This is a genomic window from Streptomyces sp. A3M-1-3 (genome assembly GCF_024213665.1).
Lineage (GTDB): Bacteria > Actinomycetota > Actinomycetes > Streptomycetales > Streptomycetaceae > Streptomyces.
Genome location: NZ_JANAVP010000012.1, coordinates 111,195 through 168,130, shown reverse-complemented (window position 1 = coordinate 168,130; position 56,936 = coordinate 111,195). Strand labels below are relative to the sequence as shown.

At 69.7% G+C, this 56,936-nt stretch carries 52 protein-coding genes, 1 tRNA gene and 2 pseudogenes (2 of these 55 cut by a window edge); 36 read left to right on the top strand and 19 right to left on the bottom strand.

The features are described 5' to 3' along the window. The 7 genes from NLX86_RS16285 to NLX86_RS16255 form a co-directional block, all read left to right on the top strand. Window positions 1–33: the 3' end of a hypothetical protein gene (locus NLX86_RS16285; protein ID WP_254372419.1), read on the top strand. Its footprint begins 606 nt before the window's first position; the window shows 33 of its 639 coding nt (coding positions 607–639); its start codon lies beyond the left edge, outside the window; the stop codon is at window positions 31–33. After that, window positions 33–728: a putative T7SS-secreted protein gene (locus NLX86_RS34730; protein WP_308409602.1), complete on the top strand. Its 696-nt coding sequence runs from the start codon at window positions 33–35 to the stop codon at window positions 726–728. Before NLX86_RS16285 ends, NLX86_RS34730 begins: the two co-directional genes overlap by 1 nt. 115 nt (window positions 729–843) lie before the next feature. Continuing rightward, window positions 844–1,689 carry a hypothetical protein gene (locus tag NLX86_RS34725; RefSeq protein WP_308409601.1) on the top strand — a complete coding sequence of 282 codons (846 nt, stop codon included), beginning with the start codon at window positions 844–846 and terminating at the stop codon, window positions 1,687–1,689. Between the two features lie 26 nt (window positions 1,690–1,715). Continuing rightward, a complete protein-coding gene (locus tag NLX86_RS16275) occupies window positions 1,716–1,922 on the top strand; it encodes a hypothetical protein (RefSeq protein ID WP_254372418.1) in 207 nt (68 codons plus the stop codon). 596 nt (window positions 1,923–2,518) lie between these two features. Further along, complete coding sequence (locus tag NLX86_RS16265; RefSeq protein ID WP_254372417.1) at window positions 2,519–3,040, top strand: GNAT family N-acetyltransferase; 522 nt, start codon at window positions 2,519–2,521, stop codon at window positions 3,038–3,040. Between the two features lie 338 nt (window positions 3,041–3,378). Beyond that, entirely contained in the window at window positions 3,379–5,196 is a 1,818-nt protein-coding gene (locus tag NLX86_RS16260) for a glycoside hydrolase family 3 protein (protein ID WP_254372416.1), read from the top strand. 65 nt (window positions 5,197–5,261) lie between these two features. Beyond that, window positions 5,262–5,846: a hypothetical protein gene (locus tag NLX86_RS16255; RefSeq protein WP_254372415.1), complete on the top strand. Its 585-nt coding sequence runs from the start codon at window positions 5,262–5,264 to the stop codon at window positions 5,844–5,846. Window positions 5,847–5,880: 34 nt separating this feature from the next. On the opposite strand, the gene NLX86_RS16250 is transcribed toward NLX86_RS16255, so the two are convergent. The 6 genes from NLX86_RS16250 to speB all read right to left on the bottom strand — a co-directional run bounded on the left by NLX86_RS16250 (window position 5,881) and on the right by speB (window position 15,658). Continuing rightward, window positions 5,881–7,314 carry a S28 family serine protease gene (locus tag NLX86_RS16250; RefSeq protein WP_254372414.1) on the bottom strand — a complete coding sequence of 478 codons (1,434 nt, stop codon included), beginning with the start codon at window positions 7,312–7,314 and terminating at the stop codon, window positions 5,881–5,883. Between the two features lie 112 nt (window positions 7,315–7,426). Beyond that, window positions 7,427–7,819: a hypothetical protein gene (locus tag NLX86_RS16245; protein WP_254372413.1), complete on the bottom strand. Its 393-nt coding sequence runs from the start codon at window positions 7,817–7,819 to the stop codon at window positions 7,427–7,429. A 72-nt stretch (window positions 7,820–7,891) separates the two neighbouring features. After that, a complete protein-coding gene (locus NLX86_RS16240; protein WP_254372412.1) occupies window positions 7,892–11,779 on the bottom strand; it encodes an ABC transporter ATP-binding protein in 3,888 nt (1,295 codons plus the stop codon). Window positions 11,780–11,870: 91 nt separating this feature from the next. Continuing rightward, entirely contained in the window at window positions 11,871–12,800 is a 930-nt protein-coding gene (locus NLX86_RS16235) for a serine hydrolase (protein ID WP_254372411.1), read from the bottom strand. 114 nt (window positions 12,801–12,914) lie between these two features. Next, window positions 12,915–14,624 (bottom strand): thiamine pyrophosphate-binding protein, encoded by a 1,710-nt coding sequence (locus tag NLX86_RS16230; protein WP_254372410.1) that lies wholly within the window; start codon window positions 14,622–14,624, stop codon window positions 12,915–12,917. Then, a complete protein-coding gene (gene speB / locus NLX86_RS16225; RefSeq protein ID WP_254372449.1) occupies window positions 14,621–15,658 on the bottom strand; it encodes an agmatinase in 1,038 nt (345 codons plus the stop codon). The genes NLX86_RS16230 and speB overlap by 4 nt, the downstream gene beginning before the upstream one ends. A 200-nt stretch (window positions 15,659–15,858) precedes the next feature. On the opposite strand from speB, the gene iscB reads away from it, so the two are divergent. The 7 genes from iscB (at window position 15,859) to tesB (ending at window position 22,918) form a co-directional block, all read left to right on the top strand. Then, window positions 15,859–17,550 carry an RNA-guided endonuclease IscB gene (gene iscB / locus NLX86_RS16220; RefSeq protein ID WP_254372409.1) on the top strand — a complete coding sequence of 564 codons (1,692 nt, stop codon included), beginning with the start codon at window positions 15,859–15,861 and terminating at the stop codon, window positions 17,548–17,550. A gap of 71 nt (window positions 17,551–17,621) precedes the next feature. Then, the gene (locus NLX86_RS16215) at window positions 17,622–19,082 is read left to right on the top strand and encodes a PucR family transcriptional regulator (protein WP_254372408.1); all 1,461 of its coding nucleotides are present in this window, start codon (window positions 17,622–17,624) and stop codon (window positions 19,080–19,082) included. A 93-nt stretch (window positions 19,083–19,175) separates the two neighbouring features. Beyond that, complete coding sequence (locus NLX86_RS16210; RefSeq protein ID WP_254372407.1) at window positions 19,176–19,970, top strand: helix-turn-helix transcriptional regulator; 795 nt, start codon at window positions 19,176–19,178, stop codon at window positions 19,968–19,970. Further along, complete coding sequence (locus tag NLX86_RS16205; RefSeq protein ID WP_254372406.1) at window positions 19,963–20,184, top strand: DUF397 domain-containing protein; 222 nt, start codon at window positions 19,963–19,965, stop codon at window positions 20,182–20,184. The genes NLX86_RS16210 and NLX86_RS16205 overlap by 8 nt, the downstream gene beginning before the upstream one ends. 63 nt (window positions 20,185–20,247) lie before the next feature. Further along, the gene (locus tag NLX86_RS16200; RefSeq protein WP_254372405.1) at window positions 20,248–20,694 is read left to right on the top strand and encodes a hypothetical protein; all 447 of its coding nucleotides are present in this window, start codon (window positions 20,248–20,250) and stop codon (window positions 20,692–20,694) included. Window positions 20,695–20,856: 162 nt separating this feature from the next. After that, a complete protein-coding gene (locus NLX86_RS16195) occupies window positions 20,857–22,014 on the top strand; it encodes an acyl-CoA dehydrogenase family protein (protein WP_254372404.1) in 1,158 nt (385 codons plus the stop codon). A 28-nt stretch (window positions 22,015–22,042) separates the two neighbouring features. Then, complete coding sequence (gene tesB, locus NLX86_RS16190; protein WP_254372403.1) at window positions 22,043–22,918, top strand: acyl-CoA thioesterase II; 876 nt, start codon at window positions 22,043–22,045, stop codon at window positions 22,916–22,918. Window positions 22,919–22,938: 20 nt separating this feature from the next. Here tesB and NLX86_RS16185 read toward each other — a convergent pair whose 3' ends face one another. From NLX86_RS16185 to NLX86_RS16160, 6 genes are all read right to left on the bottom strand, one after another. Further along, complete coding sequence (locus NLX86_RS16185; RefSeq protein ID WP_254372402.1) at window positions 22,939–23,361, bottom strand: PIN domain nuclease; 423 nt, start codon at window positions 23,359–23,361, stop codon at window positions 22,939–22,941. Next, complete coding sequence (locus tag NLX86_RS16180) at window positions 23,358–23,567, bottom strand: type II toxin-antitoxin system VapB family antitoxin (protein WP_254372401.1); 210 nt, start codon at window positions 23,565–23,567, stop codon at window positions 23,358–23,360. Before NLX86_RS16180 ends, NLX86_RS16185 begins: the two co-directional genes overlap by 4 nt. A 91-nt stretch (window positions 23,568–23,658) precedes the next feature. Beyond that, a complete protein-coding gene (locus tag NLX86_RS16175; protein WP_254372400.1) occupies window positions 23,659–24,000 on the bottom strand; it encodes a helix-turn-helix domain-containing protein in 342 nt (113 codons plus the stop codon). A 143-nt stretch (window positions 24,001–24,143) separates the two neighbouring features. After that, window positions 24,144–24,932: a phosphatase gene (locus NLX86_RS16170; RefSeq protein ID WP_254372399.1), complete on the bottom strand. Its 789-nt coding sequence runs from the start codon at window positions 24,930–24,932 to the stop codon at window positions 24,144–24,146. A gap of 15 nt (window positions 24,933–24,947) precedes the next feature. Continuing rightward, a complete protein-coding gene (locus NLX86_RS16165; protein ID WP_254372398.1) occupies window positions 24,948–26,207 on the bottom strand; it encodes a DUF418 domain-containing protein in 1,260 nt (419 codons plus the stop codon). A gap of 85 nt (window positions 26,208–26,292) precedes the next feature. Continuing rightward, on the bottom strand, window positions 26,293–26,910 hold the full coding sequence (locus NLX86_RS16160) for a TetR/AcrR family transcriptional regulator (RefSeq protein WP_254372397.1): 618 nt from the start codon (window positions 26,908–26,910) through the stop codon (window positions 26,293–26,295). Between the two features lie 89 nt (window positions 26,911–26,999). On the opposite strand from NLX86_RS16160, the gene NLX86_RS16155 reads away from it, so the two are divergent. From NLX86_RS16155 to glmS, 14 genes and pseudogenes are all read left to right on the top strand, one after another. Beyond that, entirely contained in the window at window positions 27,000–28,616 is a 1,617-nt protein-coding gene (locus tag NLX86_RS16155) for a carboxyl transferase domain-containing protein (RefSeq protein ID WP_254372396.1), read from the top strand. Window positions 28,617–28,630: 14 nt separating this feature from the next. Continuing rightward, complete coding sequence (locus NLX86_RS16150) at window positions 28,631–30,928, top strand: acetyl-CoA carboxylase biotin carboxylase subunit (RefSeq protein ID WP_254372395.1); 2,298 nt, start codon at window positions 28,631–28,633, stop codon at window positions 30,926–30,928. Continuing rightward, window positions 30,925–31,872, top strand: a complete 948-nt coding sequence (locus NLX86_RS16145) for a hydroxymethylglutaryl-CoA lyase (protein ID WP_254372394.1) — start codon at window positions 30,925–30,927, stop codon at window positions 31,870–31,872. Before NLX86_RS16150 ends, NLX86_RS16145 begins: the two co-directional genes overlap by 4 nt. Window positions 31,873–31,878: 6 nt before the next feature. Then, the gene (locus NLX86_RS16140; protein WP_254372393.1) at window positions 31,879–33,039 is read left to right on the top strand and encodes an acyl-CoA dehydrogenase family protein; all 1,161 of its coding nucleotides are present in this window, start codon (window positions 31,879–31,881) and stop codon (window positions 33,037–33,039) included. Between the two features lie 202 nt (window positions 33,040–33,241). Next, a complete protein-coding gene (locus NLX86_RS16135) occupies window positions 33,242–34,738 on the top strand; it encodes an ATP-binding protein (RefSeq protein ID WP_254372392.1) in 1,497 nt (498 codons plus the stop codon). A 67-nt stretch (window positions 34,739–34,805) separates the two neighbouring features. Further along, window positions 34,806–35,834, top strand: a complete 1,029-nt coding sequence (locus NLX86_RS16130; protein ID WP_254372391.1) for an ABC transporter substrate-binding protein — start codon at window positions 34,806–34,808, stop codon at window positions 35,832–35,834. A 31-nt stretch (window positions 35,835–35,865) separates the two neighbouring features. Continuing rightward, the gene (locus tag NLX86_RS16125; protein ID WP_254372390.1) at window positions 35,866–36,768 is read left to right on the top strand and encodes a siderophore-interacting protein; all 903 of its coding nucleotides are present in this window, start codon (window positions 35,866–35,868) and stop codon (window positions 36,766–36,768) included. Window positions 36,769–36,947: 179 nt separating this feature from the next. Beyond that, a complete protein-coding gene (locus NLX86_RS16120; RefSeq protein WP_254372389.1) occupies window positions 36,948–38,429 on the top strand; it encodes an aspartate aminotransferase family protein in 1,482 nt (493 codons plus the stop codon). Further along, window positions 38,413–39,717 carry a lysine N(6)-hydroxylase/L-ornithine N(5)-oxygenase family protein gene (locus NLX86_RS16115; RefSeq protein WP_254372388.1) on the top strand — a complete coding sequence of 435 codons (1,305 nt, stop codon included), beginning with the start codon at window positions 38,413–38,415 and terminating at the stop codon, window positions 39,715–39,717. Before NLX86_RS16120 ends, NLX86_RS16115 begins: the two co-directional genes overlap by 17 nt. Then, window positions 39,714–40,316 carry a GNAT family N-acetyltransferase gene (locus NLX86_RS16110; RefSeq protein WP_254372387.1) on the top strand — a complete coding sequence of 201 codons (603 nt, stop codon included), beginning with the start codon at window positions 39,714–39,716 and terminating at the stop codon, window positions 40,314–40,316. Before NLX86_RS16115 ends, NLX86_RS16110 begins: the two co-directional genes overlap by 4 nt. Beyond that, complete coding sequence (locus tag NLX86_RS16105; RefSeq protein ID WP_254372386.1) at window positions 40,313–42,100, top strand: IucA/IucC family siderophore biosynthesis protein; 1,788 nt, start codon at window positions 40,313–40,315, stop codon at window positions 42,098–42,100. Before NLX86_RS16110 ends, NLX86_RS16105 begins: the two co-directional genes overlap by 4 nt. Window positions 42,101–42,764: 664 nt before the next feature. Then, a pseudogene (locus NLX86_RS16100) lies at window positions 42,765–42,965 on the top strand (SHOCT domain-containing protein); the annotation flags it as partial. Between the two features lie 98 nt (window positions 42,966–43,063). After that, entirely contained in the window at window positions 43,064–43,342 is a 279-nt protein-coding gene (locus tag NLX86_RS16095) for a hypothetical protein (RefSeq protein WP_254372385.1), read from the top strand. A gap of 34 nt (window positions 43,343–43,376) precedes the next feature. Next, window positions 43,377–45,191 (top strand): glutamine--fructose-6-phosphate transaminase (isomerizing), encoded by a 1,815-nt coding sequence (gene glmS, locus NLX86_RS16090; protein ID WP_254372384.1) that lies wholly within the window; start codon window positions 43,377–43,379, stop codon window positions 45,189–45,191. 160 nt (window positions 45,192–45,351) lie between these two features. Here glmS and NLX86_RS16085 read toward each other — a convergent pair whose 3' ends face one another. Together NLX86_RS16085 and NLX86_RS16080 are read right to left on the bottom strand one after the other, a co-directional pair. Then, a complete protein-coding gene (locus tag NLX86_RS16085; protein WP_254372383.1) occupies window positions 45,352–45,921 on the bottom strand; it encodes a GPR1/FUN34/YaaH family transporter in 570 nt (189 codons plus the stop codon). A 151-nt stretch (window positions 45,922–46,072) separates the two neighbouring features. After that, window positions 46,073–46,594: a universal stress protein gene (locus NLX86_RS16080; RefSeq protein WP_254372382.1), complete on the bottom strand. Its 522-nt coding sequence runs from the start codon at window positions 46,592–46,594 to the stop codon at window positions 46,073–46,075. Window positions 46,595–47,342: 748 nt separating this feature from the next. Here NLX86_RS16080 and NLX86_RS16075 point away from each other — a divergent pair. The 3 genes from NLX86_RS16075 (at window position 47,343) to NLX86_RS16065 (ending at window position 49,419) form a co-directional block, all read left to right on the top strand. Beyond that, a complete protein-coding gene (locus NLX86_RS16075) occupies window positions 47,343–48,605 on the top strand; it encodes a GlxA family transcriptional regulator (protein ID WP_254372381.1) in 1,263 nt (420 codons plus the stop codon). 5 nt (window positions 48,606–48,610) lie between these two features. Next, window positions 48,611–49,213: an oligoribonuclease gene (orn, locus tag NLX86_RS16070; RefSeq protein ID WP_254372380.1), complete on the top strand. Its 603-nt coding sequence runs from the start codon at window positions 48,611–48,613 to the stop codon at window positions 49,211–49,213. Between the two features lie 133 nt (window positions 49,214–49,346). After that, window positions 49,347–49,419 (top strand) — tRNA-His (locus NLX86_RS16065). Window positions 49,420–49,483: 64 nt separating this feature from the next. On the opposite strand, the gene NLX86_RS16060 is transcribed toward NLX86_RS16065, so the two are convergent. Then, on the bottom strand, window positions 49,484–50,512 hold the full coding sequence (locus tag NLX86_RS16060; protein WP_254372379.1) for a LacI family DNA-binding transcriptional regulator: 1,029 nt from the start codon (window positions 50,510–50,512) through the stop codon (window positions 49,484–49,486). Window positions 50,513–50,647: 135 nt separating this feature from the next. Here NLX86_RS16060 and NLX86_RS16055 point away from each other — a divergent pair. Both NLX86_RS16055 and NLX86_RS16050 read left to right on the top strand, forming a co-directional pair. After that, a pseudogene (locus tag NLX86_RS16055) lies at window positions 50,648–50,788 on the top strand (carbohydrate ABC transporter permease); the annotation flags it as partial. Between the two features lie 57 nt (window positions 50,789–50,845). After that, on the top strand, window positions 50,846–52,255 hold the full coding sequence (locus NLX86_RS16050) for a GH1 family beta-glucosidase (protein ID WP_254372378.1): 1,410 nt from the start codon (window positions 50,846–50,848) through the stop codon (window positions 52,253–52,255). A gap of 44 nt (window positions 52,256–52,299) precedes the next feature. On the opposite strand, the gene NLX86_RS16045 is transcribed toward NLX86_RS16050, so the two are convergent. The 3 genes from NLX86_RS16045 to NLX86_RS16035 form a co-directional block, all read right to left on the bottom strand. Then, window positions 52,300–52,548 carry a hypothetical protein gene (locus NLX86_RS16045; RefSeq protein WP_254372377.1) on the bottom strand — a complete coding sequence of 83 codons (249 nt, stop codon included), beginning with the start codon at window positions 52,546–52,548 and terminating at the stop codon, window positions 52,300–52,302. Beyond that, on the bottom strand, window positions 52,541–52,894 hold the full coding sequence (locus NLX86_RS16040; protein ID WP_254372376.1) for a hypothetical protein: 354 nt from the start codon (window positions 52,892–52,894) through the stop codon (window positions 52,541–52,543). Before NLX86_RS16040 ends, NLX86_RS16045 begins: the two co-directional genes overlap by 8 nt. 65 nt (window positions 52,895–52,959) lie before the next feature. Continuing rightward, entirely contained in the window at window positions 52,960–53,376 is a 417-nt protein-coding gene (locus tag NLX86_RS16035; protein WP_254372375.1) for an ATP-binding protein, read from the bottom strand. 232 nt (window positions 53,377–53,608) lie between these two features. Here NLX86_RS16035 and NLX86_RS16030 point away from each other — a divergent pair, with 232 nt between their 5' ends. From NLX86_RS16030 to NLX86_RS16020, 3 genes are all read left to right on the top strand, one after another. After that, window positions 53,609–54,490 carry a helix-turn-helix transcriptional regulator gene (locus tag NLX86_RS16030; protein WP_254372374.1) on the top strand — a complete coding sequence of 294 codons (882 nt, stop codon included), beginning with the start codon at window positions 53,609–53,611 and terminating at the stop codon, window positions 54,488–54,490. An 11-nt stretch (window positions 54,491–54,501) separates the two neighbouring features. Next, the gene (locus tag NLX86_RS16025) at window positions 54,502–54,702 is read left to right on the top strand and encodes a DUF397 domain-containing protein (protein ID WP_254372373.1); all 201 of its coding nucleotides are present in this window, start codon (window positions 54,502–54,504) and stop codon (window positions 54,700–54,702) included. Between the two features lie 75 nt (window positions 54,703–54,777). After that, on the top strand, window positions 54,778–55,215 hold the full coding sequence (locus NLX86_RS16020) for a CBS domain-containing protein (protein ID WP_254372448.1): 438 nt from the start codon (window positions 54,778–54,780) through the stop codon (window positions 55,213–55,215). A gap of 368 nt (window positions 55,216–55,583) precedes the next feature. On the opposite strand, the gene NLX86_RS16015 is transcribed toward NLX86_RS16020, so the two are convergent. Then, a protein-coding gene (locus NLX86_RS16015) for a multicopper oxidase family protein (protein WP_254372372.1) crosses the window boundary here: on the bottom strand, window positions 55,584–56,936 show its 3' portion. It continues 207 nt past the right edge of the window; 1,353 of the gene's 1,560 nt are visible here — the last part of the coding sequence; its start codon lies off the right edge, out of view; its stop codon occupies window positions 55,584–55,586.

Here is a 56,936-nt window from a genome sequence, read left to right as displayed (position 1 = left end):
ACGAGGGCGAACGACCAGAGCTGGGGCAGCTGATGCCGGACTGGGGACCGCTCGACGACTGGGCGAACAAGGGGCTCGGCAAGCTCGAAGAGGGCGTCGACTGGGGCAAGGAAAGGCTCGGCGAGGGCGTCGACTGGACCACCGACAAGCTCGGGGGCGCGCTGGATCATGTCGGCGCCGAGGGTGCTGCCGACGCGGTGGAGGACTGGGGCGACCGTACCGCCTCTTCGCTCGGGGCGGAGGTGGGGGAGCAACAGCTCGGCCAGACCGAGGACGCTAATGAGCTCATCCACGGAAACCTGAGCAAGATCCAGGAGAACGTGAAGCATCTCTTCGACTTCCAGGTGGCGTTCGACCGCGTGGGACAGGGCATGAAGAGGCTCGACTCCTCGCATTGGAAAGGCGAGGCCGCGGAGGCGTTCCGCGAGAAGTTCGCGATGCACCCCACCGACTGGCTGCACGCGGCGGACGCCTGTGAGGACGCAGCCAGGGCGCTGGAGTCCTATGCCGACACGGTCAAGTGGGCGCAAGGCAAGGCCCAGGAGGCCATCGACCTTCACAAGAAGGGCAAGCAGTTCTCAGCTGAGGCAGTCGAGGCGTACAACAAGAAGGTTGACGCCTACAACGACAGGATTAGGGCGGACCAGGACCCCGGCCCCCGGCCCCCGGCCCGAGCCGTTCATGGATCCCGGAACGGCCCAGCGAGACCACGCCCAACAGATTCTTGACGACGCTCGCAGACAGCGGAACGACGCCGCCGAGACAGCGAAGAAGGCTGTCCACGCGGCTCTCGCGCACGCACCCGCGGAGCCGCCCCCGCTGAACCGGGCGATCAATGACTTCATGACCGGTCAAGTGGCCGCAGGCATCGAACTCACCCATGTGGTGGGCGGCGTCGCCAAGGGTGCGGGCGGCCTCGTGAACTTCGTCCGCGGTGTCAATCCGCTTGACCCGTACAACCTGACCCACCCCGCCGCGTACTACGAGAACGTCCATATGACGCTGGCCGGCCTGGCCTCCACCGTCGCCCATCCCGACCGAGCCATCAAGGACGCCTGGGGCAGTCTCCGGAATGACCCCAGCGAGTTCTTCGGCCGACTCTTCCCTGAAGCCGTCGGAACCAAGGGCGCCGGCTTCGGCCGGGCCGGCCTCCGCGCGGGCCTGAGAGAGGCACCGACCGGAGCCCTGCCGCGGTTGAGTGACGAATGGCTGACCGGAGCGCGTCGGCGGCCACGTGACCTCCTGGACGACCCGGCGCAGACACGTTGGGCCGAGAACGCGTACAGCCACTTCCTCGAGGACTCCCGGGACATCGACGCCATCGCTCGGAGCACCGGGGACGTCTCCCGTGGCGACGGAACCACCGGGTTCACTCCCGAAGAGATCGCCGCGGTCAAGAAGCATGTCTTCGACACGGAACATCCAATCGAGGACTACGAGACGGGCGAGGTCGTCATGCGGAAGTTCGATGCGGACGCCGAGATCGCCGACGCCTGGATCCGGCTTCGCTCAGGCAATGCGCTGCCCGAGGACCACCTCCTGCTCGAACACGAAGTCGCCGAACTCACCTATCTCCGCGACAACCCGGGGGCCACATATCAGGAAGCACACCGTGTGGCGAACGAAAAGTACAATTGGCAGGAACAGGTGCCGCTGAACAAGCGCGAAGACATTGAGGGTGATTGGTGATGGCGGCTCTCGTCTACTTTCGGAAGGTGTCCGAGAGCGAGGATTCCGTGGAGTACGTGTTCGGCGACGACCCGGCCGAAATGTCCCGGCACTTGACCATGCACGTCGCCAGCCGCAGATCTCGGCCCGTCGACGGCGACGCCGACTATGCCTTCCTCAAGGCATCGCGGAAGATCAACGCGATGTACGAAGAGACCGAGCGCTGGCCCGATCGCGGGATGAGCGTGAGTTAGGCGCCAGCGCGCCCATCTCGTGCGGGGGCCGCTGCGTCCGCCCTGCAGTGACGTCAGCGCCACCCCGCCCAGCAGCAGCAGTGCGGCGCACCAGCGCAGGGGGCTGATGCCCTCGTCCAGCAGCATGGCCGAGGACAGCCATCGCCCTCGGACCGGTACCGGTCCAGCAGCTGTACGCCCTATGGCACACCGGAGCGGCCCGGCGGACGATCACGGAGGGCTCCAGCACCACATTCCGTCGGCAATGGAGTCACGCCAGGCACCGCGAAGATGCACGTGGCCGCGGATTCGTCCCTCCTTCGAATATCCCCCGGCAAGCAACGTCTTCTCCGCAGCGACGTTCAGCGGGGATCGGGCCGCCCGGACGCCAAATGCGGGAGCGAGGAGCAGGCGTACGGTCTCCCTGCCGTTGGCCCGGGCAGGCGGGCGAATCCCACGGCGAGCGCGTACTCCTCGCGGCGTCGCAGTTGTGCCCGCCACGCGGTCGGCACCGATGGCAACACCTGCTTATCGGATTGAACGCGGACTCCAGCCCGTGCTACCACTACCAGGTCCGCGAACGCCGATCATGAAACACCGAAGGGCTGGAACGCGTCGTGCTCGGAGACCTGGTGAAGCTGCGCCCGATGGGGCCGTCGGATGCTGAGGCGCTGTGGCGGTGGAACCACGACCCCGACGTCATGTGGTGGATGGACGACGGCTACGCCCAGCCGCTGGCCCAGGTCGAGAAGTGGATGGCCGAGCGGCCGCGCAATACGTACGGCGACGTGCTGTTCGGGATAGAGGTACTCGCCGACGCGAAGCTCATCGGCCTGGTCGCCCTGCACGACGCCGAGCCGGAAACCGGCTGCGCCACGCTCGACATCTACCTCGGCGAGAAGGAGTACTGGGGGCGCGGCTACGCCACCGACGCGATGCGGACGATCTGCCGCTACGGCTTCGAGGACATGCGGCTGCACAAGATCACGCTAACGGTAGTCACCGAGAACCAGGCCGCTCACCGCGTCTACCAGAGGGTCGGCTTCGTAGACGAGGGCAGGCTGCGCCAGGTCTTCCGACGCGACGGCAAGTGGTACGACCAGTTCACGATGGGCCTGCTGGAAGGTGAACTCCGCTAGGGGTCCTACGGGGGCCGCCCCCCGCGCAACGCCCGGCCCGTCCGCACCATTTCGGCGCCATACCCGGCGCGCCGGGAACCCGGCGGGGGGCCGGGCCGTCCAATCGCGGTGCCGCCGGAGAGTCTCCGCACCGCGGTGTCGGCCTCGTTGCCGGCTGCGATGGCCGACTCCCCTCTGCAGCCGCCTGCGGCCGGCAGCACACCGCCATCGGCGCGCCCCCCTCCGAAGCGCCGGTGGCGGTCATCTTTCTGCGGCGGGTCTCTTGACCTGGCAGTTACTTTCCGGATATCCGTGACTCCTTGGCAGTTTCCTTCACAGCATGGCCGGAAGGAGCTCACGTGCAGTACCGCACCTCCAGACGCACCCTGCTCACCGCTACCGCCGCGGTCGCCGCCGCGGCGGCCACCACCCCCACCGCCTCGGCCGCCGACGAGTCGGGCAGGGCCAGGACCCGGGACCGGCTCATGCGGCTCATCGCCCGGATGAGCCTCGAGGAGAAGGTCGGCCAGCTCTTCGTGATGCGGGTGTACGGACACTCCGCGACCGCCCCCGACCAGGCCGACATCGACGCCAACCTCAAGGAGATCGGCGTCAGGACGGCCGCCGAGCTGATCGCCACCTACCACGTCGGCGGCATCATCTACTTCACCTGGGCCCACAACACCCGCGACCCGCACCAGATCGCCGACCTCTCGAACGGCATCCAGCGGGCCGGCCTCGCCCAGCCCACCCCCGTGCCGCTGCTGATCTCCACCGACCAGGAGCACGGCATCGTCTGCCGGGTCGGCAAACCCGCCACCCTGGTACCGGGCGCGATGGCGCTCGGCGCGGGCGGCTCCCGCTCCGACACCCGCCGGGCCGCGCAGATCGCCGGCGCCGAACTCGCCGCCGTGGGCATCCTGCAGAACTACGCCCCGGTCGCGGACGTCAACGTCAATCCCGCCAACCCGGTGATCGGGGTACGGTCCTTCAGCTCGGACCCGCAGGCAGCGGCCCGGCTGGCGGCCGCCCAGGTCAAGGGCTACCAGAGCGCCGGAGTAGCCGCGACGGCCAAGCACTTCCCGGGGCACGGCGACACCAAGGACGACAGCCACTACGCCCTTCCCACCATCCACCACACGCCGGAGCAGTGGGAGGAGCTGGACGCCCCGCCGTTCCGGGCCGCCATCGCCGCCGGCATCGACTCGATCATGACCGCGCACATCGTCGTCCCAGCACTGGACCCGGCACTGGACCCGGCCACCCTCTCCCGCCCGATTCTCACCGGCATCCTGCGCGAGCAGCTCGGCTACGACGGGGTCGTGGTCACGGACTCCCTCGGCATGGCGGGCGTACGGCAGAAGTACGGTGACGAACGGGTGCCGGTGCTCGCCCTCAAGGCGGGCTGCGACCAGCTGCTGAACCCGCCGAACCTGGCGGTCGCCTGGAACGCGGTGCTGAGCGCCGTCAAGAACGGTGAGATCAGCGAGGCTCGGATTGAGGAATCCATTCTGCGCATCCTGCAACTCAAGGCGCGGCGCGGGCTGTTCCGCGATCCGTACGTCACCCACCGGGGCGTCGACCGGACCGTGGGGATCCGCTCGCACCTCGCCGCCGCCGACCGGATCGCCGAGGAGACCACCACCCTCCTCGCCAACACCGGCGGACTGCTGCCGCTGTCCCGGCGCCGCGAGCCGAAGCTGCTGGTCGTGGGGGCCGATCCGGCCTCGCCGTCCGGGACGACCGGCCCGCCGACCACCGTCCTGGCCCAGGCGCTCACGGAACTGGGCTTCACCGCCGCCGCGCTCTCCACCGGGATCACCCCGACCCAGGCGAAGATCAACGAAGCGGTGGCCGCCGCGCAGGGCAAGGACGCCGTGATCGTCGGCACGTACAACGTCTCGGCGACCAGCCCGCAGCGCACGCTGGTGTCCGAGCTGGCGGCGACCGGGGTGCCCGTGGTGACGGTCGCGATCCGCAATCCGTACGACATCGCCCGGCTCTCGGGGTTCGGGGCGAGCCTCGCCACGTACTCCTGGACCGACGTCGAACTCCGGGCCGCGGCGCGGGTCATCGCGGGGCAGGCCGAGCCCACCGGCAAGCTGCCGGTGCCGGTGCAGCGCGCGGACGACCCCACGCAGGTGCTGTATGCGGTGGGCCACGGATTGACGTACTGACCTCGGTTCATCCGGCGTGAGCCCGCTTCGGCGGGCCACGCTGGATGCACGCACCGGGGGGGTCTATGCACAAGTGGCCGTACACGGGAGTGGTGTGCGCCCTGCTGCTGTCACTGCTGCTGGCCGGCTGCCGGCAGCCGCAGGCGGGTCCCGGCGACGACGCCGCGACCGTCATGCCCTCCGGGCACGGCGCGACGTTTCTGGGGACGGCGGAGTGCAGTTCACGCGCCCTGGGAGAGTTCCGCGAGGTCTCCTGCACCAGCGAGAAGGCGGCCGCCCGGGTGCTGGCCCGCCACGACGGGAGCCGGGCAGCCGGACCCGCCTGCCCGGCCGCCACCGACTTCGTCCTGCACATCAGCGAGAGCGGCCCCCTCGGCGTGCCCAAGGGCTACGCCTGTATGCGCAATCTCGAACCCCCGCATCCCGGCGACCCGGGCATGGGCGGCGGACCGCTCACCGTCGTCGGCGACTGCGTCTACAGCGCGCGCGAGGGCCAGGTGAAGGAGACCGCCTGCGACGGATCGGCCGAGCGGGCACCGGAGTTCCAGGTGGAGCGGGCGGTTGGCCGGCGCGGCCAGTGCCCGCCCTCGACCGCGCTGTACGTGCAACTGGGCGGCGAGAAACCGGTGGGCTGCGCCCGCCGCGTATGAGCGGCGGGCGCAGCCCGTGCGGAGCCGCCCGTGCTTACGGGCGCAGCGTCGGCTCGCGCTCGATGTCGTACTTGTCCAGCTTCGCGTCGGACTTCGCCAGCGGCTTGGCCTTCGCCGGGTTCTCCTGGACGGCGGCCGGGGCGACGCCCGCCCACTGAAGGATCTCCGCGGTGGCCTTCGCCTTCTGGTCCGCGACCAGACCGGCGACGTTGGCACCGTGGTTGGCGCCCGGCGCGGTGAAGACGTAGCTGTCACGCGCGCCCTTGCCGAGACGGAACGGCTCGGCGCCCCACGGGTCGTTCTCGCCGTACACGAACAGCATCTGCTTGGCGTGCTGCCGAACCCAGCTGTCCACGTCGTCCATCACCCACGGCTTGAAGCGCATCGGGATGTCACGCGGCACGAAGTTCCGCGGCGGCTGGTAGCCGTAGCGGCTCAGCCCCTTCAGGTGCGGCTGCTTGATGTCGGGCGAGCCCAGCTCGGTGCCGGCCTGGTAGTAGTACGGCGTGTACTGCGCCAGACCCTGGTCGGTGTAGAAGGAGAAGCCGGAGATCGCGTCGATGGAGTCGTAGATCTCCTGGTCGGTCGCGGTCGCGGCCACCGGGATCGCCTCGCAGTCGGCCACCAGGCTGTACTGCCAGAACGCCCAGACGTAGTCCAGGACCACGGCCTCGAACGCCCGGTCGAGGTTGCCGACCGTGGTGAACGTGGCGCCTTCGGCCGTCGCCCATGCCTGGTACTTGGCCTCCAGCGGCGCGCGCCGCACGAGCGCCTCGCGCTGCACGGCGTTCAGCTTGTCGCGGCACTCCTTGGTGCCGACCTTCTCGAAGAACCGGTCGTACGCCGAGTCCTCCTTGTTCACCACGTCGTTGGGGGCGACGTAGGCGACGACGCCGTCCATGTCGCGCGGGTAGTGGCGCTCGTAGTACGTGGCGGTCATGCCGCCCTTCGAGCCGCCCGTGGAGAGCCACTTCTTGGCGTAGATCTTCTTCAGGTCGGTGAAGATGCGGTGCTGGTCGCTGGCGGCCTGCCAGATGTCCAGCTTGGACCAGTTGGCCGGGTCCGGGCGGGACGGCGTGAAGAAGCGGTACTCCATCGACACCTGGTTGCCGTCGATGATGGTGGTCGGCTCGCTGCGGCGCGGGTTGGTGTTGACGTTGTAGCCGGAGGTGAAGAAGACCGTGGGGCGGTTGGTGTCCTTGTGCAGCAGAGTGATCCGCTGCTTGAAGGAGCCGTTCTTCGGGTGCCGGTGGTCGACCGGCTGTGTGTAGTTCAGGACGAAGAAGCGGTAACCGGGGTACGGCTTCTCCTCGATGAGACTCATCCCCGGTATGGCGAGGATCCGGTCCTTGATGTCCGTGCCGGCGGCCGGCTCGGCGGCGGTGGCCGCCCCAGCGGTCGCGCCGGCCGCACTCACGGTGCCTATGAGCACCACGAGCGACAGCAGCCATCTGAGCGCCTTGCGCATTCACCCTCCCCTTGATTCACAGCAGTCGCCGTGAACCTAGCGGGGGCAACGCGTCGGCCGCCAGACCCAGTTGAAAACGAGCGTCAAGTCGGTCGCCGGACCAGGTCCGGGGTCAGCAGAGGATCCAGCCGGAAGCGCCCGATTTGCTCCCCACCGAACCCGCCACCTTCACACAGCGGTTCAGCGCGTACACCGCCACCGGGCCCGCCATACGCGTGTAACGGCCGCTGTCCTTGACGGCACGGCCGCCCCGGGGCTGGATGGTGACCGACATGTGCTGCCGGACGCCCGGCCGCCGGGAGATCGTGACCGCGCAGGCATGGGTACGGGTCTTGTAGACGTGTACCTGGCCGGTGGCGAAGGGCACCGTCTTGACGATCCGCCCCGCGCACGGCGCGGCCGCCTGCGCGCTGGGCGCGGCCAGTGCCCCCATGGCCAGTGCCAGAGCCGATGCGCACAGGGCCAGGCCCCGCGCGGGCAGCCTGCTCCTCGAACCGTCGAACACCGTTTCTCCCCTCCGCCGCGTGAGCGTACACGCGTACGGACGCAGGGCGGCCACCGACTGGTTGCGACCGATTCAGGCTGCCGCCGGTTCGTCCTCGCCCACGAACGTGCGCCAGAGTTCGGCATAGCGCCCGTCCCGCTTCAGCAACTCGGCGTGCGTGCCGTCCTCGACGACCCGCCCGTGGTCCATCACGACCACACGGTCCGCGCGGGCCGCCGTCGTCAGGCGGTGGGCCACCACCAGCGTGGTGCGCTTGCCCATGAGCCGGTCCGTGGCCTGGTTGACCAGCGCCTCGGTCGCCAGGTCGAGCGCGGCGGTGGCCTCGTCGAGCAGCAGCACGTCGGGGTCGACCAGCTCCGCGCGGGCCAGCGCGATCAGCTGGCGCTGGCCGGCCGAGAGGTTGCGCCCGCGCTCGGCGACCGAGTGCAGGTAGCCGTCCTCCAGCGTGGCGATCATGTCGTGCGCGCCGACCGCGCGGGAGGCCGCCTCCACCTCGGCGTCGGTGGCGTCCGGCCGCCCGTACGCGATGGCGTCGCGCAACGTTCCGGCGAAGAGGTACGACTCCTGCGGGACGACGCCGAGGCGGTGCCGGTAGCCGGTGAGGTCGAGGGCGCGCAGATCCGCACCGTCGGCGGTGACGCGGCCGGAGGACGGGTCGTAGAAGCGGGCGACCAGCTTGACGAGGGTGGACTTGCCCGCGCCCGTCTCCCCGACGAACGCGACGGTCTGGCCGGCCGGGATGGCGAGGTCTATGCCGGCGAGGGCCTCCGCATCGTCCCCGGCCCCTCCCTTTGAATACGTGAAGTGCACGTCCTCGAAGGCGATTTCGCCGCGCAGCGACGGCACCTCGCGCGGCCGTGCCACGAGCGGTGTCGCGGTCGGCTCCTGGAGGAGTTCCTGGATGCGCCGGAGCGAGACCGTCGCCTGCTGGTACCCGTCGAAGACCTGGGAGAGCTGCTGCACGGGGGCGAAGAACAGGTCGATGTAGAGGAGGTACGCGACCAGGGCGCCCGTCGTCAGGGTCCCGTTGTCCACCCGCCCGGCGCCCACGATCAGCACGGCGGCGGCAGCGACCGAGGACAGCAGCTGGACGAAGGGGAAGTAGACCGATATCAGCCACTGACCGCGCACCCGCGCCTCGCGGTAGCTGTCGCTCCGGTCGGCGAAGCGGGCGGCGCCGGTGCGCTCGCGCCGGAATGCCTGGACGATGCGCAGTCCGGAGACCGACTCCTGGAGGTCGGCGTTGACGGCACTGACCCGCTCGCGGGCGAGTTCGTACGCCTTGACCGACTTGCGCCGGAAGAAGAACGTCCCGACGACGAGCACGGGCAGGGTCGCGAACACGACCATCGCCAGCTGCACATCGATGACGAGGAGCGCGAACAGGATGCCGAAGAAGGTGAAGACGGAGACCACGGCGGTGACCAGACCGGTCTGCAGGAACGTGGACAGGGCGTCCACGTCCGTCGTCATCCGGGTCATGATGCGGCCGGTCAGCTCGCGCTCGTAGTAGTCGAGCCCGAGCCGCTGCAGCTGCGCGAAGATCTTCACGCGCAGGGCGTACAGCACGCGTTCGCCGGTACGCCCCGTCATGCGCGTCTCACCGAACTGCGCGGCCCACTGGGTGGCCACGACCAGCAGGGCGAGCCCGGAGGCCACCCACACCGCCCCGAGGGCGAGTTGCTGGACGCCCTCGTCGATGCCGTGCCGGATCAGGACGGGCAGCAGCAGTCCGGCGCCCGCGTCGACGGCCACCAGCAGCAGGCTGATCAGCAGCGGCGCCCCGAAGCCGCGCAGCAGCCGCCGCAGACCGTACGACTCCTCGGCGCCGGCGGCCCGTGTCTCGTCCACGTCCGGGCTGCCCGTGGCCGGCGGCAGCGCGGCGACCTGGGCGAGCAGCTCGGGGGTGGCGGGCATGCCCTCGATGGCGGCGGCCATGCCGGGGCCGCCCGCGGCGAGCTGGGCGGGGGTGGCCGAGCGGCCGCCGGTGTCGGCTCCACCGCGTTCGGAGCGGCGCCACAGCTCGGGGGTGACGCCGTCGACGACGCGGCGTTTGGCGTTGACCGGCTCCGAGTCGATCTCCGCCTCGATCTCGATGTCCAGGTCGAGATCCAGCTCGGGGTCGCGCCCGACGGGGCCTGAGGCCGCGCTCTGCATCCCGAAGCGCGAAGCGGCGACAGCGGCCGCCGCCGGGTCCGGCGAGCCGCCGGCCAGCTCGTCGGGGTCGGTCAGCAGCCGCCGGTAGAGGGCGGAGCGCCGCTGAAGCTCCTCGTGCGTACCGATGTCGGAGAGCCGCCCGTGGTCCAGTACGGCGATCCGGTCGGCCAGCGCGAGGGTGGAGCGGCGGTGCGCGATCAGCAGGGTGGTGCGCCCGGCCATCACCGACCGCAGGGCCTCGTGTATCTCGTGCTCGACCCGCACGTCGACCGCCGAGGTGGCGTCGTCGAGGAGCAGCAGCCGGGGGTCGGTGAGGATCGCGCGGGCCAGGGCGATGCGCTGGCGCTGGCCGCCGGAGAGGGTCAGGCCCTGCTCGCCGACCTTGGTGTCGTACCCGGCGGGCAGCTCGTCGATGAAACGGTCCGCCTGGGCGGCGCGCGCGGCGGTGCGGATCTGCTGCTCGGTGGCGTCGGGGAGGCCGTACGCGATGTTGGCGCGGACGGTGTCGGAGAAGAGGAAGCTGTCCTCCGGTACGAGTCCGATGGCGGCCCGCAGCGAGTCCATGGTCAGCTCGCGCACGTCGTGGCCGCCGACGAGGACCGCGCCGGCGCTCACGTCGTAGAAGCGGGGCAGCAGCAGCGAGACGGTGGACTTCCCGCTGCCGGAGGCGCCGACGACGGCGACGGTCTCGCCGGGCTCGATGGTGAGGGAGAAGCCGTCGAGGACGGGGCGGTCCTCGGTGTAGCCGAAGGAGACGCCGTCGAACTCGACGGTCGCGGGCACGTCGGCCGGCAGCTCCTTCGTACCGTCCTGGATGGACGGCTCGGTGTCGATCAGTTCGAGGACCCGCTCGACGCCCGCCCGCGCCTGCTGCCCGACCGTGAGCACCATGGCCAGCATCCGGACCGGGCCGACGAGCTGCGCGAGATACGTCGAGAACGCGACGAACGTGCCAAGCGTGACCTGGCCGCGGGTGGCCATCCAGCCGCCGAGCGCCAGCATCGCGACCTGCCCGAGCGCGGGTACGGCCTGGAGGGCGGGGGTGTAGCGGGAGTTCAGCCGGATGGTGCGCAGCCGGCCGGCGAACAGCCGGCGGCCCGCCGAGCGCAGCTTGCCGGTCTCCTGCTCCTCCTGCCCGAAGCCCTTCACCACGCGGACGCCGGTGACGGCCCCGTCGACGACGCCGGCGACCGCGGCGGCCTGCCCCTGGGCGTACCAGGTGGCGGGGAAGAGGCGGGTGCGGCTGCGCTTGGCGATGAACCAGAGAGCCGGCGCGACAGCGAGGGCGACCACGGTGAGCAGCGGAGAGAGCCAGGCCATGATGACGAGCGAGATCACGAACAGCAGGATGTTCCCGATCGTCATCGGGAGCATGAAGAGCAGGCCCTGGATCAGCTGGAGGTCGCTGGTGGCGCGGCCGATGACCTGGCCGGTGGACAGCTCGTCCTGGCGCCTGCCGTCCAGCCGCGTGATCGTCCCGTACATCTCGGTACGCAGATCGTGCTGGACGTCGAGGGCGAGGCGGCCGCCGTAGTAGCGCCGGATGTAGGTGAGGACGTAGACGACGAGGGCCGCGCCGACCAGGGCGCCCGCCCAGGGGGCCAGGGGCCGGGTCCCGTCGCCGATGACGTCGTCGATGATCACCTTGGTGGCCAGCGGGACGAGGGCCATCACGGCCATTCCGGCCAGTGACGAGCCGAGTGCGAGGAGGACATTGCGCCGGTACCGCCAGGCGTAGCCCGTCAGACGCCGTGCCCAGCCGTCCGCCCGCCCGAACGCCTCGCCCTGCTGTGCCGCCGCCACTGGTGCCTCCCGTCGTACCACTGCTGCCGGAAGGCACCAACGCGGCTACCGGCGGATTTCATCCCGCCGCAACAAATCCGGGTCCGAAGTCCTAGGACTCGGGCGCCGGGACGACCGCCTCCTGCGGGGTGCGCGTGGGCTCGTAGCGCTTGCTCGCCGGTGCGGTCGGGTTGAGGTTCTTGTTGATCGCCCGCGCGACGGCCTGGATGGTGTTGACACCGTCGTTCATGGTCGGGTTGTCATGCGTGAGCACCGTCATCGTGTAGTGGTGCCCGTTGCCCGTGAACGTGCCGATGCTGTGCACCCGCCACTGGTTGCCGACGGTGCGGGACAGCCAGCCGTTCTTGACCCCGACCAGCGCGTTGGCCGGGGCTCCCGCGGTGACGCCCCAGCGCTGCGAGGTGACCACCGAGCGCATCAGCCGGTTGGTGTACGAGCGCGAGGTGTCGGTCATGACCGTGTTCTTGGCGGTCAGCAGCGCCAGCAGCTTCTGCTCGTCGTTGGCGGTGATCCGGGTGAGTCCCCAGTAACCGTCCGCGCCGGGGATGGTCTGCGTCATCCCGGCGGCCTGGAGGAACGCCTTGATCTTCGTCAGGCCGAGCTGATTCCACAGGGTGCTGGTGGAGGCGTTGTCCGACGTGGTGATCATGGCGGTGGCGAGGCTCGACTCCCGCTGGGTCAGCGCGCGGTTCGTCTTCTGCGCGTCCCACAGGAGGGCCATCAGCACGGTCACCTTGACGACGCTCGCGGAGTCGTACCGCTGGTCGCCCCGGAGCGTGCAGAAGGTCTTCGTGGTGCGGTCGTGCACGGCCACGGCCGCCGTGGTCTTGCGTCCCGCCAGCGCCGCGGTGATGTCCTTGGACAGCTGCGCTGCCAGCCCCGCCTTGGCGGAGGTGCAGGTCACCGTCGGCGTCACGGCCGCGGCAGGCGTCGCGCCCGCCGCAATGGGCACGAACACGCCCGCGGCCAGGACCGCGGAGAGCGCGCCGCGCGCACGGCGGGATATTCGGTGGTGAGTCATGGAGGCTTTTCCCGTCCCCTGATGTCCGAAGCGGGTGCGCCCTGCGGCGCACCCGCCTCACATGACTCACCGCGATAAAGGAATGGTTGTACGAGTTCTGATCACACTTCGGATTCAGAGGTGTGTCGGGGCGAACATCCGCAGCAGGGCGGGAAGCACGACCATCGAGGGGCCGGGCTCCGCCAGCGCCTTGGCGAGGTCCTGGCCCAGGTCTTCCGGCGTCGTACGGACCGCCGGTACGCCGAAGGACTCGGCGAGCGCCACGAAGTCCGGCCGGGCCAGCTCGGTGGCGGTGGCCTCGCCGAACGTGTCGGTCATGTACTCGCGCAGGATGCCGTAGCCGCCGTCGTCCACGATCAGCCAGGTGACCGGCAGGTCGTACTGGCGGGCGGTGGCCAGCTCCGCGATGGAGTACATCGCCCCGCCGTCGCCCGACACGGCGAGCACCGGCTTCGTACGGTCGGCCGCGGCCGCGCCGAGGGCGGCCGGGAAGCCGTAGCCGAGGCCGCCCGCGCCCTGGCCCGAGTGCATGGTGTTCGGGTGCCGGGCGTCGAAGGCGGACCAGGCCCAGTAGCCGAGGATCGTCATGTCCCAGAAGCTGGGGGACGTGTCCGGCAGGGCCGCCCGGACGGCCGCGAGGACCTCCTGCTCCAGGGTCAGGTCCTGGCCGGCGATCCGCGCCCGTACCTTCGCGAGGACGGTACGTACGGACTCGGCGGCAGACTCGGCGGCGGACTCGGCGGCAGCGGGGTCGGGGCGCTCGGGCACGGCCTCCAGCAGGGCGGAGAGCGCGAGCCGCGCGTCGGCGTGGATGCCGAGACCTGCGTGGTTGGACTCCAGCTTGCCGAGGTCCGCCTCGATCTGGATGACCTGGCCGCGCGGCTTGAACGTGTGGTAGTTCGAGGAGAGTTCGCCGAGACCCGAGCCGACGACCAGCAGGACGTCCGCGTCCTGAAGGAAGTCGGTGGTGTGCCGGTCCTCCAGCCAGGACTGGAGCGAGAGCGGATGCTCCCAGGGGAAGGCGCCCTTGCCGCCGAAGGTGGTGACGACGGGCGCGTTCAGCTTCTCGGCGAGCGCGAGCAGCTTGCCGGACGCGTCGGACCTGACGACGCCGCCGCCCGCGATGACCGCCGGACGCTCGGCGTTCGCCAGCCGGTGAGCGGCCACCGCGATCAGCTCGGGCCGGGGATGCAGCTCGCGCGGGGTGGCGTCCATGGCCGTGACGACCGGCAGGGACGTCTGCGCGAGCAGCACGTCCTGCGGGATCTCGACCCAGACCGGCCCGTGCGGGGCAGTGAGCGCGGACTCCCAGGCGGCGGCGATCGCGGAGGGGATCTGGGAGGCCGTACGGACGGTGTGGACGGACTTCACGATGTCGCGGAACGACGCCTGCTGGTCGCGGAGTTCGTGCAGGTAGCCGTGCCGGCCGCCGCCGAGCCCCGGGGTGGGGACCTGGCTGGAGATGGCGAGGACGGGCGCGGAGGCCGCGGCCGCCTCCTGGAGCGCGGCGAGCGAGGTGAGCGCGCCGGGGCCGGTGGAGAGCAGCAGCGGGGCGACCTCGCCGGTGATCCGGCCGTACGCGTCGGCGGCGAAGCCGGCGTTGTTCTCGACACGCAGGCCGACGTACTGGAGCGAGGAGCGGCGCAGCGCGTCGAACATGCCGAGCGCGTGCTGCCCGGGCAGCCCGAAGACGGTGGTGGCGCCCAGGCCGTGCAGCGTCTCGACGAGGAGGTCGCCGCCGTTGCGGCCGGCCGGAGGGGCCAGCGCGGCCGCCGTCTGCTCGGCCGTCAGCCGCGGCGTCTCGTGGTGGTGGTCGTGGGTCACTTCTGCTTCGCTTCCGCACTGTGCTCATGGCGCTGCGCGGCCGCAGCGACTTGTCGCGACATGATCGTGGTCAGCTCGTACGCGGTGTGGGAGGCCGCGACACAGGTGATCTCCGCGTGGTCGTACGCGGGCGCGACCTCGACGACATCGGCCGAGACGAGGTTGCAGGAGGACAGCCCGCGGATGATCTCCAGCAGCTCGCGGGAGCTCATGCCGCCCGCCTCGGGGGTGCCGGTGCCGGGCGCGAAGGCCGGGTCGAGCACGTCGATGTCGATGGAGATGTACAGCGGCCGGTCGCCGATGCGCTGGCGCAGCTGGTCGGCCACCTCGTCGGCGCCGCGGCGGTAGACATCGGCCGACGTCACGATGCCGAAGCCCATCTTGGCGTCGTCGTCCAGGTCCTGCTTGCCGTACAGCGGGCCGCGGGTACCGACGTGGGAGAGCGCCTCGGTGTCGAGGATGCCCTCCTCGACGGCGCGGCGGAACGGCGTGCCGTGCGTGTACTCGGCGCCGAAGTAGGTGTCCCAGGTGTCGAGGTGCGCGTCGAAGTGCAGCAGCGCGACCGGGCCGTGCTTCTTCGCCACCGAGCGCAGCAGCGGCAGCGCGATGGTGTGGTCGCCGCCGAGCGTCATCATCCGGGCGCCGGTGCCGAGCAGGTCGTCGGCCGCGGCCTCGATCGTCTCGACGGCCTCGTGGATGTTGAACGGGTTGGCGGCGATGTCACCGGCGTCCGCGACCTGGGCGAGCGCGAAGGGCGAGGCGTCCTGGGCAGGGTTGTAGGGGCGCAGGAGGCGCGACGCCTCGCGGATGGCGTTGCCGCCGAAGCGGGCGCCGGGGCGGTAGGAGACGCCGCTGTCGAAGGGCACGCCGACCACGGCGACATCGGCGGTGCCGACCTCGTCGAGCCGGGGCAGCCGGGCGAACGTGGCGGGTCCGGCGTACCGCGGGATGCGGGACGAGTCGATGGGGCCGCGCGGCTGCTCGGTGCTCGGGTTCGCAGGCTGTTCATTGCTCGCATTGTGGCGCGCATGGATTCGCACAGAAATTCCTTCGGTCGAGTGATTGATAACCAGTCAGAGCTCAATGATCAGCGATGGGTTATAACGTCCGGACTATCACGCGCATGCCCCACCAGCCCGTCACTCGCTCTCCGGCTCGAAGGCCGGGACTCGTCCCAACGGGGTGAGTCCAGAGTGACCAGCCCAGCCATCGAACGAAGCGAGGTGAAAGATCGATGGTTCCGTTCAGTTCGAGTGAGCAGACCCACCCTGCCGTGCTTCCTCAGCGGCAGGCTCTGGAATCCGTGGTTGCAGACACGCCCATGAGCAGGCACGAAACGGGTCACGGACTCCCGGCAGCACAGTCGGGCACTGGCACTGAACACGGGCGAGGGGAGATCGGTACGTGCGCCTTCGACACGGACCGGCGTCACGCCGAAGCCGCCCTCGTGACGGCCAGAGCAGAAACAGCTGCCGGTAACGGCAGCACTCATCACAACCGGCAAGGCAGCACGGTCGCTTCTGGGGCTGCGGTGGTCGCAGTCCTTGACAAGAACGGCTGTCCCCTCATGCCCTGCCACCCCGCCCGTGCTCGCGAACTCCTCGCCAAGGGCCGGGCCGTCGTCGCGCGTCATACACCGTTCACGATCCGGCTCAAGGACCGCACACGTGCGGAGTCCACCGTCATCGGGGTGGCACTGCGCATCGATCCCGGCTCCGTGGGCACGGGCATCGCTGTCACCACCGATGCCCATACCCACGACCCTGGCACCGAGGAAACGCGCTGCGCCCGGCGGGGGCTGTACGCGGTGGAACTCGTCCATCGAGGCTCGCAGATCCGCAAGAAGATGGGCCAGCGTGCAAATCACAGGCGCAGACGCAGATCGGCAAACCTCCGCTACCGAGCGCCCCGATTCAACAATCGCGCTCGGAAGGAGGGCTGGCTGCCTCCATCGCTGCAGCACCGCATCGACACGACCTTTGGCATCGCAAGTCGTCTCACGCGCCTGTTCCCAGTCGTCGAGATCCACGTCGAGCGCGTCGCGTTCGACGTCCACGCCATGAGCGCCGGGCGCGACCTGACTGGGGCCGAGTATCAGCAAGGCACCCTCGCGGGATACGAGGTGCGTGAGTACCTCCTCGAAAAGTGGGGGCGCACCTGCGCCTACTGCGGAGCCAAGGACATTCCACTTCAGGTCGAGCACATCCATCCGAGATCCAGAGGAGGATCCGATCGGATCACAAATCTCACGCTCTCCTGCGAGTCGTGCAATCAGACCAAGGCAGCCACGCCGGTCGATGTCTTCTTGCACGGCAAGCCCGACCTGTTGAGGCGTGTTCTCTCTCAGGTCAAGACCCCTTTGCAGGGAGCGTCCGTCATGAACGCCACTCGCTTCCAACTCACCCGTACACTCGCCCAGCTCGGTGTCCCTGTTCGTCCTTGGTCGGGAGGCCGAACCAAGTGCAACCGTTCCCGGATCGGCCTGGCCAAGACTCACACCCTCGACGCACTCGCCGTCGGTGACCTCGACAGCGTCACTCTCGTCCGATTCCCCAGCACCGTGCTCGTCGCGACAGCGACCGGGCGCGGCTCGTACGCCCGCACTCGCTCTGACAAGTACGGCTTCCCGCGCCTGCTCCTGCCGAGGCAGAAGCGCTTCTTCGGCTACGCGACCGGAGACCTCGTACGTGCGGTCATCCGCACTGGCCGGTACGCCGGAGCCCACAAGGGACGGATCGCGGTCCGCTCCACTGGTCGGCACCGCCTGGCCACGCCCGCCGGGCACATCGATACGCAGTACACCAACCTCCGGCTCCTCCAGCGAGCCGACGGGTACAGCTACGCGACAAAGGACGAAGCCGACCCGGTCGATGTTCATAGCGCCCGCTCCTCCTCACGTCGTGGTGATACCCCAAGACGACGGTAGATTGCCCGGAGACTTCACCAAAGTGTACGTTTCATCCATTCTTCTCCACTCCGATAGATGGACCGTCCACCATGCCGGACCTGGCCCCGCCCACTCCGCCCATCCCGCTGCCCGCCCTGCTGGCGTACCGCGATCTCGGGCTGCGGCAGGTCGCGGGGCCGCCCGCCGACGAGGTCGCCGTGCACTGGGTGCACACCTCCGAGATGGGCGACCCGTATCCGTATCTGCTCGGCGGTGAGCTGCTGCTGAGTGCCGGGGTGCACTTCGCCGAGGCCGCCGATGTCGAGGCGCACCTCGACTTCTACGTGTCACGGATCGTCGAGGCGGGCGCGGCAGCGCTCGGATTCGGCCTCGCGCCGGTGCACGACGCCGTGCCGGACGCGCTGGCCGCCGCCTGCGACCGGCACGGCCTGCCGCTGCTGGAGGTCCCGCCGCAGACCACGTTCACCGCGATCGCCCGTGCGGTGTGGCGGCTGATGGCCGAGGCCCGCACCCATGAGCTGCGCCGGGTGACGCAGGCCCAGCAGGGCCTGGCCACCGCCGCGGCGCGCCCCGACCCGGTGCCGTCCGTACTGCGCCAGCTCGCCGCGCGGGTCGGCGGCTGGACGGTGCTGCTCGCCCCGGACGGTACGGAACTCCAGGCCACCGACCGGCCGCCGTCCGCCGGGGCCCGCGCCGCCCTGGTCCGGCTGGCGCGGGTGGTGACCCCGGCTCCGCCCCGGGCCGCGCCGTCCTCCGCCACCGACACCGCCGGGGGCGCGCACCTGGCCGCGTACGCCCTCGGCGGCAGCGAGGGCCTGGTCCTCGGCGTCGCCACCGGGGGGCGCGAGCCCGGCGACCACACCATCGCCGGGGTGGCGGCCGTCCTGCTGTCGCTGCTCACCGCACCTCACCAGGGCGCCGACGCGGCGGGCCGGTCGGCCGCGCTGGTCCGGCTGCTGCTCGGGGCCGCGCCGGAGGAGGTGGCGCCGCTGCTGGGGCGGGGGCCGTGGTGGGTGGTGCACGCCCGCGGCGGCGAACAGGGTGCGTCCGGCAACCCGCTCGCCGCGTCCGCCCTGGGGGCGGCCCTGGGCAGCGCGCTGGTGGACGCCGAGGACTCGACCGTACGCATCGTCACCGACCGGGAGGTCACCCCGCAGCCCGGCTGGGTCCTGGGCGTCAGCGCTCCGGCGGCGGCCGCGGACCTGGACGCGGCCGACACCCAGGCGCACCGGGCCCTGCGCCGCGCCGAGGCGAGCCGCGCGGACCTGGTCCGGCACCGCGAGGCGGACCTCACCGCGCTGGTCGCGCCGGACGAGGCACGCGCCCACGCCCGCACCCGGCTGGCCCCGATCGCGGACTCCCCGGCGCTCACCGAGACGCTGCGCGGCTGGCTCTCGCTGCACGGCAGCTGGGACCGTACGGCCGTGTCCCTGGGGGTGCACCGCAACACAGTGCGCCAGCGCATCGCGCGCTGCGCGGCGCTGCTCGACGCGGACCTGGACGATCCGGACGTCCGGATGGAGCTGTGGTTCGCACTGCGCTGGCTCTGACCGTGTAGCGATTCACTCACAGAGTGAGACGGCGCGGGCTACGCTGACCAGGGAGTTCGGGTTAACAGGGCTTCCGCCGCACAGGGGTTGACAATGAGTAACACCTATGGGGAGTGGTTCCGGGCTCAGCGCGAGGCGGCCGGCCTGACGCAACAGGAGCTGGCCGAGGCAGCGATCATGACCCGTTCGCACATCGCCCACATCGAGGCGGGCCGCCGCACCCCGTCGAAGGAGGACGCGCGACGGCTGGACAGGGCCCTGAACACGGGGAACGTGCTGAGCAGCTTCCTGCCGCAGGAGGACGGCACGATTGCCGACTACTTCGAGCCGGCCCGGCAACTCGAACAACAGGCAACGATGATCAGGGAGTTCGCTCCGGCCTTCGTGCCCGGCATTCTCCAAACGGAGCGATACGCCCGTGCGGTTCTCGGCACGACGTTCCCTCCCAGGAGCGACGAAGAACGTGACAGGCACGTTGTCACACGGCTCGAGCGCGCGAAGATCCTGGCTGACCAGGTAATGCCCGTAGTGTGGGCGCTGTTGGACGAGATGGTGCTACGACGCCCGGTCGGCAGCGGGGAGATCATGGCCGAGCAGATCATGCACATCGTCCACCTCGTCGAGAGCAAGCGGGTACGGGTGCACGTCCTCCCCCTCGGCCTGGGCGCTCATCCGCTCATGCAGAGCATGCTGACGCTGATGTGGTTCGAGGACCAACCGCCGGCCGCGTACAGCGAAGGCCTCTCCATCGGCAAGCTGCACGACTCCCCGGCCCTGGTCCAACGACTGCAGAGCGCCTACGATCTGGCACTGGGCGACGCGCTGCCGCTGCAAGAGTCACTTGCCCTGATGAGGGCGATTGCAAAGGACCACGGACACCATGACTGAGCACACCATCTTGGACGCTTCCAAGCTGAGCGGCTGGCGCAAGTCGTCGTACAGCGGGAATGAGTCAGGCAGCTGCGTCGAAGTATTGGACGGCCACCCGTCGGGGGTCCCGGTCCGCGACTCCAAGGCTCCGCACGGCCCCGCGTTGGTCTTCCCGACGGCCGGTTGGTCGTTCTTCGTCGCAGCCGTCAAAGGCGGCACCTTCACACGTTGACCGGCTCCGAGAGCCGCCGTAGCGTAGTCCCCACATACGCCTCATTCTCACATTGGTCGGACTATGGGCCTCAAGCGCGACACTCGCCGCAAAACCGGCACTCTCGTCGGCTCCGCCCTCTTGGCCGTGTGCCTCCCCATGGCCCTGTCCGCATGCGGCTCCGATGTCTCTCAAGCCGAGCACCAGACCGATCAACTGCCCTATATTTCACTGCACTTCGAGAGTTCTTCACTCAGCAAGGCCCTTGTGGCCCAGGCCGCAGCACTGAGCGCGGCGGCAGAGAAGGCTGCACTGGAGAACGTCTGCACCACAGACCCGGCCGACCGCCAGAATTGCCGGAACCCGAGTGGGACCATCGATCCCGCCGGCGGCGACCTCGACGGCGACGGCGTCTTCGAAGACCACGAACCCGTTGGGCCCGGCTACAAGGATCCGCGCGCCTACGACGGCGGCAGGACTTCGGGCGAGACACAGTGCGAGTGGCTGCGCTCGCAAGGCATCGCCTGCTGACCCATTCTCGTGGGAGTCCTCGCTCTCGGAGCTGCGTCGCGTCCATGACCAGCCACACGTGCGCAGCATCACTCTGGACACTTCCAGCAACTGGCGGGTAACTTAGAACTGAGCAAGCGCTTAGACATTCCAGCGTACCCACCCAGTCACGAGGAGGCGTCCGTGCGCCGTACCGTTTTCAACGAGGACCACGAGGCGTTCCGGGAGACCATACGCGCCTTCATCGAGGCCGAGGTCGTCCCCGTCTACGACGAGTGGTTCGCTGCCGGTCAGGCGCCCCGCGACTTCTACTACAAGCTCGGCGAGCTGGGCGTCTTCGGCATCAACGTCCCCGAGGAGTTCGGCGGCGCGGGCCTGGACACGCACAAGTTCGAGGCCGTGCTCTACGAGGAGACCTCGCGCGCGGGCGTCAACTTCGGCGGCTCCGGCGTGCATGTGCTGCTCGCTCTGCCGTACATCAAGCTGCTCGCCACCGACGAGCAGAAGAAGAACTACCTGCCGAAGTTCGTCACCGGCGAGGAGATGTGGGCGCTGGCGATGACCGAGCCGGGCACCGGCTCCGACGTCGCGGGCATGAAGACCACGGCCAAGCTCTCGGAGGACGGCACGCACTACGTCCTCAACGGCGCCAAGACCTTCATCACCGGTGGTGTGCACGCCGACCGCGTGATCGTGTGCGCCCGCACCTCCGCCCCGCGCGAGGACGACCGCCGCTTCGGCATCTCGCTGTTCGCGGTGGACACCAAGTCGGCGGGCTACTCGGTCGGCCGCAAGCTGGACAAGCTCGGCCTGCGCACCTCCGACACCGCCGAGCTGGCCTTCGTCGACGTCAAGGTCCCCGTGGAGGACCTGCTCGGCGAGGAGAACAAGGGCTTCTACTACCTCGGCCAGAACCTGCCCTCCGAGCGCTGGGGCATCGCGTTCGGGGCGTACGCGCAGGCCAAGGCCGCCGTCCGGTTCGCCCAGCAGTACGTCCAGGACCGCACGGTCTTCGGCAAGACGGTTGCCTCCTTCCAGAACACCAAGTTCGAGCTGGCGGCCTGCCAGGCCGAGGTGGACGCCGCCGAGGCCGTGGCCGACCGTGCCCTGGAGGCCCTGGACGCGGGCGAGCTGACGCCTGCCGAGGCCGCGTCCGCGAAGCTCTTCTGCACCGAGGTCGCGCACCGCGTCATCGACAAGTGCCTCCAGCTGCACGGCGGCTACGGGTACATGAACGAGTACCCGATCGCACGCCTCTACGCCGACAACCGGGTCAACCGGATCTACGGCGGCACCAGTGAGGTCATGAAGTCGATCATCGCCAAGTCGATGGGCCTGTAGGTCTGTTGATCCGATCTACTGTTCAATAATGAACGAGGCTCTGGAGTCCCTGCTCGATCTGCTCGACCTCGAGCAGATCGAGCAGGACATCTTCCGCGGCACCAGCCGTACTTCGCTGGTGCCGCGGGTCTTCGGCGGCCAGGTCGCCGCACAGGCCCTGGTCGCCGCCGGCCGTACGGTCCCCGACGACCGCACCGCGCACTCGCTGCACGCGTACTTCCTGCGGCCCGGCGACCCCGGTGCGCCTATCGTCTACACCGTCGACCGGATCCGCGACGGCCGGTCCTTCACCACCCGGCGGGTGGTCGCGGTCCAGCACGGGCAGCCGATCTTCCACCTCTCGGCGTCCTTCCAGACGTACGAGGAGGGCCTGGAGCACCAGAGCCAGATGCCGGCCGCACCCGACCCCGAATCGCTGCCCACCGCCGGGGAGATGCTGCCGCGGTACCGGGACATCTTCCGCGACCCGGGTGTCGTCGACCGGATGATCGAGGCCCGGTCCGCGGTCGACCTGCGCTACGTGGACACCCCGCCGTGGGGCAGCGTGGGCGAGCCGCGCGAGCCGCGCTCGCAGGTCTGGTTCCGTACCCAGGGGAAGCTGGCGGACGACCCGCTGCTGCACGTCTGCCTCGCCACGTACGTCTCCGACATGACCCTGCTCGACTCGGTGCTCCTCGCGCACGGACGCGGCGGCTGGACGGTAGGCGATGTGGTGGGCGCGAGCCTGGACCACGCGATGTGGTTCCACCGGCCCTTCCGGGCGGACGAATGGCTGCTGTACGACCAGGAGTCGCCCTCCACGCACGGCGGGCGGGGCCTCGGTCAGGCCAGGATCTACACGGCGGACGGCCGGCTGGCGATCTCGGTGATCCAGGAGGGTGTGGTCCGGGTCCCGCGCGACTGATCATTGCACGGGACCAGCAATTACAGCGTGCCGGGTGGCGCTACCCACATCGTGGGCTGTCCGGTCGCCCTGGCGACGGTCTCGAAGTCCGCGTCGTAGTGCAGCACAGTCAGCCAAGCCAGTTCGGCGGTGGCCGCGACCAGCAGATCTACCGGACCGGCGCTGCGGTGCTCGCCCCGTTCGGTAAGCATCCGCTGCACGGTCCGGGCACGCCGCAAGACGTCGTCGGGTACCGGCGTCCAGTTGAAGAGCGTGGCGAGCAGTGACTCCTTGGCAAGCCGGTCGGCCAGCGACTGGGCCGAGAACAGCATCTCCAATTCTGTGATCTCACACAGCCCGATGACACCCTCGGCAAGATGCCCGGACCAACGCTCCCGCACCTTCTTGTGGGTGAGGATCCGGGCAGCCGCGGATGTGTCGATGAGGTGGGTGACCGGACTCATCGGCGGTAGTTGTCCTTGTCCAGAAGGATGTCGAAGTCACCGCGTTCGCCCATGGCTGCCAGCTCTTCCAGCGCCGTGAGACGCCGATGCCGCTGCGATACCTCCCGCAATGCAGCGTTGACCGTGTCCTTCTTCGTGGTGGTGCCCAGTATCGAAGCGGCCGCGCTCAGCGCGTCGTCATCGACTTCGACGTAGAGATTCGACATCGACATATCCTCCCTAGGCATTCAGCATATGAAGCATATGCCGAGTGCTGACAGGGAGGCAACCAGTCACCGGCGCGGTGTTGGTGAGGACTCAGTCGGCCGGGCTGTGTGCGGTCAAGGCGACCCGGGATTCGTCGCCGTCCAGCTCCAGATAGAGAGCCGCGTCCATCGCCTGCGCGAGCCGGGCCAGCAGGGGCAAGGTGGGCATGGTCCCACCCAGCTCCAGTTTGGAGACCTGGGGCTGGGTCATGCCGGCCCGCTCCGCCAGCGCGCTCTGAGAGACACCCAGCTCGGTACGCCGGTCATAGACGGCCTGCCCGAGGTCGAAAGCCAGCCGGATCTCCGCCCGTCGCCTGGTCACCTCGGGACTCTCGCTGAGCCCCTGGGCGATCTGCCTGTCGCGGGCGAGCTTCCATCGTGCGTGACCGGTCATCGGCACTCCCGGACTTCCGGCTCCGTCACAGCTAAGGAAACCTGCATGCTGCCGAATGTATGTGTCGCCCTGTGCATGGGGCGCCCGGAAGGTGAGTAGTCCGCCGTACGAGTGAACTCCGCGCCGCCCTTGACGGGCGTCCGTCAGCCCCGCTCCGCCAGCCCCGCCGCATCCAGCAGGTACGCCGTCATCGGGTCGTAGAAGCGCGGATCCGTGACGTGGTCGTCCAGCGGGACCGTCACCTGGAGTGTGCCCTCCGCCTCGCCGAGGAAGAGCGCCGGGTCGTTGGAGTCCGCGTACCCCACGGCGTCGATACCGCGCTGGCCCGCGCATCCCGCCCAGCCGTGGTCCGCGACCACCAGTTCGGGCAGCGGGCGGCCTTCCGCCGCCAGGCCGTCCAGGATCGCCGCCATCGGCGCGGGCGAGTGCGTGTGCCACAGGGTCGCGCCGCGCTCCAGCACCGCGACGTCCGCGAACTGGAACACATAGCCCTCGTCGGCCGTCAGGCCCGAGGGGATGACCACGATCTCGCAGCCGGCCGCCCGCAGCGCGGCGGCCGTGGCGCGGTGCACGTCCAGCAGGCCGCCCGGGTGGCCGGTGGCGAACAGCACGCGCTCCTTGCCCGCGGCGGCCTTGCGCAGCCGCGCCGCCATCCGGTCCAGGGCGTCGACCGTCAGCTCGGGGTCGATGGTGTCCTGGCCGTAGCGGTGCTGCGGGTCGTCGTTGACGCCGCACCGCTCGGCCATGACGGCGAGCACGTCCTGCTCGTCGGTCCAGCGGTCGCCGAGCTCCAGGCCCAGCCAGTAGTGGCGGTCGCCGTTCGCGAGCCTGCGGTAGTGGGAGAGGTTGTTGTCTCGGGGGGTGGCGACGTCACCGGCGATACGGCTGCGGACGAGGTGGTCGACAAGGGCGGCACGGCTGGGTATCGGCATGCGCCCATTGTGCCGTCAGCCACCGCTCCGGTGCCGGTTGTCCCGAACGCTGGACGCCTCGTCCGGCCGGACCGCCGGCGTCGGCCGCCCCGCCAACGTGACCGCGCGCAGGGCCCACTCCACCGGTCCGAGCCGGTGACGGCGCATCAGCCGGGCGCTGAGGAACAGCTGCGCCGCGTAGAAGGCGAGCGCCCCGCACACCGCGGCAGCCGCACCTGCCCGGCCGTACAATCCGAACCCGTATCCGGTGAAGACCAGCGCCATGACCAGCGACTGCAGCAGGTAGTTGGTGAGCGCCATCCGGCCTGCGGGAGCGAGCCAGGAGGCCGCCCGCGCTCCGCGCGGCGTTCTGACCCAGAGCAGGATCGCGCTCGCGTACGCGGCGGTGAGGGCCGGCGCGGAGACCATTCCGACGGCCAAGGCCACGGTCTCCCAGCGCTCCGAGAGCGGGCCGGACGTTCCCGCGGCCATGAAGAGCCCTCCCGGCACGCCCACGGCCAGGCCGAGCGTGCGAATCCGGCGCAAGCGGTCCGCGCCGACGGTGTCGCCGGCCAGCAGCTGCCGCTTCCCCGCCACGAAACCCACCAGGAAGGCGGCGACCACCTGTCCGCTCACGCTCAGCGCACCGATCAGCACGTCGGACCACGCCCCGACGTTGGCGGCGATCACATCGGCGGCGTCACCCCGGTAGGCCTCGGTCAGCTCCGCCGTCTCGGCTTGGAACTCCGCGCCGGACACCGGGTCGGCCGCCCCCGCGGCCCCGAGAAGCAGCAGCAGTACGGCGAAGACTCCGTACACCCACAGCGCGGCGCGCCACACCCTGGCGGGCGCGGCGTTGCGCGAGAAGAACAGGACGAGGCCGAGCACGGCATACGTCGTCAGGATGTCGCCGGTGTACAGCAGCGCTGCGTGCAGCACGCCGAGTACGAACAGTGCGAGCAGCCGGCGCAGCATGCGCGGGGCGAAGCGCGCCCCGGCCCGCTCGGCGGAGGTCATCTGCAGCGTAAAGCTGTATCCGAAGAGAAATGAGAAGAGCAGATAGAACTTCGTCGCCACGAACGCCGTGACCAGCCACTGGGCCACCAGGTCGGGACCGGTCGCCGGGGCGACGCCCCCGGCCGGCTCGTAGGGCCCGGCCATCACCAGCACGTTCACCAGGAAGATCCCGCAGAGCGCGAAGCCGCGCAGCGCATCCACCTCCAGGATCCGCCGTCCGCCCGGCACCGCCGCCGCGTGTGCGTGCCGAGCGGCAAGGCCGGCCGCCTCCTGCGTCATCTCGTAACCCCCCGTGGCTGACTGCCTCGATAGGTCAGTCAATCAGTCAATCAATCAGTCACCAGATCATCGTAGTTGGGCCGCGCTACGCCACAGTCGGTGAGGCGTCGGCTGCCGCCGCGAAGGCGCCGCGCGCCAGCCGGTGCAGCAGTTCCGCCGTCGCGGTACGTCCGGGAAGGGCGCCCGGGCGTCCGAGGTGCGGAGTCGAGTTCAGCAGCCCGAAGACCGCGTGCACGGTGGCCCGGGCATCGGCCTCGGCAAGGGCCGGGTACGTCTCCCGTACGGCCTCCACCCACAGCTCGACGTACTGCCGCTGGAGTTGGCGGACCAGCTTGCGGTCGCTCTCCCGGAGGCGGTCCAGCTCGCGGTCGTGGAGAGTGATGAGCGGACGGTCGTCGAGCGCGAAGTCGATGTGGCCCTCGATGAGCGAGTCCAGCAGCACCTCGGGCGGGGCCGAATTCTGCGCGCGCTCGGCCACCCGGTACTTGCCGCCGGTCAGCAGCCGGTCGCTGATGCCGACGAGCAGCTCGGCGAGCATCGCGTCCTTGCCCGCGAAGTGGCGGTAGAGGCCGGGGCCGCTGATGCCCACTGCGGCCCCTATCTCGTCCACGCCGACGCCGTGGAAGCCGCGCTCGGCGAAGAGACGGGCGGCTTCCTTGAGGATCTGCTCACGGCGGGTCGGGGCCGCGGTCCTGGTGCTCATGGGAATTCATTCTAGACAGGGCTGTTAGCGCTCGTTAACCTAGGGGAAACAACGTTAACGCTCATTAACCGAGCAAGGGAGCTCGAGGGATGCAGCAGGCACCAGTGCTGGCGAGCGCCGCCGATCCGGCGTCCGAGGCCTGGCGGGTCAACGAGGCCGCCCACCAGGAGCTGTCGGAGGGCCTGCGGGCCCGGCTGGCGGCGGCCCGGCTGGGCGGCGGCGAAAAGGCCCGCGACCGGCACACGGCCCGCGGAAAGCTGCTGCCGAGGGACCGGGTGGACGCCCTCCTCGACCCCGGCTCGCCCTTCCTAGAGCTGGCCCCCCTGGCCGCCGAGGGGATGTACGACGGGGCGGCCCCGGCGGCCGGCGTGATCGCCGGCATCGGGCGGGTCAGCGGCCGCGAGGTGGTGATCGTCGCCAATGACGCCACGGTCAAGGGCGGCACGTACTACCCGATGACGGTCAAGAAGCACCTCCGGGCCCAGGAAGTGGCCCTGGAGAACCGCCTCCCCTGCCTCTACCTGGTCGACTCCGGCGGCGCCTTCCTGCCGATGCAGGACGAGGTGTTCCCCGACCGCGAGCACTTCGGCCGGATCTTCTACAACCAGGCCCGCATGTCCGGCGCCGGGATCCCGCAGATCGCGGCGGTGCTCGGCTCCTGCACAGCGGGCGGCGCGTACGTCCCGGCGATGAGCGACGAGGCCGTCATCGTGCGCGGCCAGGGCACGATCTTCCTGGGCGGCCCACCGCTGGTGAAGGCCGCCACCGGCGAGGTCGTCACCGCCGAGGAGCTCGGCGGCGGCGAGGTCCACTCCCGGGTCTCGGGCGTCACGGACCACCTCGCGGAGGACGACGCGCACGCGCTGCGGATCGTCCGTACGATCGTCTCGACCCTGCCCGCGCGCGGCGAGCTGCCCTGGTCCGTCGAGCCGGTGGAGGAGCCGAAGGCCGACCCGGCCGGGCTGTACGGCGCGGTGCCGGTCGATTCGCGTACCCCGTACGACGTGCGGGAAGTGATCGCCCGCATCGTCGACGGCTCCCGGTTCGCCGAGTTCAAGGCCGAGTTCGGCACGACGCTGGTCACCGGCTTCGCCCGGATCCACGGCCACCCGGTCGGCATCGTCGCCAACAACGGCATTCTCTTCTCCGAATCCGCCCAGAAGGGCGCGCACTTCATCGAGCTGTGCGACCAGCGCGGCATCCCGCTGCTCTTCCTGCAGAACATCTCCGGTTTCATGGTCGGCCGGGACTACGAGGCGGGCGGCATCGCCAAGCACGGCGCCAAGATGGTGACGGCGGTGGCGTGCACGCGCGTGCCGAAGCTGACGGTGGTCGTCGGCGGGTCGTACGGCGCGGGCAACTACTCGATGTGCGGCCGGGCCTACTCCCCCCGCTTCCTGTGGATGTGGCCCAACGCCAAGATCTCGGTGATGGGCGGCGAGCAGGCCGCCTCGGTGCTGGCGACCGTCAAGCGAGACCAGATCGAGGCGCGCGGCGAGGACTGGCCGACAGCGGAGGAAGAGGCCTTCAAGGACCCGATCCGCGCCCAGTACGAGACCCAGGGGAACGCCTACTACGCGACGGCCCGGCTCTGGGACGACGGCGTGATCGACCCGCTGGAGACTCGCCAGGTGGTGGGTCTGGCCCTGACCGCCTGCGCCAACGCGCCGCTGGGTGAACCCGGCTACGGCGTCTTCCGGATGTGAGGGGACACATGCAGATGTTCGACACAGTCCTCGTCGCCAATCGTGGCGAGATCGCGGTACGGGTCATCCGCACCCTGCGGGAGCAGGGTGTCCGCTCGGTCGCGGTCTTCAGCGACGCGGACGCCGACGCCCGTCATGTACGGGAGGCCGACAGCGCGGTGCGGATCGGCCCGGCGGCGGCCTCGGAGAGCTACCTCAGCGCCGACCGGCTGCTGGAGGCGGCCCGCCGGTCCGGGGCGCAGGCCATCCACCCGGGGTACGGCTTCCTCGCCGAGAACGCGGCCTTCGCGCAGGCGTGCGCGGACGCGGGTCTGACCTTCATCGGCCCGCCGCCCGGGGCCATCTCCCTCATGGGCGACAAGATCCGGGCCAAGGAGACGGTCCAGGCGGCCGGCGTTCCGGTGGTCCCCGGCTCGTCCGGAAGCGGGCTGACCGATGACGAACTGGCCGCCGCGGCACGGAAGATCGGCATGCCGGTACTGCTGAAGCCCTCGGCGGGCGGCGGCGGCAAGGGCATGCGGCTGGTCCGCGACGAGGATCTGCTCGCCGACGAGATCGCCGCGGCCCGCCGCGAGGCGCGCGGCTCCTTCGGTGACGACACACTGCTCGTCGAGCGGTGGATCGACCGGCCGCGCCATATCGAGATCCAGGTCCTGGCGGACGCCCACGGCAACGTCGTCCACCTCGGCGAGCGCGAATGCTCCCTCCAGCGCCGGCACCAGAAGATCATCGAGGAGGCGCCCTCGGTCCTGCTGGACGAGGCCACGCGCGCCGCGATGGGCGAGGCGGCGGTCCAGGCGGCGCGCTCGTGCGGGTACCGGGGCGCGGGGACGGTGGAGTTCATCGTCCCGGGCAACGACCCGGCCTCGTACTACTTCATGGAGATGAACACCCGGCTCCAGGTCGAGCACCCGGTGACCGAGCTCATCACCGGCCTGGACCTGGTCGAGTGGCAGCTGCGAGTCGCGGCGGGCGAGCGACTCCCCTTCGCTCAGACCGACATCACCCTCACGGGCCACGCGATCGAGGCCCGTATCTGCGCGGAGGACCCTTCGCGCGGTTTCCTGCCGTCGGGCGGCACGGTGCTGGCGCTGCACGAGCCGCAGGGGCCGGGCGTACGTACCGACTCGGGGCTCACGGCGGGCACCGAGGTCGGCAGCCTGTACGACCCGATGCTGTCCAAGGTCATCGTCCACGCCCAGGACCGCCCCACGGCCCTGCGCAAGCTGCGCGCGGCGCTCGCGGAGACGGTCACCCTGGGCGTCCCGACGAACGCGGGCTTCCTGCGCCGCCTGCTGGCCCACCCGTCGGTGGTGTCCGGCGACCTGGACACCGGCCTGGTGGAGCGGGACGCGGACGGACTGGTGCCCGCCGGAGTACCGGACGAGGTGTACGTGGCAGCTGCGCTGCTGCGGGCCGGGGGCACCGCCCCGTCGACCGGCTGGGTGGACCCGTTCTCGGTCGCGACCGGCTGGCGCCTCGGCGGCACCCCCGCCTGGACGGTCCACCACGTACGCGTACCGGGCCACGACCCGTTGGCGATCCGCCTGCGCAGCGGGGCGGCGGGCACGGAGGTCCTGATCAGCGACGCGCCCGGGGGCGCGCCCGGGGGCGAGTCCGGGGGCGAGTCCGGGGGCGAGTCCGCTGCCGCAGGCGAACCTGCGGCAACCGACCGGACACCCGGCCAAGCACCGACGCCCGGCGAGGCGCAGCCGTCGCCCACGGGCAACCCCGCCCCCGGCGGACCACAACCGTCGCCCGCGGACGGCGAAGCCGCGCCGGGCCGGGCGCGGCTGGTGGGCGGCGCGGAGCTGCCGCCTCGGGGGGCTGGGGGTCTGCCCCCCACGCGGCGAAGCCGCACATCGACGCAGTCGGGAAGGGGCGGGGTGGGGGAACCCTCCGCCCGCGTCACCATCGACTGGCGCGGCGTCACGCACACCTTCAGCCACGCTCCCTCGCCGGACGGCGTCTGGCTCGGCCGGGACGGGGACAGCTGGCACGTCCAGGTCCATGACCCGGTCGCCGCCGCACTCGCCGGCGCCGGCCGGGCCGGGGGCGCGGACTCGCTCACGGCTCCCATGCCCGGCACCGTCACGGTCGTGAAGGTCGCCGTCGGCGACGAAGTCGCCGCCGGGCAGGGCCTGCTGGTCGTCGAGGCGATGAAGATGGAGCACCTCATCTCCGCCCCGCACGCCGGCACCGTCACCGAGCTGGACGTGATCCCGGGCAGCACCGTCGCCATGGACCAGGTCCTGGCCGTGGTCGCCCCGCACGAGGGGCACAAGGGATCCGAGGAGGAGGACCCGTCATGACCGAGGGACTGCCGATGGAGATCCCCGTCGCGGATCTCCCCCCACGTATCCGCATCCACGAAGTGGGCCCGCGCGACGGCCTGCAGAACGAGAAGGCGGTTGTACCGACCGAGATCAAGGCGGAGTTCATCCGCCGTCTCGCCGGCGCCGGCCTCTCCACCATCGAGGCGACCAGCTTCGTACACCCCAAGTGGGTGCCCCAACTGGCGGACGCGGAACAGCTGTTCCCGATGCTGGACGGGCACGAGTGGCTGGACGACGTCGCCCTCCCCGTCCTGGTCCCGAACGCCCGCGGCCTGGACCGCGCCCTGGCCCTCGGCGCGCGCCGCATCGCGGTGTTCGGCAGTGCGACCGAGACCTTCGCCGCGCGCAACCTCAACCGTACGATCGCCGAGTCGCTCGCCATGTTCGAACCGGTCGTAGCCCGGGCCCGCGAGGACAAGATCCATGTCCGCGGCTATCTCTCGATGTGTTTCGGCGACCCGTGGGAGGGGCCCGTCCCCGTCCATCAGGTGGTCAGGGTCGCCAAGCAGCTCATGGACCTCGGCTGCGACGAACTGAGCCTCGGCGACACCATCGGCGTGGCCACGCCCGGCCATGTACTGACCCTCCTCGCCGCGCTCAATGAGGCCGGCGTGCCCACCAACACCATCGGCGTGCACTTCCACGACACCTACGGCCAGGCCCTCGCCAACACACTCGCCGCGCTCCAGCACGGAGTGACCACCGTGGACGCGTCCGCGGGCGGCCTGGGCGGCTGCCCGTACGCGAAGAGCGCGACCGGAAACCTCGCCACCGAAGACCTCGTGTGGATGCTCCACGGCCTCGGCATCGAAACCGGGGTCGACCTCGGCCGGCTCACCGCCACCAGCGTGTGGATGGCCGAACAACTGGGCCGACCCAGCCCGTCCCGCACCGTCCGCGCCCTCTCCCACAAGGAGTGACCCACGATGTCCCTGGACCACCGCCTCTCCCCCGAACACGAGGAACTCCGCCGCACGGTCGAGGAGTTCGCGCACGACGTCGTCGCGCCGAAGATCGGCGACTTCTACGAGCGCCACGAGTTCCCGTACGAGATCATCCGCGAGATGGGCCGCATGGGCCTGTTCGGCCTGCCCTTCCCGGAGGAGTACGGCGGCATGGGCGGCGACTACCTCGCCCTCGGCATCGCCCTCGAGGAACTCGCCCGGGTCGACTCCTCCGTCGCCATCACCCTCGAAGCGGGCGTGTCCCTCGGCGCGATGCCCGTCTACCGCTTCGGCACGGAGGAGCAGAAGCGCGAGTGGCTCCCGCGGCTGTGCTCCGGCGACATACTGGGCGCCTTCGGCCTGACCGAGCCGGACTGCGGCTCGGACGCGGGCGGTACGAAGACGACCGCTGTGCGGGACGGCGACGAGTGGGTGATCAACGGCTCGAAGTGCTTCATCACCAACTCCGGTACCGACATCACGGCCCTGGTCACGGTCACCGCGGTCACCGGCCGCAAGGCAGACGGCCGTCCGGAGATCTCCTCGATCATCGTCCCGTCCGGCACCCCTGGCTTCAGGGTGGCGGCCCCGTACTCCAAGGTCGGCTGGAACGCCTCGGACACCCGCGAGCTGTCCTTCTCCGACGTCCGGGTGCCGCTCGCGAACCTCCTCGGCGAGGAGGGCCGCGGCTACGCCCAGTTCCTGCGGATCCTCGACGAGGGCCGTATCGCCATCTCGGCGCTCGCGACGGGCCTCGCGCAGGGCTGCGTGGACGAGTCGCTGAAGTACGCCAGGGAACGCCACGCGTTCGGCCGCCCGATCGGCGACAACCAGGCCATCCAGTTCAAGCTGGCGGACATGGAGATGCGCGCCCACACGGCCCGCATCTCCTGGCGGGACGCGGCCTCCCGCCTCGTCCACGGCGAGCCGTTCAAGAAGGAGGCGGCACTCGCCAAGCTCTACTCCTCGACGGTGGCGGTGGACAACGCCCGCGAGGCCACCCAGATCCACGGCGGCTACGGCTTCATGAACGAGTACCCGGTGGCCCGCATGTGGCGCGACTCCAAGATCCTCGAAATCGGCGAGGGCACGAGCGAGGTCCAGCGCATGCTGATCGCCCGAGAACTGGGCCTGCCGGCCTGACGCCGCGCCGGGCTCGCGGCTCAGCTTGATCTTCAACCCCGACAAGATCGTTTCTTGTCGGGGTTGCTCGTTCGCCGGACAGCAGGAGCGCCCGATGAGCCGACGCTCAACCCTACGCTCGCAAGAACTAGAGGTACAGTTAATGGATACGTGATTCTATATCCATGAGCTCACCTGGCGGCCGTCAGGAAAGGGGACGCGCATGCGCAAACCTGCCGAGATGTTCGACCGGGACTACGAGTGGTCGGCTCTGACCCGGTTCATCAGCGACGAGCAGCCTGGCGCAACGCTCGGAGTGGTCTCCGGGCGCCGACGCCAGGGCAAGACATTCCTGCTGGATGCCGCATGCCGGGCCGCCGGGGGCTTCTACTTCGGGGCGACCGAGGCTGCCGATGCAGAGTCGCTACGGCGCATCAGTGCCGCGCTCACGGCTCATGTACGCCCCGCCAGCCCGTTCCACTTCGCCACCTGGTCCGAGGCCGTGGACGCGCTGCTCGCGCTGGGCGCGGAGCGGCCTGTACCGGTCGTGATCGACGAGTTTCCGTACCTGGCCAAGGCCAACCCCGAGCTGCCCTCAATCATCCAGGAGGCACTACGGCCGTTGCGCGACCAGCGCACCGCATCGCGCACCCGGCTACTGTTGTGCGGCTCAGCCCTGTCCTTCATGGGCCGGCTGCTGTCCGGTAACGCTCCGCTACGGGGCCGTGCGGGGCTCGAGCTGATTGTCCGGCCCCTCGACCACCGCCTCGCCGCCGAGTTCTGGAACATCAGGGACCCACGCCTGGCGCTGAAGGTCAACGCGATCGTCGGGGGCACTCCTGCGTACCGGCGTGAATTCGCACGCGGCGACACCCCGAGCGGGCCTGACGACTTCGAAGACTGGGTCGTCCGCACTGTCCTCAATCCCGAGACGCCCCTCTTCCGCGAGGCCCGCTACCTCCTCGCCGAGGAGCCCGACCTGCGCGACACAGCTCTGTATCTCTCAGTGCTGGCCGCAGTCGCCGACGGCAACGCCACCCGTGGCGGCATGGCCGGCTACCTGGAACGCAAAGCCACCGACATCGCGCACCCCATCAACGTCCTCGAAGACGCCGGGTTGCTTTACCGGGATGCGGACATCTTCCGTGACAACCGGCCCACCTACCGCATCGCCGAGCCGCTGATCGGCTTCTATCACGCCATCATGCGCCCCGTCTGGGACCAGCTGGAGCGCCCCGGCAGCGCCGGCCGGGTGTGGCAAGCCAGCCGCCGACGCTTCGTCAGCAACGTCCTCGGCCCCCATTTCGAACAGACTTGCCGCGACTGGGCCCTGCACCACGCGGACCCCGACCTGCTGGGCGGACTGCCCGCCCGCGTCGGGCACGGCGTCGTCCACGACCCCAAGGCCCGCATCGGGCATGAAGTGGATGTGGCGGTCATCGGCATCGCAGACGGTGCCAAGCCACCCTTGTTGGCCATCGGTGAAGCGAAGTGGAACGACACCATGGGCATCGGCCACATCGAACGCCTCCGGCACATCCGCGACCTCATCACCCAAGCCGGACGCTACGACACAACGCGCACCAAACTCCTGTGCTTCAGCGGATCGGGCTTCAACGACAAGGCAGACGCAGCAGCCGGCGCTGACGGCGACATCCAACTGGTCGACCTGACAACTCTCTACGGGCCAACGCAGGGCCCGCCCCTGGACAAGACGTGAGGTTAGGCTAACCTACCTTCGAACTGTCCGGCGGACGGAACCCGCACGCACGAAAGCAGACGCCCTCATGGATCACGCCCGAGCTTCTCACCTCTCCCGTCGCGGCCTGCTTGCCGCGGGCGGCGCCCTTGGCCTTGGTGCGCTGCTCGCCGCCTGCGGCGACAGCGACACGACGAAGGGCTCGGACAAGGGTGCCGGCAAGGCCGGTCCGTGGTCCTTCAAGGACGACCTCGGCAAGACCGCGAGCACCAAGGCCACCCCGAAGAACATCGTCGCCTTCACCGGTACGGCCGCGGCGCTGTACGACTACGGCATCGAGGTCAAGGGCGTCTTCGGGCCGACGAAGCTCAAGGACGGCAAGCCGGACGTCCAGGCCGGCAGCATGGACATCTCCAAGGTCGAGATCCTCGGCAACGTGTGGGGCGAGTTCAACGTCGAGAAGTACGCGGCGCTCGCGCCCGAGGTGCTGATCACCAACACCTGGGACGGCACCCTCTGGTACGTCCCGGAGGAGTCCAAGGACAAGATCCTCAAGGTCGCCCCGAGCGTCGCGATCGCGGTGGGCGGCGACGTCTCCCTCACCAAGCCGCTGGAGCGCATGGCCGAGCTGGCCAAGTCCCTGGGCGCCGACCTCAACGACAAGAAGGTCGTCGACGCCAAGGCGCGGTTCGAGAAGGCCGCCGCGACCCTGCGCGAGGCCGCCAAGGCCAACCCCGGCGTCAAGGTGCTGGTGGGCTCCGGCAGCCCGGACCTGTTCTACGTCTCCACCCCGAAGACGTCGGCCGACCTGAAGTACTTCGAGGAGCTGGGCGTCACGTTCGTCGTCCCGACGAAGCTCGACGCCGGCGGCTTCTTCGAGAGCCTCAGCTGGGAGAACGCCGACAAGTACAAGGCCGACGTGATCATGCTCGACAACCGCACCGGCACCCTGCAGCCCGCGGACCTCAAGGCCAAGCCGACCTGGGCCCAGCTGCCCGCCGTCAAGGCCGGCCAGGTCACTCCGCGCGTCACCGAGCCGATCTTCTCGTACGACAAGTGCGCGCCGATCCTCGAGGAGCTCGCCGAGGCCATCAAGAAGGCCAAGAAGGTCAGCTGACCGCCAAGCAGCGTCCACAGGGGGTATCTGTATGACCGTCACCGTCTCCGCCTCCGCCCCGGCGATCGCGCCGTTCCGGTTCTTCGACCTGCGGGTCGTACGGTCGCGCCGCCTCGGCCACTCGCTGGTCCGGATCACCTTCGGCGGCGAGGAGTTGAAGGACTTCGCCGCCGGCGGCTACGACCAGAGCCTCTCGCTGTTCCTGCCGCATCCGCACCAGGACGCCCCGGTCGTACCGGTGGAGGAGGGTGACGGGTGGTTCGCCGCGTGGCGGGCGCTGCCCGAGGACGAGCGGGCGGTCATGCGCTCGTACACCTGCCGCGAGCAGCGCCGCGAGCCGCAGGACGAGGTCGACATCGACTTCGCCCTGCACGGTACTGAGACATCAGCTGCTGCCGCAGCGGGTGGCCCGGCCTCCCGCTGGGCGGGCCGGGCCGTGGCCGGGGACCAGGTGTTGGTGCTGGGTCCGGCCGTCGCGGACAACACCGCGGTACGTTTCCGCCCGCCGCAGGACACCGACTGGGTGCTGCTGTTCGCGGACGAGACCGCGCTGCCCGCCGCGGCGGCGATCCTCGACCGGATGCCGCGCGACCGCAAGGTCAGGGCGTGGATCGAGATCCCGCACGCGGACGACCGCATCGTGCTGCCCACGCTTGCGGACGCCGACATCACCTGGATTGTTCGCAATTCAGGCGATCGTACGCAGCGCGTGCTCGACGCGGTCCGCGCCGCCGAACTGCCCGACGGCACTCCGTACGCGTGGATCGCCGGCGAGTCCGGCACCGTACGGGCGCTGCGCCGCCATCTCGTCCAGGAGCGCGGGATCGACCGCAGGTCGGTCACTTTCGTCGGCTACTGGCGGCTGGGCCTCAGCGAGGAGCAGCTTCTCGCTCAAGCCCTCTCGGGCGAGGCCCCGAGCGACGACCAGATCTGATCGCTCTCCGGTCATTTTCCGGTCGAAAACTGGACAACGTATGCGTCCCGAGGGGGGCGAGGGTCCTTTGCGGCTCGAACTTAGGTTAGGCTAACCTTACTTCGACGCCACACCCTCGCCCCCTTCTGCTTTTCCTGCCCGGAGGGTGTGACGAATTCCCTCACCCCGGAGGACAGTTGATGCGCTCGCATCTGCTCAACCAGACGACCGCGGAGCAGTACAGGCTCTCCGTCACCGAGGGCGTCGAGCGGGTGGCCGCCAAACTCGCGACCACCGAACGGCCCCACACCGGTGTGGCCGTCGACGAGCTCGCTCCGGTCATCGCCGAGATCGACCTCGACCGCCCGCTGCACGACCCGGCGGCCGCCCTCGACGAACTCGAAGCCGTCTACCTGCGTGACGCCGTCTACTTCCACCACCCCCGCTACCTCGGCCACCTCAACTGCCCCGTGGTCATCCCCGCGGTCGTCGGCGAGGCGGTCCTCTCGGCGGTCAACTCCTCGCTCGACACCTGGGACCAGAGCGCCGGCGGCACCCTCATCGAGCGCCGGCTCATCGACTGGACGGCCGAGCGCATCGGCCTCGGCTCCGCGGCGGACGGCGTGTTCACCAGCGGCGGCTCGCAGTCCAACTTCCACGCCCTGCTGCTCGCCCGCGACGAGGCCTGCCGACTGGTCCAGAAGAATTCCGAGCACGAGCTCGCCAAGGCCGAGATCCTGCCCAAGCTGCGGATATTCACCTCCGAGTGCAGCCACTTCAGCGTCAAGAAGTCGGCCGCCATGCTCGGACTCGGCTATGAAGCCGTCATCTCCATCCCGTGCGACCAGAACAAGCGGATGCAGACCGTCGCGCTCACCCGCGAACTCGAACGCTGCGTACGCGACGGCCTCTTCCCCATGGCCGTCGTCGCCACCGCCGGCACCACCGACTTCGGCTCCATCGACCCGCTCCCCGAGATAGCCCTGCTGTGCGAGCAGTACGGCACCTGGATGCACGTGGACGCCGCGTACGGCTGCGGACTACTCGTCTCTCGGACCCGGCGCCGGCTGCTCGACGGCATCCAGCACGCCGACTCGGTGACCGTCGACTACCACAAGTCCTTCTTCCAGCCGGTCAGTTCGAGTGCGGTGCTGGTACGCGACCGGGCCACGCTGAGCCACGCCACGTACCACGCGGACTACCTCAACCCGCGCCGCATGGCCGAAGAGCGGATACCCAACCAGGTCGACAAGTCCATCCAGACCACCCGCCGCTTCGACGCCCTCAAGCTCTGGATGACGCTGCGCGTGATGGGCGCGGACGGCGTCGGTGAGCTGTTCGACGAGGTCGTGGAGCTGGCCGCCGAGGGCTGGAAGATACTGGACGCGGACCCCCGCTTCGAGGTCGTCGTCCAGCCGCAGCTGTCCACCCTGGTCTTCCGCTTCGTCCCCGAGGCCGTCACCAGCCCGGCGCTCATCGACCGCGCCAACCTGTACGCGCGCAAGGCCCTGTTCGCCTCCGGTGAGGCCGTCGTGGCGGGCACCAAGGTCGGCGGCAGCCACTACCTGAAATTCACCCTGCTCAACCCGCAGACCACCACCGACGACATCGCCATCGTCCTCGACCTCCTCGCCGAGCACGCAAGCCAGTACCTGGGAGAAGCCCTTGTCCACGCCTCGTGAGCCCCACGACTTCATCGCCATCGGGCTCGGCCCCTTCAACCTGGGACTCGCCTGCCTGACCGAGCAGGTCGACGAGCTCGACGGCCTCTTCCTCGAGTCCAAGCCGGGCTTCGAATGGCACGCCGGCATGTTCCTCGAAGGCGCCCACCTCCAGACGCCGTTCATGTCGGACCTGGTGACGCTGGCCGACCCCACCTCCCCGTACTCCTTCCTCAACTACCTGAAGGAATCCGGACGGCTGTACTCGTTCTACATACGCGAGAACTTCTATCCGCTGCGGACCGAGTACAACGACTACTGCCGCTGGGCCGCCGACAAACTGCGCAACGTCCGCTGGAACACCACGGTGTCATCCGTCGAGTACGACGAGAAGGACGCGCTGTACGCCGTCCGCACGGAGGACGGCGAAACGTTTCGCGCCCGCCACCTCGTGCTGGGCACCGGCACCCCGCCGTACATCCCCGACTCCTGCCAGGGCCTGGGCGGCGACTTCATCCACAACTCGCGCTATGTCCAGCACAAGGCCGAGCTCCAGGCCAAGAAGTCCATCACCCTGGTCGGCAGCGGCCAGAGCGCCGCGGAGATCTACTACGACCTCCTCGCCGAGATCGACGTCCACGGCTACCGGCTGAACTGGGTCACCCGCTCCCCGCGCTTCTTCCCGCTGGAGTACACCAAGCTCACGCTGGAGATGACCTCCCCGGAGTACGTGGACTACTTCCACGCCCTCCCGGAGGACACCCGCTACCGCCTGGAGACCCAGCAGAAGGGCCTCTTCAAGGGCATCGACGGAGATCTGATCAACGCGATCTTCGACCTGCTCTACCAGAAGAAGGTCGACAGCGCAGCCGGCCCGGTCCCGACCCGGTTGATGACCAACACCGCCCTCAACGCGGCCGGTTACGACACGACCACCGGTACGTACACCCTGGGCCTGCGCCAGGAGGAGCAGGAGCGGGACTTCTCGCTCGTCACCGAGGGCCTGGTCCTGGCGACCGGCTACCGCTACACGCCGCCCGCGTTCCTGGAGCCCGTCCACGACCGCATCCGCTGGGACGGCCACGGCCGCTTCGACGTGGCCCGCAACTACAGCATCGACACCACCGGACGCGGGATCTTCCTGCAGAACTCCGCCGTCCACACCCACAGCATCACCTCGCCCGACCTGGGCATGGCCGCGTACCGCAACGCGTACATCATCGGTGAACTGCTCGGCCGCGAGCACTACCCGGTCGAGAAGTCCATCGCATTCCAGGAGTTCGCCGCCCCGGAGGGCACCCTCGCATGACCACTGAGCTTTGTGGGGGGACACCCCCCACTCCCCCCGCCATCTTCTCCCGCACCGACGCGACGCTCGGCGAGTTCGCCGTACGCGCCCTCGACCCGTTCGCCGACGCCGAGCTGCTGCACGGCTGGGTCACCCACCCCAAGGCCGCCTTCTGGCTGATGCAGGACGCCTCGCTGCCCGACGTCGAACGCGAGTACATGGCAATCGCCGCGGCCGCGCACCACGACGCGTTCATCGGCCTGCACGAGGGACGGCCCGCCTTCCTGATGGAGCGCTATGACCCGGCCGAGGTCGAACTGAAGGGCCTGTACGAGGCACAGCCGGGCGATGTGGGCATGCACTTCCTCGTCGCCCCGTCCGACACCCCGCTGCACGGCTTCACGCACGCCGTGATCACCACCGTGATGGCGGCGCTGTTCGACGACCCGGCGACCCGGCGCGTCGTCGTCGAACCGGACGTGCGCAACGCCGCCGTCCACGCGCTCAACAAGGCCGTCGGCTTCGAGACAGCCGAGCGGATAGCGAAGCCGGAGAAGGACGCGTTCCTGAGCTTCTGCACCCGGGAACAGTTCGAGGCCACCCAGGGAGTCACGCGATGACCACGACTCCGCAGGAAGCCGTCTCGCATCTCACCCCCGAGCTGTGGGCCGGGGCCAACCGGCAGCTCGTACGCAAGGCGCTCGCCGAGTTCTCCCACGAGCGGCTGCTGACCCCCGAGCTGATCGCCGGCGACCGGTACGCCGTACGCAGCGACGACGGCGCCACCGAGTACCGGTTCACCGCCCGCGTCTTCGCCCTCGACCACTGGCAGGTCTTCGCCGAGTCCGTCACCCGCCACCGCGACGGCACCGAACTCCCGCTGGACGCCCTGGACTTCTTCCTGGAGACGCGCGGTTCGCTCGGCCTGAGCGACGAGATCCTCCCGGTCTACCTGGAGGAGATCAGCTCGACCCTGGCCGGGACGGCGTACAAGCTCACCAAGGAGCAGGTCCCGGCGGCGGACCTCGCCGCGGCCGGCTTCCAGGCCGTCGAGACCGGTATGATCGAGGGCCACCCCTGCTTCGTCGCCAACAACGGCCGACTCGGATTCGGCGTCCACGAGTACCTCTCCTACGCCCCGGAGACCGCCGCCGACATCAAGCTGGTCTGGCTGGCGGCCCACCGCGAGCACGCCACCTTCACGGCGGGCGCCGGTCTGGACTACGACGCGCTGGTCCGCGCCGAACTCGGCGAGGCGCAGCTCGCCCGGTTCGCCGCGACGATGGCCGGGCTGGGCCTGGACCTCGCCGACTACTACCTCTTCCCGGCCCATCCGTGGCAGTGGTGGAACAAGCTCTCCGTCACCTTCGCCGCCGAGGTCGCGCAGCGGCGGCTGGTCTGCCTGGGCGAGGGCGACGACAGCTATCTGGCCCAGCAGTCGATCCGCACGTTCTTCAACACGAGCGACCCGGCCAAGCACTACGTCAAGACCGCCATCTCGGTCCTCAACATGGGCTTCATGCGCGGGCTTTCGGCCGCCTACATGGTAGCCACCCCGGCCATCAACGACTGGCTGGCCGGGCTCATCGCGAGCGACGACGTCCTTCGGGCGGCCCGCTTCTCGATCATCCGCGAGCGCGCGGCCATCGGCTACCACCACCGCCAGTACGAGGCCGCCACCGACCGCTACTCGCCGTACCGCAAAATGCTCGCCGCGCTCTGGCGGGAGAGCCCGGTGCCGTCGCTGGAGCCGGGCGAGGACCTCGCGACCATGGCGTCCCTGCTGCACACCGACCACGAGGGCGCGTCCGTCGCGGGCGCGCTGATCGCCCGGTCGGGGCTGGAGCCGAGGGAGTGGCTGCGGCGCTACCTGGACGCGTATCTGACGCCGCTGCTGCACAGCTTCTACGCGTACGACCTCGTCTACATGCCGCACGGCGAGAACGTCATCCTCGTACTCAAGGACGGCGTCGTCGAGCGGGCCGTGTTCAAGGACATCGCGGAGGAGATCTGCGTGATGGACCCGGACGCTGTGCTGCCGCCGGCCGTCGAGCGGATCCGCGCGGACGTCCCGGAGGACATGAAGCTGCTGTCCATCTTCACGGACGTCTTCGACTGCTTCTTCCGCTTCCTGGGCGGCATCCTCGCCACCGAGGGCGTGGTGGACGAGGACACCTTCTGGCAGGCCGTCGCCGACTGCGTGGCGGACTACCAGGATTCCCTTCCGCACCTGGCGGACAAGTTCAAGCAGTACGACATGTACGCACCGGAGTTCGCGCTGTCCTGCCTCAACCGACTGCAGCTGCGCAACAACAAGCAGATGGTCGACCTCCAGGACCCGTCGAGCGCCCTCCAGCTCGTCGGCACGCTGGCCAACCCGATCGCGCGCTTCGCGCGTCCCTGAGAACCGGCGGGCGCTCATGCTACCGGACCGCACGGGCGCCCGCCCCTCTCTCACCCCTCACTCAGCCGGCCACGGCACCTGTGGCGAACGGTAGAAGTCGATCCCTAGCGCGGACATCCGCGGCCCCTGCGCCGCGAGCCTCACCTTGTACGTGTCCCAGTCGTGCGTGGACGCGGGCGCTTTCTCCAGAGTCCTCGGTATCGTCGAGCTGGGCTGTTGACGATGCTCCCTGCCGTGTATCTACGACGGGGATTCCGCTCCCGGCTGGGCTGGTTGGGTTTCACGCAACCGCCTCCACGGCGGGTGCCATGGTGACTCGTCCCCTTGCGGGTCCTGCGCGTGCTGCTGGTGACCGAGCCACCCGTCCGGCGGGCTCGGGCCTCGATCTCGACCGAGGCGTTGTGGTCGGCGTCGTCCTCGTGTCCGCAGCGGACGCAGGCGAACAGTCGACCGCATCCTTCGCGTGATACGGGGTCAATCTTGCCGCAGGCAGAAGTTGTCGTACGCCGCAACGAGGTGGCGCAGAACCATCTGGCGCCCCACTCCGACGGCAAGTCTCTGATCCAGTCCACCTCACGCCGCGCGATCGTGAGATACCGGCGTTGCTCGACAGCCCGCAGGGACTTCCCGCGCTGCTCCCAGACACGGTGCGGATCGTGCCTGCGCCGCGGCTGTCACCGTACGTATGGCGCACCCGGCGGCCGCGGCCAAGGCGATCGGGCCGGCCGCCGCGCCCGTGGCCGACGGGGTGGATCATGACGCGCTGCTGCGCCGGCTGCGCGAGCTGGGCGAGCTGCACCAGGCCGGAATCCTGACGGCGGACGAGTTCTCGGCGGCAAAACAGGCGGTACTCCGACGATTCTGACCCGATTCCGCCCCTTCCCGACCCCTTCCCGGCCTCTTACTGCCCGGAATCGGGCAGGATTCTTGCGTTGAGAGCCTTCCACCCTCCAATATCTACGGGTGCTCGAACGCCGCCCGTCCTCTCACGACGACCTCGTCGACCACCTGGTGCGCAGTACGCCGCTACAGCGCGGCGAGGCTGCCCGGGTGGTGCTGGACGTGCTCGCGTACTTCGACGAGAAGACCGAGGAGTTCGTCCGCCGCCGGCACCGCGAACTGCAGTCCGGCGGACTGGCCAACACGGAGATCTTCGAGCGGATTGCGGCCGAGCTGCCGCACCGCGCGGTGGCTCCGCCGGAACTCACCCTGCGGCAGCTGCGCCGCCTCGTCTACGGCTGAGCACCCCCAAGCAATCACTCGGAGGGCATCACATATGTGCGGAATCGTCGGATATATCGGGAAGCGTGATGTGGCTCCCCTGCTGCTGGAAGGCCTCCAGCGGCTGGAGTACCGCGGCTACGACTCGGCCGGCATCGTCATCACCGGCAAGTCGGGCGGACTGAAGACCGCCAAGGCCAAGGGCCGCGTCCGCGACCTGGAAGCCCGCATCCCCAAGCGCTTCGCGGGCACCACCGGCATCGCGCACACCCGCTGGGCCACCCACGGCGCCCCGAGCGACGAGAACTCGCACCCGCACCTGGACGCCGACGGCAAGGTCGCCATCGTCCACAACGGCATCATCGACAACGCCACCGAGCTGCGCGCCAAGCTGGAAGCCGACGGTGTCGTGTTCGCCTCCGAGACCGACTCCGAGGTGGTCGCCCACCTCATCGGCCGCTCCCAGGCCGAGACCCTGGAGGAGAAGGTCCGCTCCGCGCTGCGCCTGGTCGAGGGCACGTACGGCCTCGCCGTCATGCACGAGGACTTCGCCGACCGCATCGTCGTCGCCCGCAACGGCTCCCCCGTGGTCATCGGCATAGGCGAGAAGGAGATGTTCGTCGCCTCCGACGTCGCCGCGCTGGTCAGCCACACCCGCCAGGTGATCACCCTGGACGACGGCGAGATGGCCACCCTCAAGGCCGACGACTACCGCACCTACACCACCGAGGGCTCGCGCACGACCGCGACGCCGACCACGGTGGAGTGGGAGGCCGAGTCGTACGACATGGGCGGCCACGACACGTACATGCACAAGGAGATCTCCGAGCAGGCCGACGCGGTCGACCGCGTGCTGCGCGGCCGGATCGACGACCGCTTCGCCACCGTGCACCTGGGCGGCCTGAACCTCGACGCCCGCGAGGCGCGTGCCGTGCGCCGGGTGAAGATCCTCGGCTGCGGCACCTCGTACCACGCCGGCCAGATCGGCGCCGGGCTGATCGAGGAGCTGGCCCGCATCCCCTCGGACGCCGAGCCGGCCTCCGAGTTCCGCTACCGCAACCCGGTCGTGGACCCCGACACCCTCTACATCGCGGTCTCCCAGTCCGGTGAGACGTACGACGTGCTCGCCGCGGTCCAGGAGCTCAAGCGCAAGGGCGCGCGGGTGCTGGGCGTGGTCAACGTGGTCGGCTCGGCGATCGCCCGCGAGACCGACGGCGGCGTGTACGTCCACGCCGGCCCCGAGGTCTGCGTCGTCTCCACCAAGTGCTTCACCAACACGGTGGTCGCCTTCGCGCTGCTCGCGCTGCACCTGGGCCGCATCCGCGACCTGTCGGTGGCCGACGGCAAGCGGATCATCGAGGGCCTGCGCCGGCTGCCCGGCCAGATCGCCGAGATCCTGGAGACCGAGGCGGAGGTCAAGAAGCTCGCCGAGGAGTACGCGAACGCGAAGTCGATGATGTTCATCGGCCGGGTGCGCGGCTACCCGGTGGCCCGCGAGGCCTCGCTGAAGCTCAAGGAGATCACGTACATCCACGCCGAGGCCTACCCGGCCTCGGAGCTGAAGCACGGCCCGCTCGCCCTCATCGAGCCCGCGATGCCGACGGTCGCGATCGTCCCGGACGACGACCTGCTGGAGAAGAACCGCGCGGCGCTCGAGGAGATCAAGGCCCGCAGCGGCCGGATCCTTGCGGTCGCGCACCGCGACCAGGAAAAGGCCGACCACACCATTGTGGTGCCGAAGAACGAGGTCGAGCTGGACCCGATCCTGATGGGTATCCCGCTCCAGCTCTTCGCGTACCACGCGGCGCTGGCCCTGGGCCGCGACATCGACAAGCCGCGCAACCTGGCGAAGTCCGTAACGGTCGAATGACCGCTCGAACCTCAGCCATCAATTGAGCAACCCTCGCGGCGAGCAACCAGCTCCGCGAGAGCGGCCCCGGCTTAGGCGCAAAAAAACAGAGCGACCCCCGTGCCCACGGGGGTCGCTCTGTTTTCGTTGCCGGCGTCGCCCGCGCCGGCCGGTCGCTGCCTCAGCCGGTGGCCGTCACCCGCCGGCCGGCAGCGCGTCCCGGTACCGCGGTCGGCCAGTGGGCCAGCGCGGCCGTCGCCCCGTACCAGGCGGCGAGACCGGCCACCGCGGCCACCCAGCCGCCGGCCTTGACCAGGCCGCCGCTCTCGGCGAACGTCGCGATGCCGAGGAGCAGGAGCGAGAGGAAGAGCAGCCCGTAGGTGCCCTGGGCGAGGAGCCCGCTGCCCGCGGAGCCCAGCGTCAGGCTGAGCGCGAGGAGAGCGAACAGGAGCAGGAACAGTCCGGCCGCCTCGGATGAGACCTGGCCGTCGGCCCCGCTCGCCCAGGTGAACCAGAACGCGCCGAGTCCCGCGTACGCCGTTCCGTTGAAGGCGTTTCCGCCACGGAATTCCAGCAGTCCGGTGATGAACAGTGCGATGCCGCCGACGTAGAGCGCGAGCGAGACGGAGTCGGCTGCGGTCACTCCGTCGATGACTTCGGCGTGGCCGATGCCGAAGGCCAGCAGGGTCAGGCCGAGTGCGAGGTGGCCCAGAGTCGAGGTGGTTCTTCCCGCAGAGACGTCGTTGTCCACGGCGGGCTCCCTTCATGCAGTTGTGCTGCTTCCCAGGACCCTTATGTACCCTTCACAAGCACACAATCCACCTGTACCGGGGAGTAAATTTACTGCTGGACCAAGGGAGTTGACGCCACATCAGCCAGGTCTCACCTGGGACAACGGGAGGTTACGGGATCACAACGACTGGCCGCTGCGCGCGCTTGGCCAGCCGCCCCGCGACCGAGCCGAAGAGGCGTCCGACGATGCCGTGCGTGGAGCCGACCACGATCGCGTCGGCCGAATACTCCCGGCCGACCTCCTCGAGTTCGTGGCAGATGTCGCCGCCGCGCTCGACGAGGATCCATGGCACTTCGGCCAGATAGTCGGCGCAGGCCAGCTCGAGCCCGAGCACTTCGGTCCGGTGGTCCGGTACGTCCACGAACACGGGCGGCTCGCAGCCCGCCCAGACCGTCGTCGGGAGCCGGTTGGCCACATGGACGATGATCAGGCCGGAGCCCGATCGCTTGGCCATGCCGATCGCGTAGGCGAGGGCCCGCTCACTGGAGGTCGAGCCGTCGAAGCCGACGACGACACCATGCCGGAAGGCGGGATCGCAGGAGTGGCGCGTCTGTTCCGCCGCTTGGAGATCGGCCGAGGGATCGGCGACCTGCTTGCGGTCCGCGGGTTCTGGGATTTCGTGACCGGCCATCGGCGTCTCGGCGAAGAATGTCCTCTTGGGAGGGGAACGAACAACTGTTGTCGGCGGAGCTGTGTCCGGGAATCATCTTCCCAAGCCCATACCCCCAAGGGTACGGCGACACTCCTCTCCGGCCCAGGCCCACCGCCCTCTCGCGGCGTTCCCCGGAGCATGCCGGAGCCCGGCCCGGATGGCAATGCTGGCTGCCCTCTACAGCCAGTGACCGAGCGGACCCGCCACGCATGGGTCGTACATTGGTCAACCATTGGATCTCCGCCGCCTCGTCGGCCACCCCCATCCGCCCCCATCCGCCCCCATCCGCCGGCATCGGAGGGGCGCTCAGGGGCGGCCGGAAGTCCGGTGGAGGTGCGCCGGGGGTCTGACTGGTTCGCACACCTGCGCCCACCGCTTTTCAGCCAACTTCGCCTGACCTCCCCCGCCTTGGCGGAATGACCACCCAACCCCGCTGTCACCAGCGAGGAAAGGGCCACCAAGGCCGCTCGGGGCCTACTGAGACGGGCCACTGACACGAGGCGCACTTCCCACCGGGCCCCCTGAGTGGAACGCTTCGTGATCGAATGCTTTACGCCAAGTTGCCAAGTCGACATAGCGCTGGGTGCTGAACTTGTCACGCCGACACCACGGGACACAGTAGATTCGATCATGAGTATCTACGGCGGGGGACACGTGCAGGACCGAGGGGAAACGTGCAGGAGCGACCAGAACGAGGAGTCGCGACACCCAAGGGGGGCTTAGCGCCATGAGCCAGGACTCCACCGCCGCAACGGAGGCCGCGCGCAAGCTCTCCGGGCGTCGTCGCCGGGAGATCGTCGCAGTGCTGCTGTTCAGCGGCGGCCCCATTTTCGAGAGTTCCATCCCATTGTCCGTCTTCGGCATCGACCGGCAGGACGCCGGCGTTCCGCGCTACCGATTGCTGGTGTGCGCGGGCGAAGACGGACCCCTGCGGACCACAGGGGGACTGGAGCTCACCGCACCGTACGGACTGGAGGCGATCGCACGGGCGGGCACCGTCGTCGTACCGGCCTGGCGGTCGATCACATCACCACCACCACCCGACGCGCTCGACGCACTGCGCCGCGCGCACGAGGAGGGGGCCAGGATCGTCGGCCTGTGCACCGGGGCGTTCGTCCTGGCCGCGGCGGGCCTGCTGGACGGCCGGCCCGCCACCACGCACTGGATGTACGCGCCGACGCTCGCCAAGCGCTATCCGTCCGTGCATGTCGATCCGCGCGAGCTGTTCGTGGACGACGGTGACGTGCTCACCTCGGCGGGCACCGCGGCGGGCATCGACCTGTGCCTCCACATCGTCCGTACGGACCACGGCTCGGAGGCCGCGGGGGCACTGGCCCGCCGGCTGGTCGTGCCGCCGCGCCGCAGTGGCGGGCAGGAACGCTACCTCGACAGGTCTTTACCTGAGGAGATCGGCGCCGACCCGCTCGCCGAGGTCGTCGCCTGGGCGCTGGAGCACCTCCACGAGCAGTTCGACGTGGAGACACTGGCGGCGCGCGCCTATATGAGCCGGCGCACGTTCGACCGGCGGTTCCGCTCGCTCACCGGCAGTGCGCCGCTGCAGTGGCTGATCACTCAGCGGGTGCTCCAGGCCCAGCGGCTGCTGGAGACGTCGGACTACTCGGTGGATGAGGTCGCGGGCCGCTGCGGCTTCCGCTCGCCCGTCGCGCTGCGCGGCCACTTCCGGCGCCAGCTGGGCTCCTCCCCCGCTGCCTACCGGTCCGCGTACCGGGCCCGCAGGCCGCTGAGCGAGCCCGCGGCGGTGGCGGAGCCGCCGGTGCCGCACCAGCGGTCGCCGCACGAGCGTTCTTCACCACACGAGCGTTCGCCGTACGAGCGTTCGCCGTACGAGCGCCGGACGGCGGCCGCCACCGCGCCGAACGGCCCGACGGCGATCGGCCACGCACCCCCGGAACCGGGCAAACCGGGCTCGGACCTCTACGCTTCGGGCCGCCCTGTGCTGCCCGGCCAGCGGGAGCGCCCCGTAGGGTAAGACACATGAACGATCGCATGGTGTGGATCGACTGCGAGATGACCGGGCTCTCGCTGACGGACGACGCACTTATCGAGGTGGCCGCACTGGTCACCGACTCGGAGCTGAACGTGCTCGGCGAAGGGGTGGACATTGTCGTCCGCCCCCCCGCCGGGGCACTGGAGACCATGCCCGAGGTGGTGCGGCTGATGCACACCGCCTCGGGACTCCTCGACGAGCTGGACGGCGGAACCATGCTGGCCGACGCCGAGGCGCAGGTACTGGCGTACGTACGTGAACACGTCAAGGAACCGGGCAAGGCACCGCTCTGCGGGAACTCGGTCGGCACCGACCGCGGCTTCCTGCTGCGCGACATGCCGACCCTGGAGAACTACATGCACTACCGGATCGTCGACGTGTCGTCGATCAAGGAGCTGGCCCGCCGCTGGTATCCGCGGGCCTACTTCAACAGTCCGGAGAAGAACGGCAACCACCGCGCGCTCGCGGACATCCGCGAGTCCATCGCGGAGCTGCGCTACTACCGCGAGGCGGTCTTCGTCCCGCAGCCGGGTCCCGACTCGGACACCGCGAAGGCCATCGCCGCGAAGTACGTGCTGCCAGGGGAGTGAGCCGGAACCGGGGCGCCGGTGCCATCACGGCTCCATCAGGGCTCCATCAGCGCTCCCATAAGTGGGGCGCGAGCACCCTCCCGGAGCATGTACGCTTTTCCTCGGCCGGTCGCTCTGTGAACGACCGGACATGGTGGGTGTAGCTCAGTTGGTAGAGCACCTGGTTGTGGTCCAGGTGGCCGCGGGTTCAAGTCCCGTCACTCACCCTGAACGACCTTCAGGCCCGGTCCGCGCAAGCGGACCGGGCCTGAAGGTCGTCCCCCGACGCGCTCAGGACGACTCCCGCACCACCAGCTCGGTGGGCAGCACGATCTGCGGCCGCTCGCCCTCCCGGCCCGCGATCTCCCGCAGCAGCAGACCGGCCATGGTGCGGCCCATCTCCTCGATCGGCTGGCGGACGCTGGTCATCGCCGGGTCCATGTGCCGGGCGACGGCCGAATCGTCGAAGCCGACGAGCGCCACGTCGTCCGGAATCCGGCGGCCGGCCTCGCGCAGCACCTGGCGGGCCCCGGCCGCCATCACGTCCGAGGCGGCGAAGACCGCGTCGAGGTGCGGCCGGCGCTCCAGCAGTCCGCCCATGGCCCGGCGGCCGCCCTCCTCGGTGAAGTCGGCCGGCGCGGTCAGCAGCTCGTCGGGGGCGAGCCCGGCCTCGGCGAGGGCCTGCCGGTAGCCGTCCAGGCGGCGCTGCGCGCCGTACACGTCGAGTCGTCCGGTGATCGTGGCTATGGTGCGTCGGCCACGGGCGATCAGATGCTCCACGGCGGCGCGGGCGCCGCCGAAGTTGTCCGAGTCGACGGAGGCGAGCGGCTCGTCGGCCGAGCGGCGGCCGCTGACCACCGCCGGGATGGCGAGCTGTTCCAGCAGGTCCGGCAGTGGGTCGTCGGCGTGTACGGAGACCAGCAGCACGCCGTCCACCCGGTCCGCGGCCAGGTACTGGGCCAGCCGGCGGCGCTTGCTGTCGTCGCCCGCGAAGGTCAGGAGCAGCTGCATCTCGGTGTCGGCGAGGGCCGCGCCGACGCCCCGCAGTACGTCGGAGAAGTACGGCTCGGCGAAGAAGCGCGTCTCGGGCTCCGGGACGACGAGCGCGATCGCGTCCGTACGGTTGGCGGCGAGCGCGCGGGCCGCGCGGTTCGGTACGTAACCGAGCTCGGCCACGGCCGCCTCGACGGCGGCCCTCGTGTGGTCGCTGACCCGTGGCGAGCCGTTGATCACGCGGGACACGGTGCCGCGGCCGACACCCGCGCGTACCGCCACTTCTTCGAGGGTCGGCCGTCCCCCACTGCGTCCACGACCATTCATGGCTGCCTCCCGAATCGAAATCTAACAGCCGGACAACCAGAGCCAACTCCCGCTGTCCGGTCCCTTGACACCCCCTCGGCGAGCCGCGACCCTTCAATACATCACATCTGGGAGCGCTCCCACGGTACCTGACCGGGTCTTGGCCGCGGCTATACCCCCGACCAGTCGGTGATCATGGCCGGTGCGCTGCTCGGCACGCTGCCGCTGCTGCTCGCGTTCGTCGTGTTCGGCAAGCAGATCGTCGGCGGCATCATGCAGGGCGCGGTCAAGGGCTGAACGCCGCCCCCCCACCCCTTAACTCGGTTACACCACACCTACCTTGGGAGCGCGTCCATGACGGAGAGCTTTCCGCCCGGCTTCCTGTGGGGAACTGCGACCGCCGCGTACCAGATCGAGGGCGCGGTACGGGAGGACGGCCGTACCCCGTCCATCTGGGACACGTTCGCGCGCACCCCCGGCAAGGTGCTCGGCGGCGACACCGGAGAGATCGCCGTGGACCACTACCACCGGTGGCGCGACGACATCCGGATGATGGCGGACCTCGGCCTCACCGCCTACCGCTTCTCGGTCTCGTGGCCGCGCGTCCAGCCGACCGGCCGGGGCCCGGTCGTGCAGCGCGGTCTCGACTTCTACCGCGCGCTGACCGACGAGCTGCTGGCGCACGGCATCAGGCCGAGCCTGACCCTCTACCACTGGGACCTCCCCCAGGAACTGGAGGACGCGGGCGGCTGGCCGGCGCGCGACACCGCGTACCGCTTCGCCGAGTACGCGGGCCAGGTCGCCGGAGCCCTCGGGGACCGTATCGACCTGTGGACCACCCTCAACGAGCCCTGGTGCAGCGCCTTCCTGGGGTACGGCTCCGGGGTGCACGCGCCCGGCCGCACCGACCCGGTGGCCGCGCTGCGCGCCGCGCACCACCTCAACCTGGCGCACGGCCTGGGCACCCAGGCGCTGCGCGCCGCGCTGCCCGCCCGCGCGCAGACCGGCATCGCTCTCAACCCGAGCGCGGTCCGCCCGCTCACCCTCTCGCCGCAGGACGCGGACGCGCAGCGCCGGATCGACGCCCTGGCCAACCGGGCCTTCACCGGCCCGATCCTCAAGGGGGCCTACCCGCAGGACCTGTTCGCCGACACCGCGCGGCTCACCGACTGGTCGTTCGTCGACGCGGGCGACGAGTCCACGATCCACCAGCGGCTCGACTTCCTGGGCATCAACTACTACGCGCCGACGGTCGTCTCGGCGGCCCCGCCCGGCCCCGACCCACGCCGCGACGGCCACGGCGCCTCCGCCCACTCCCCCTGGCCGGGCGCCGAGGACGTCGCCTTCCACCAGCCGCCGGGCGAGCTGACCGCGATGGAGTGGTCGGTGGACCCGACGGGCCTGTACGACCTGCTGCTGCGGTACACCCGCGAGGCGCCGGGCGTGGCGCTGATGATCACAGAGAACGGCGCGGCGTACGACGACAAGCCCGGCACCGACGGCACGGTCCACGACCCGGACCGCATCCGCTACCTGCACGCCCACCTGGCAACGGTGCGGCGGGCGATCGACGCGGGGGCGGATGTGAGCGGTTACTTCCTCTGGTCGCTGATGGACAACTTCGAGTGGTCGTACGGCTACAGCAAGCGCTTCGGCGCGGTGTACGTCGACTACGAAACCCAGCAACGAACCCCGAAGTCCAGCGCGGAGTGGTACGCGCGGCTGGCGAGGACGGGGGTACTGCCGGAGGCGCCGGCGGCGTGATCGGGGGCGGTACGGGAGGGCCCCGGGGGCTCCTTGGCCCCCTGTCAGTCGAACCAGGTGACCTGGACGACGACCCTCTCCCCACGCACATCGGTCAGGTAGGTCAGCATGAGACGGCCGCGACTCTCGGTACGCAGTCCCGGGCTCGGCCCTGTGAAGGCAGCGCCCTCGAGGTAGACCATCGAGTCCCGAGTGGCGATCTCCCCCGCGAGATGCTCGACTTCTGCCAGGACCTCGGGAGACAGACCGTCGAGAAGATCATCCGGATCATGCTCCCAGCGCCAGTCAGCCACCAGCGACCTCACGATGAGCTGCGCGTGCGATCTCCCCGGCCTCCCGGATGGCGCGTGCCCGCGTATCGGAGTCCGCACTGTCCATCGCCCGCTCAGCAGCATGGAGACGCCGCGCGGTCTCCGGATGACGTTCGATCTCAACGACCACTCCCCAGTGCCGGTAGAACATCCGGATGGGGAGGACGCTGTCCTGTTCGCCCGCCTCGACGAATGCCTTCTGCATGTCCTCGAAGAACTCGGCCAGGCGGGACGGAACGACGGTCGCCACGGCGTGCCGCAGCGCAGGGAGCGTCAGAGCGGGCATGGGGATGAGCGGTCCGTCGTGTTCCGCGTGCTGTGCGGTCATCGGTCGGCCCTTCGCTCGTGATCGTTCCCGGCCCACGGACCAGAATAGTGCTCCCGGGTTATTGATCACCGCCCTAACCCCAGCTCGAACCAGGTCGCCTTTCCCCCGCCCGGACCATGGGTGCACACCCCCCAGGCGTCGGCCCCGTACGAGATCAGCTGCATGCCGCGCCCGTGCTCCTCGTCGGAGGCGGGCGTTCGGCAGGCCGGGATGCCGGGTGCCTCGTCGTGGACGAGGACCCGGAGGCGGTGGGGGTCTGCCCACCCGGCGAAGAGGGTGACGGGGGTGGTGCAGTTGCTGCTCGCGCATGCGTTGACCGCGTTGGTGACGGCCTCGGACGTCAGGAGCAGGGCGGTGTCGGCGAGGTCGTGCCGGTCGGCTGCGGTGAGGACCGTACGTACGGCTTCGCGCGCGGCGCGGACCCAGACGGGGTCGGGCGGGAAGACGAGGGATACGTCGGCGGGGGGTGGGCGGTCCTTCATGGGGCCTCCTGGGTTGGCGTCGCTTGCGGTGGCAGTGCCTGATCAAGTCCCCGTGGACCAGGTGCACTTCCGGCTGGGGCGCCGCGGTTCGGTCGATTCGACGGTACGGACATACGTGATGTCGTTACAACCGTGAACGCAATTAATGCCCCTTGTGGGTGACGTCCTCGCAAGCGGGTGGACCACCCGCCTGAGCGCGCGGCAGACTGCGCACGCCCATAGGGAGGGACATATGCCGCCGAGGACCAGCCCGAGCGAGCGACAGCGACGACTCGGTGCAGAACTGCGTAAACTCCGAACCCAGGCCCGGATTTCAGGTGACGACGCAGGCGCGCTGCTCGACGCCGAGCGCACGCGGATCAGTCATATCGAGGCCGGCCGGGTCGATGTCCCGCGTAACGGTCTCTACAAGTTGCTACGCGCCTACGGGTGTCCGGATGGCCCCTACTTCGAGGGACTCATGGAGATGGCCCACGACCGGGGCAAGGGGTGGTGGGACGAGTTCCGTGACGTCGTCGCTCCGGTGGCGTGCGACCTGGCCGAGCTGGAGGTGAACTCGGCTGCCTTGCGTACGCATGAACCCCTATTCATCCCAGGCATGTTGCAGACGGCGACCTACGCTCGTGCCGTGATCTCCGAGGCGGAGAACGACCCACAGCGCACGAATCGATTCGTTGACTTCCGGCTCAACCGCCAGCGGATCCTCTTGGGCGCCACTCCGGTCGAATACCGGGCAGTCATTCACGAAGCGGCATTGCATGCGCAGATCGGCGGGGCCCAAGTGATGCGGAAGCAACTGCTGCGGCTGATCGAGGTGTCTCGACTGTCCAATGTCACGGTGCAGATCTATCCGTTCGAGGCGGGCGCCTACTCCGCGTACAGCCGCTCCTTCGCCATCTTCGGCGGGGTGATGCCGGAGCTCGACACGGTGTATCTGGAGCATCCGCTGACCTCGGTCTTCCTGCGGGATAGCGAACAGGTCGACGAGTACGCCAAGATGTTCGAGAGGCTCTCCGACCTGGCCCTCGCCCCGGTCGACCCAGAGGCAGCGCCGGAGTCGCACGAGTCCCGTGACTCACTGAGCCTGATCCAGCACGTGATGTACGGACTATGAGAAGGAGCCCGATGTCTCAGCTCGACTGGCAGAAGTCATCGTTCAGCGGCGGCGGAGACGGCGAATGCGTAGAGCTGGCCGCCGGATCCCGCACCCGCGTCCACCTGCGCGAGAGCGACCGGCCCGCCCAGGTGGCGATCACGACCCCCACCGCCCTGAGCGCGCTGCTGACCGCCATCAAGACGGGCGGTCTCGACGGCTTCGTAGGCTGAGGGGCGCTGTTGCGCCATTCGTGTTGTTATCGAGGGAGGAAACGCAACGCCCGGAAGGCGGTATGAGTCATGGCCATGGACAAGGGGCTCAAGGCCCGCGACATCATGACCGGCGGGGTGACGTGCGTCGGCGCGCACCAGTCGCTCTTCGAAGCGTCCAAGATGATGCGCGATCTGAATGTGGGCTGTCTGCCCATCTGCGGTGATGACAACAAGCTCAAAGGGATGATCACTGACCGTGACATCGTCGTGAAGTGTTGCGCCGAGGGGATCGACCCGGCCGAGGTACAGGCCGGCTCCCTGGCCGGTACGCTGCACTGGATCGACTCCGAGGCGGACGCCACGACGGCGCTGGAGACCATGGAGACGCACCGGATCAAGCGTCTGCCGGTGATCGACGTCAGCAAGGGCCACAGCCTCGTCGGAATGATCACCGAGGCCAACCTCGCCAAGAACCTCAGCGACGAACAGATCGCGGAGTTCGCGACGCGCGTGTACGCGGCGGCAGGCTAGGACGCGGGGCGGGGCCACTGCGGAATCACCGGGGTGCGGGATCGGGGTAACCCGGGGCCGCCCGGCTTGAGAGTCTGGCGTGCCCCGTCTCCCTGTAAAGGGCGCTCCTGCGTCGCGTCGCTGCGCGATTCCGCTTCGCTCCACCCTTGACAGCGAGCCGCGTCCCGCTGGTGCAGATGAGTGTCGGGCGGCCCCGGGGAGCGGGGCCAGGCACATCAGCTGCTCGGGCGGCCGGGCTTGGCTTAGTGGCCGACGGCCGGTGGGCGGTGCGGGCGCGGCAGGCCGGGGAGGGGCCCGGCCCCGGCTCAGCGGCCGACGGCGGTCTGTTGGCTCGCCACGACGGCCAGCCCGTGATGAGGGGCCGAGGGCTACTCGCGGTAGGCGACCGTCGTCATCATGCCGGACTCCGAGTGGTAGATGTTGTGGCAGTGCAGCATCCACAGACCTGGATTGTCGGCGTCGAAATCCAAGGTCAGTTTGCGGTGCGGCAGGACCGACGCCGTGTCCTTGCGGGCGCCGGCCCCGTTGACGCCTGCCAGGGCGAAGGTGTGGCCGTGCAGATGGATGGGATGCCACATCTCCGTGACGTTGATGAACACCAGCCGGACCCGCTCGCCGGAGCGGACCACTAGGCGCCGTTGCGGGGAGTAGGGCTTGCGGTCGAAGGCCCAGTCGAACTTCTCCATACCGCCCGTCAGCTTGATCTGGATCGTGCGATCCGGCCTGCGCCGGGAGAGGGCGACGGACTCGTCGGGTACGAGGCGGGAGGCCGATGCCAGCACCCTCCGGTACAGCTCGGCCGGACACGCGGACGGCCGCGGGAGCGCTCCGCTGCCGGTGCGCAGGACGGCCATCGCCGAGGCCTTCTTGCCCTCGGCGAGCGCGGTCAGCGGAAAGACCCCGTCCTTGGCGGTGAACAGCACGTCGTACCGCTCGCCCATGCCCACCAGCAGGGCATCGGTCCTGGCATGGCGGACGGGGAAGCCGTCGGTGTGGGCAACCGTCAGCGTGTGACCGCCGAGCGCCACCCGGAAGGCCGTGTCGCCGCCGGCGTTGATGATGCGCAGCCGGATACGGTCGCCGGGCTTGGCGGTGAACTGCGAAGGATCGTCCGGCGTACGCCCGTTGATCAGGTAGTACGGGTAGTCGACCGCGCCCGCGTCGCCGCCGAGCAGGTCGCTCTTCATCCCCATCAGCAACCGGCTCGGGCCGGACTCGGATGCTGCCGAGTCCCCGCCGGACGGTTCGGCCTTCCCCTGGCCGCCATGCCCCATCCCGTGATCCATGCCACCGCCCCTGCCCTTGCGGAGCTGGGCGAACACCCCGTCCGGAGTGGAGCCGTCCACCCCGTCGACCCAGTCGTCGAGGATGACGATCCACTCCCGGTCGTAGGAGAGCGGCTCCTTCGGGTCGTCCACGATCAGCGGCGAGTACATCCCGCGGTCGATCTGCACGCCCGAGTGCGGATGGAACCAGTACGTCCCCGCGTGCGGCACCACGAAGCGGTACGCGAACGACTCGCCCGGCCTGATCGGCGGTTGCGTCACATTGGGCACGCCGTCCATGTCGTTGCGCAGGGCGATGCCGTGCCAGTGCAGCGAGGTGGACTCAGGCAGATGGTTGGCGAGGGTGAGTGCGAGAGTGTCGCCCGCGGTGATCCGGACCTCCTGTCCGGGCAACCGGTCACCGTACAGCCAGGACTTGACGGTGCGTCCGCCGCC

Coding starts and splice junctions, on each gene's coding strand:
- NLX86_RS16040 (WP_254372376.1), bottom strand. CDS start 52,894: ATGACCGCACAGCACGCGGAACACGACGGACCGCTCATCCCCATGCCC.
- orn (WP_254372380.1), top strand. CDS start 48,611: ATGAACGATCGCATGGTGTGGATCGACTGCGAGATGACCGGGCTCTCG.
- NLX86_RS16155 (WP_254372396.1), top strand. CDS start 27,000: ATGCAGCAGGCACCAGTGCTGGCGAGCGCCGCCGATCCGGCGTCCGAG.
- NLX86_RS16205 (WP_254372406.1), top strand. CDS start 19,963: ATGACTGAGCACACCATCTTGGACGCTTCCAAGCTGAGCGGCTGGCGC.
- NLX86_RS34725 (WP_308409601.1), top strand. CDS start 844: ATGACCGGTCAAGTGGCCGCAGGCATCGAACTCACCCATGTGGTGGGC.
- NLX86_RS16255 (WP_254372415.1), top strand. CDS start 5,262: ATGCACAAGTGGCCGTACACGGGAGTGGTGTGCGCCCTGCTGCTGTCA.
- NLX86_RS16200 (WP_254372405.1), top strand. CDS start 20,248: ATGGGCCTCAAGCGCGACACTCGCCGCAAAACCGGCACTCTCGTCGGC.
- NLX86_RS16235 (WP_254372411.1), bottom strand. CDS start 12,800: ATGACTCACCACCGAATATCCCGCCGTGCGCGCGGCGCGCTCTCCGCG.
- NLX86_RS16210 (WP_254372407.1), top strand. CDS start 19,176: ATGAGTAACACCTATGGGGAGTGGTTCCGGGCTCAGCGCGAGGCGGCC.
- NLX86_RS16020 (WP_254372448.1), top strand. CDS start 54,778: ATGGACAAGGGGCTCAAGGCCCGCGACATCATGACCGGCGGGGTGACG.
- tesB (WP_254372403.1), top strand. CDS start 22,043: ATGAACGAGGCTCTGGAGTCCCTGCTCGATCTGCTCGACCTCGAGCAG.
- NLX86_RS16170 (WP_254372399.1), bottom strand. CDS start 24,932: ATGCCGATACCCAGCCGTGCCGCCCTTGTCGACCACCTCGTCCGCAGC.
- NLX86_RS16060 (WP_254372379.1), bottom strand. CDS start 50,512: ATGAATGGTCGTGGACGCAGTGGGGGACGGCCGACCCTCGAAGAAGTG.
- NLX86_RS16025 (WP_254372373.1), top strand. CDS start 54,502: ATGTCTCAGCTCGACTGGCAGAAGTCATCGTTCAGCGGCGGCGGAGAC.
- NLX86_RS16165 (WP_254372398.1), bottom strand. CDS start 26,207: ATGACGCAGGAGGCGGCCGGCCTTGCCGCTCGGCACGCACACGCGGCG.
- glmS (WP_254372384.1), top strand. CDS start 43,377: ATGTGCGGAATCGTCGGATATATCGGGAAGCGTGATGTGGCTCCCCTG.
- NLX86_RS16075 (WP_254372381.1), top strand. CDS start 47,343: ATGAGCCAGGACTCCACCGCCGCAACGGAGGCCGCGCGCAAGCTCTCC.
- NLX86_RS16035 (WP_254372375.1), bottom strand. CDS start 53,376: ATGAAGGACCGCCCACCCCCCGCCGACGTATCCCTCGTCTTCCCGCCC.
- NLX86_RS16150 (WP_254372395.1), top strand. CDS start 28,631: ATGTTCGACACAGTCCTCGTCGCCAATCGTGGCGAGATCGCGGTACGG.
- NLX86_RS16110 (WP_254372387.1), top strand. CDS start 39,714: ATGACCACTGAGCTTTGTGGGGGGACACCCCCCACTCCCCCCGCCATC.
- iscB (WP_254372409.1), top strand. CDS start 15,859: ATGGTTCCGTTCAGTTCGAGTGAGCAGACCCACCCTGCCGTGCTTCCT.
- NLX86_RS16130 (WP_254372391.1), top strand. CDS start 34,806: ATGGATCACGCCCGAGCTTCTCACCTCTCCCGTCGCGGCCTGCTTGCC.
- NLX86_RS16180 (WP_254372401.1), bottom strand. CDS start 23,567: ATGTCGAATCTCTACGTCGAAGTCGATGACGACGCGCTGAGCGCGGCC.
- NLX86_RS16030 (WP_254372374.1), top strand. CDS start 53,609: ATGCCGCCGAGGACCAGCCCGAGCGAGCGACAGCGACGACTCGGTGCA.
- NLX86_RS16160 (WP_254372397.1), bottom strand. CDS start 26,910: ATGAGCACCAGGACCGCGGCCCCGACCCGCCGTGAGCAGATCCTCAAG.
- NLX86_RS16185 (WP_254372402.1), bottom strand. CDS start 23,361: ATGAGTCCGGTCACCCACCTCATCGACACATCCGCGGCTGCCCGGATC.
- NLX86_RS16125 (WP_254372390.1), top strand. CDS start 35,866: ATGACCGTCACCGTCTCCGCCTCCGCCCCGGCGATCGCGCCGTTCCGG.
- NLX86_RS16250 (WP_254372414.1), bottom strand. CDS start 7,314: ATGCGCAAGGCGCTCAGATGGCTGCTGTCGCTCGTGGTGCTCATAGGC.
- NLX86_RS16080 (WP_254372382.1), bottom strand. CDS start 46,594: ATGGCCGGTCACGAAATCCCAGAACCCGCGGACCGCAAGCAGGTCGCC.
- NLX86_RS16140 (WP_254372393.1), top strand. CDS start 31,879: ATGTCCCTGGACCACCGCCTCTCCCCCGAACACGAGGAACTCCGCCGC.
- NLX86_RS16105 (WP_254372386.1), top strand. CDS start 40,313: ATGACCACGACTCCGCAGGAAGCCGTCTCGCATCTCACCCCCGAGCTG.
- NLX86_RS16215 (WP_254372408.1), top strand. CDS start 17,622: ATGCCGGACCTGGCCCCGCCCACTCCGCCCATCCCGCTGCCCGCCCTG.
- NLX86_RS16120 (WP_254372389.1), top strand. CDS start 36,948: ATGCGCTCGCATCTGCTCAACCAGACGACCGCGGAGCAGTACAGGCTC.
- NLX86_RS16135 (WP_254372392.1), top strand. CDS start 33,242: ATGCGCAAACCTGCCGAGATGTTCGACCGGGACTACGAGTGGTCGGCT.
- NLX86_RS16145 (WP_254372394.1), top strand. CDS start 30,925: ATGACCGAGGGACTGCCGATGGAGATCCCCGTCGCGGATCTCCCCCCA.
- NLX86_RS16175 (WP_254372400.1), bottom strand. CDS start 24,000: ATGACCGGTCACGCACGATGGAAGCTCGCCCGCGACAGGCAGATCGCC.
- NLX86_RS16050 (WP_254372378.1), top strand. CDS start 50,846: ATGACGGAGAGCTTTCCGCCCGGCTTCCTGTGGGGAACTGCGACCGCC.
- NLX86_RS34730 (WP_308409602.1), top strand. CDS start 33: ATGCCGGACTGGGGACCGCTCGACGACTGGGCGAACAAGGGGCTCGGC.